A 57671-nucleotide genomic window follows, 5' to 3' on the forward strand; every position below is an offset into this window, starting at 1 on the left:
GGCCGCAAGCCGCTCGCAGTCCGCCGCCGCATTCGAAACTGCCAGCGCCCCCTGTGGATCACAAAAATCATTTTGCGGATCAATAATAAGCATAACTTGTTTCATATTCCCTATAATATATCAAAGAATGCCGAATTGTCAATGTTTGAGAGAGTTTTACTCAAGGGTTTACGCATGAGCGACCGGCATTTTGTAATTAATTTCCATAATATTAATCGCGAGATTGGCAATAATGACTTGCGGATCCGGCATTCTTATGGTAAATTGCCCACCGTTGCGTTGTGTCGGGCTCTTTTTATAACAGGAAGCTTTAAAACTCGCAGGTTTCATTTTGCCATGGACGGCAAAACTCAGAACCGCCACGGATGGCGGTGGTTCCAAACAGAAGCGACGTTTTAAAGCAAGGCGGTTTGCAAAGCTTTAAAACTCATAGGTTTGGTTTTGACAAGGACGTCAAAACCAAACCGTTGTGTCAGACTCTTTTTTATAAAATTGTCTTGATTTATATAAGACGAATCCAAAAAATGTTACACGAGAAAACCTGTCGCATGGGCATAATCGATGACTGATTTAGACAATCACTGTTTTAAAACTTGACAAAACAGGGTTAATGAATTAGCTTTAGTCGGGAGACTATATGAGGGTGCAGGATGCTTTGCGTTACTTGGCGCAAGGGCTTGAAGAACTTAAAATCACAGATTCAGACGGCAGTATAGCGGAGCTTTTGACAAAATATATACGAGAGTTGCAGCTTTTTAACTCGGCGTTTAATCTGGTAAAAGTGGATTCTGAAAAAGAGTTGGTGATTAATCATATTTTGGATAGTCTTGCACCGTGGAAGATTTTTGCGGATAGGTTTGATGCAGCAAAAAATACCGATGCTGTATACCGATTTGCAGATGCCGGATCCGGAGCAGGGTTTCCGGGTATTCCGTTGGCGTGTCTTTTTTTATCTAAAAACCCGGCTGTGCAATTTACGTTAATAGAACGCATGCAAAAAAGGGCCGCCTTTTTGGAGAATGTGTGTGCGGTTTTGAATCTTACCAATGTCTCCGTTTTGCAATGTCCTATTGAGCAGTCTCCTGAACATGAATATGACATAGTTGCCTTTCGCGCTTTCCGCCCGCTCGATAAGCAGATGATTTCCGGTTTGTCAGATCGAGTAAAGTCCGGAGCAGTGCTTGCGGCATATAAGGGGAAGCTGCAAAAAATCACCGAAGAAATGGAAGGAATACGGAATTTTATAGACTCATACACCCCACACCCGGTGCAGGTGCCTTTTTTGAAAGCGGAGCGTCATCTTGTGCTTATACAAGTAAAATAACGGGCGGCTTGCACTTAAAACGTTTTTTTAATACTATTGCACCACTAATAAAAAGTAACGTGAATAGCTGAAGATAATTTTATCATCGGATTTTTCGATAAAAGTTTTTCAGTTTTGCGTTAAATGAGGGTATTTATGGAAAAGTTAAAATTTAAGCCGAACGGGCGGGCTCTTATACCTTTTGCAATTTTTGTTGTGGTATATCTTGGTATCGGAATTACCTTGGTTGCAGGCGGAGATCCGATGGGCTTTTACGGTTTTAAGGGACCGATTGCCGTTATCGTAGGTATTATCGTAGCATTTATCATGCTTAAAGGCTCATTAGATGAAAAATTTGATGTGCTGATAAAAGGCTGCGGAGATTCCAATATTATTACCATGTGTATTATTTATATTTTGGCGGGAGCTTTTTCGGTTGTGTCAAAGCAGATGGGAGGAGTGGAATCTACGATTAATCTTGGACTCACCTTTATTCCGCCTCATTTTGTTGCAGCGGGTTTGTTCATTATTTGTTGTTTTCTTTCATTAGCGATGGGAACAAGTGTCGGTACTATTGCGGCCGTAGGTCCGATTGCGGTAGGTCTTGCAGAAAAATCGGGCGTTCCTATGTCTTTGATGATCGGAACGCTGATTGGCGGTGCTATGTTCGGTGATAATCTTTCCATTATATCCGACACAACAATTGCTGCAACAAAAACTCAAGGAGTAGATATGCGTGATAAATTCCGCGTGAATTTAGTGCTTGCTGCTCCCGCCGCTCTTATTACCGTTGTATTGCTTTTAATTTTCGGGCGACCCACCATACAGATCCCCGCACAGTCGTTTGATTATTCGGTTATAAAAGTGGTTCCGTATATTTTTGTTTTGGTTGCCGCCTTACTTGGAGTAAATGTTTTTGTTGTGCTAATCGGCGGGATAATTCTTTCCGGTGTAATTGGCATGTCGTATGGTATTTTCGGTGCATTGCAGTGGACTAATCATATGTACGATGGCTTTAACGGCATGTTTGAAATCTTCCTTTTGTCGATGCTTACCGGCGGACTTGCCGCTATGGTAACCGAAGCAGGCGGAATGGAGTGGCTCGTAATTAAAATCAAAAAAATGATTAAAGGGAAAAAGTCCGCGGAAGTAGGAATCGGTGCACTAACTATGCTTACCGATGCCGCAACGGCGAATAATACTGTTGCCATTATTATTGCCGGTCCGATTGTGAAAGAACTTTGTCAGGAATTTAAGATAGACCCGAGACGGGCAGCTTCGCTTTTAGATGCATTCTCTTGCGTTATGCAAGGTATTATTCCATACGGTGCGCAGCTTTTAATTGCGTGTAAGTTTACAAACGGCGCAGTAAGTCCCGTATCTCTTTTCCCGTTTTTATGGTATCCTTTTTTCTTATGTGCAGCTTTAGTTGTTTCAATTTTTATTCCTTTTAATATCGGCGTAATTAAAAACAACCCTTGGAACTTTGAAAAATGGGAGCCAACAAAATAAGCTCACTCTAAAAATGACGATCAAAGCTTGTTGCCATAAAGGAGACTTACAGTTTCAGCATCACTATGGTAAATTGCCCACCGTTGCCCAATTTCAAACGATGTTTTGCCTGAGCGTCTCAGGTAACAGGCAAAACTCGCAGGCACTGTGAACAAGAATGCCAAAACTACATTCAGTACTACCACGGATGGCAAAATCAGAACGAGCACGGACGCCCGTGGTTCCAAGCAGCAGCGATGTTTTAAAGCAAGGCAGATTGCAAAGCTTTAAAACTCCTGCTTTTGGCGCAGGAATAAAAAGCTTTGTACCGGTTAGCGGCAGCACCGAAAATATGTATAAATTATTACCAAAACATAAAAAAAACTCTTGCACGCTCTCTAAATCTATACTATACTCAATTTATGGAGAAAGAGACCAAAAAACTTTATAATAAAATATTTTTCTCAAAACAACATAAGTTCAGAATGTGTAACTTTCTTCTATTATACCCTCCCCCGAAAAAATTATAAAACTCGGATTTTTTTTATACAGTCATTTTCTCGTTTTTTTATTGCTCCCGAAGCATTATGCATTTTTTTATTGCGCTTTCGGGATTTTTCTTTATCCAAACAATTTTATTTCCGCTTTACACAAGACTTTTTGGGATGCCTAATCGGTATCCTCAAATTTTTATCACATACAAAGTATTGCAATGGAAGGAATTGCAATCAAAGGAGTTTATCTAATGAAAAAAACATTCGGTTTGAGAACAGTGCTTCTCATTGGATTAGTACTTTCGGTACTTGGAATTTTCGGCGGATGTAAGCAAAACAAGCCCGCCACTGTTGTCGTAGCAATAACCGGCGAGAATGTTAATATTCCGTCCAGTATTGTTTCCGTCGGCTACAAAGACACGTGGGCGACAGTAAAAACAAGATCGGAATTTGCCCGCGTTACCGCCCAAGCAGGCTATGAGCTTGCCGGCTGGAAGCTGAATAATGCAGACGGCGAGGATTTAAGCGATTCATACGCTTTTACCAAGCCCTTGACCTGCATTTTTGCGGTGTTAAACCACGCTGAAATCAGCATAACCATTGACGGCGATGCAAACCTACCCGCTGACCGGAAAAAAACATTTCAGGTAGGCAAGTACAGCTCTTGGCAGACAATAAAAGAAACCCCGGAAATACGGGATATACAATTTGCCGCCGGTTTTGAGCTTGACCAATGGTATTTAACCAATATGGAAGGAAACGTTTTAACCGGATCTGAAACTTTTTCCGAAAACACAACCGTCTTTGCCGTTTTAAAACAAAAAGGAACGCAGACGACAAAACCTATTAGCATAACCATTGACGGCGATTCAAATTTTCCCGAAGAGCTGAAAGGTTCAATTGGCGTAAAGAAGGGAACCGGCTGGGCTACGGTAAAAAATAATCCGACAGTACAAAAGATAGAAAAAAGTAAATTTAAAGAAGGCTATGAGTTTGCCCTTTGGCAGCTGCGCAATGCGGACGGAAGTTTTTTAACCGATGATTATCAGTTTGATGAGGATACCACCATCTTTGCGCAATCAAAAAAAGAAGGAACAGCAACTCCCGTTCCGATTACCATAACATTACAGGGAGATGCGTTTACAAAACTTGCCGCCAACACAAAAATTACCGTAGAAGCGGGCAAACAATGGAAAACAATACAAAATGCTTCCAAAATTAAAGAGCTGAAATTTGTCCCCGGACACGACCTTGACTATTGGAAAGTGGAAGGCGAAACCAATGCAATAGCCGAAGAGTATTTATTTGCCGCCGATACAACCATTGTTGCCGTAACAAAAGAGGCAACGGTTACCGTAACCATCAACGGGGATGCAAACCTACCCGCTGATCAGAAAAAATCATTTCAGATAGGCAAGTACAGCACATGGAAAACAGTGCAAACCCAAAACGAAATAAAAAACATTAGCTTTAATACCGGTTTTATAGCCGACCTGTGGAAGCTGAACGATCAAAACGGAGAATTTTTACAAGACACCCATGAGTTTATCGCCGATACAACTATTTTTGTTACAACCAGAGATGAAAACAGCAAGCCAACCGAACTAATTGGCATAGAAATAAGTAGTGATGAACATGGCTATTTTGAAGGCTGGATTGATGTAGAAGCGGGCAGTTTATGGAAAAATATAAAAAACCATCCCTTTTTCAGACGGCTTAGATTTAAAACAGGCTACGGGCTTGACTATTGGAAACTGGAGGGAGGAACCGAACCGCTGTCGGATTCATATGTATTTACCGCCGATACAGCCATTTTTGCCGTTTCCAAAGAAGTAAAACTTACCATAACCATTGACGGGGATGCAAACCTTCCCGCTGACCAGAAAAAAACGATCACGGTCGACAGTGGCAGCGAGTGGGAAATAATAAAAGAAAGAGACGAAATAAAAAGAATAGCATTTGCGCCCAGATTTGAGTGTGAAAGCTGGAAGCTAACCAATGCGGCAGGGGCAACTTTGCACAGAGATTACCGGTTTTACAAGGACTGTGTAATTTTTGTTGTTTCCAGAAAAGAAAGCCCTTTTAAAACAGATGGAGCAGGCACTATTATCGACTATAAAGACAGCGTACCCGCAAATTTGGAAATCCCTGAAAGAATAGGAACCGAGGTAATTACCGCCGTCGGCGAAAACGTCTTTAAGAATACAGAGATCACCGCGGTACAATTCCCCAAAACGCTTCAAAAAATCGGCGAGGCAGCCTTTTTCGGCTGTACTAAACTTGGCACTCTTGATTTTTCCAATTTACCGGCACTTGCTTTAATTGAAAGTGATGCCTTTTTCGGCTGCAAGACACTTACCGGTATTAACCTTTCGGTATGTACGGCCCTGAAAACCATCCAAGACGGTGCTTTTAAATACTGCGAAAACTTGCAGGGGACGATATCCTTCCCTGAAAACATTCAGAGCATAGGAGGGACGGAAGGTCACTACCCTCGCTCCGATACCGGAGCATTTGAAGGCTGTACCAAAATAACAAAGCTTGACTTTTCGGCTTGCAAAAAGCTGCTTTCTATCGGGCCCGCTGCTTTTAAGGGGTGCACCGGAATTCAGGGCAGCCTGCAATTGCCGAACACCATTGGCAAAATTGAAACCAAGGCATTTGCGGATTGTACAAACATTACCGGCATAAACCTTGCGGAATGTCCCCAGCTTCAGGAAATAGGATTAGAAGCATTTAAAGGTTGTACAAAAATACAGGGAAAAATGTCTTTCCCCGCAAACTTACGGCGGATAGGATCCGGAATATTTGCGAGCTGTACAAAAATAACCGAACTTGATTTTTCGGCTTGTACCAGTCTTAGCGAAATCGGAACATATTCCGGGTTGCAGGCTCTTACAACCGTACAATTCCCCGAAGAGCTTCAAAAAATAGAGCACAGCGCTTTTAGCGGCTGTATAGCCTTACAGGAAGTAGACCTTTCAGCTTATAAAAAACTCGAAACCATAGGGTACGATGCGTTTAAGGACTGCAAAACGCTTAAAACGGTAAAGTTTTCAAGCACCCTTACAAGCATCGAAGGGACTGCTTTTTCAGGCTGCATTGCCCTTGAAACGCTTGATTTTTCAAAGTGCAAAAAGCTCGAAACCATCGGCGGCTTTGCCGGCTGCGAAAACCTTGTAACCGTGCTCTTCCCCGAATATCTTAAAACTATCGACAACAGTGCCTTTAAGGACTGCGTAAAACTTGAGACGGCAAACCTTTCCGTTTGCACAAAGCTCACAACCATCGGCAACAGTGCCTTTGACGGCTGCAAAGCGCTTACCGAAGCAAAGCGTGGCGATTGTGAAAACCTCAAAGCCATCGAAAGCAGTGTCTTTGCCGGCTGCGAAAAACTTGCAACCGTAACCTTCCCGAAGAATCTTGAAACCATCGGCAGCAGTGCCTTTAACGGCTGCAAAGCGCTTACCGAAGCACAGCTTGGCGATTGTGAAAACCTCAAAGCCATCGAAAGCAGTGTCTTTGCCGGCTGCGAAAAACTTGCAACCGTAACCTTCCCGAAGAATCTTGAAACCATCGGCAGCAGTGCCTTTAACGGCTGCAAAGCGCTTACCGAAGCACAGCTTGGCGGTTGCGAAAAACTTAAAACTATCGGCAACAGTGTCTTTGCCGGCTGCGAAAAACTTGCAACCGTAACCTTCCCGAAGAATCTTGAAACCATCGGCAGCAGTGCCTTTAACGGCTGCAAAGCGCTTACCGAAGCACAGCTTGGCGGTTGCGAAAAACTTAAAACTATCGGCAACAGTGTCTTTGCCGGCTGCGAAAAACTTGCAACCGTAACCTTCCCGAAGAATCTTGAAACCATCGGCAGCAGTGCCTTTAACGGCTGCAAAGCGCTTACCGAAGCACAGCTTGGCGATTGTGAAAACCTCAAATTCATCGAAAGCAGTGTCTTTGCCGGCTGCGAAAACCTTGCAACGGTAACCTTCCCGAAGAGTCTTGAGCGCATTGAGGGCAGATATTATGAGGGGGCATTCAGAGGTTGCAAAAAACTTACCGAAGCAAAGCTTGGCGATTGTGAAAACCTTAGAACTATCGGCAACAGAGCCTTTTACGGCTGCGAAAAACTTGCAACCGTAACCTTCCCCGCAAGCCTTGAACAAATTGGAAGCGAGGAGCATGGTAGTTGGGAAGGAAATTCTTTTGAAGGCTGTAAACTGCTTGAGACGGTAGATCTTTTCGTTTGCACAAACCTCAAATTCATCGGAGGCAGAGCCTTTTTCGGCTGTACAAGCGCAACGGTTACCCTGCCGAAAAACTTTCCTGAAGATCAAAACGCAATAGGTACCAATGCTTTTGGCTATTTACGCGGGGGCGAAGATACCCGGTGCAAAAAAGTTATTGTTCCAAAAGACACGATAAGGCTGAATGTAATAAATTCCGGCTGGTCCGATGATCCTGAAGGAAGGGTTGAGGTAGGATCGTAAACCTGTTCGCCTTCACGGCTAAACGAATTACCCTGTTCTTTGTATAAAGAACAGGGTGTTTTTTTGTCCGCAGCGTTGAATCATTTTTGATGGAATCTAAATACCAAGCCCTTAATGCGAAGCATACCCTTAAAGTCGCTTTCTGAAAACCAATAACCAAACATAATGCTGAAAATCATGCTATAGCCTGCTAACCACAACTGAAAACCTCTTTACTCGACGGCGGACACGGGCGAAGCTTTGATACTTGTCTTTCGCTTCGCCTGCGAGTTTAAAAGCTTCAATTTTATAATTTTATGTTGATGCTTTTAAACATCGTTTTACATTAGCTACCAAGACGGGTTCTTAGGGCAGAGCCCTAAGCAGTGTTGAAGGTGAGAGAGGAGTCCCAGAGGGGAGAGAGGAAACTTGCTCTGAATGGAAATGTCAATATCAGTTCAGTATTTTTATCCCCTAAATGTATGTTCAAGCCACTCCATTCTTTTTCTTTGTGACTTTCAGCCGATACAATGTCGGCGGTAAGCCATCCTCATTAACCGTACTGATTCTTTTCCGGTTGTAATAGACCATGGTGTATTGCCATACAAGCGTTTTCACTTTTTCCCGCGTCATCTTCGTTGTATCTATTCTATATAAAAGTTCTTTCTTTAGTGTTGCAAAAAAACTTTCCATGCGCGCATTGTCATAACATTTTCCAACATCACTCATGCTTTGGATAGCTTTGAATTTTCCAAGCGTTTGTTTATACGCTATGCTTGTAAATTGGCTTCCGGCATCACTGTGAACTATGACTCCGGCTCCAGGCTGCCTCATTTCAAACGCTTCGGTTAGTGCTCGTATGCACAACTCTTTTTTCATATTACTATCCATCGCAAGCGAGACAATCTCTCCGCCACAGGCATCGAACATCGGACAGATGTATAATTTTCCGTCAGCGCAGGGAACTTCTGTTATGTCCGTGAAGTAGAGTGTATCCGGTTCTGATGCATAAAAGTTTCGCTTTACTAAATTTTCAGGTCGTTGCGCTTTTTTATCCGCTTTGGTAAGTCCGTCAGGACTTCTGCGGCTTTCATGCAGGAGATTTCCCTTTTTCATGGCATTTCGTACCGTCGCATACGACTTGGGATTGCCTCGCTGCTTAAGAGCGCTCACCATTCGCACAACGCCATAATTATCATTGTAATAATCTTCCTCGATAATCTTATGTATTTCGGCCGGAAGAAGCTGCCAGCGTTTCGGTTTATTACGATTTTGTTTCCATTTGTAATAGCCTCTTTCGCTGACGCCTAACGCTTTGCATATCGACAAAACCGGATGGCTTTTTTTGCCGTCGGCATTTTCATACGTGTAAAAAATATATGCAAAGATAGTGCTTTTTTTCACTTCTTCCAGCCCTTCACGAAAAAAGCGAGTGCGCCTTGCAAGATTTCGTTGGCTTCTTTGAGCTCTTTGATTTCGCGTTGGAGCTGTCTCTCTCGCTCATCCAAAACGATAGCTTTTGCCGTTGCAGCTCCGTCGCTTGCTTTATAGCGATTTTTCGTTTTTCGCCAATCGGTCAGCGTCCCGTATGAAATACCGAGATTCTTCGCCGCTTCTTTTGTGCCGATTTCATCAGACAGTTGTAATGCCTGCTGTTTAAATTCTTGACTATAACGTCGCATAGTATCCTCCTACTATTCCCTATTATATACCTTAGGGGCTTTTTTGACTGTACGTTTATTATATCCTTCCAGAACAAGTGTCTTCTCTCCCCTCTGGTGCAGGGGTTAAGGGGACGCAGAGTCCCCTTAATGCGAAGCATAAGCGAAAAAGGCTCTGCGCCAGCAGCAACTGCAAACAGGCAGGTTAAGGGCTGCCAAAGCCCTTAATACAACGCATCAGCGGGGTTCAAGGGGCAGCACGCCCTTTGCTCATGCGTAAGCCCTGAGATACGCAAATTCGGTCTATCTATTTCCTCAGTTTTTCGGTATACTTTTGCTATGAGGTTGAAGTCCGGTAAAAAAGAAAGCGGAAAGAATTGTTTTTCCGCACAAAGAAAAATAGGCGCATACATGACACATCGATCTGATATTATATGGATTGATATTGTATCAACTAAAGAGGATGTTTTGCGCCTTATTACTGAAAACCCGCATATTGAATACTTTCCTGTTTGTGCAAATATAATTGATACGGTTATTGGCTATATTTCGGTTCGCAGTTATTTGCTGGCCTGTTTAGCCGATGCGCCGCCGAATTTGCGGGTACTTATACAAAAGCCATTCTTTATTCCCGAAACGGTGGCGGTAAGAAAAACGCTTGCACTGATAAAAGAAACGGATGCAAGAATAGCATTCATTATTGATGAGTACGGCGGAATTGAGGGGCTGATAACAAAAAACGGTTTGCTTACGGAAATCCTTGAAGAAACCGCCTTAGCGGATGGCGTATACGATCCTGATATTTTTAAAAAAGATGACGGCAGCTGGGTGGTAAGCGGGCAGGTAAGTATGGACGAGATACGTACTATCGGAATTATTCCGAAAGAGCAGGAAAAAACGGAAGATTTTCATACCATTGCAGGGTATCTTTTAAGCATCAAAGATAGTATTCCGCAGGCGGGAGAAAAAATTTGTTTCGGAAAATACCGTTTTACTATTTTAAAAATGGACGGCAGAAGAATTGATAAGATTTTAATTCAAGAAGAGCCGGAAGAAGATCGGTAAAACCAACGCTTATACTGTTTTCGTATTTTAGAATAAAGGCGCGCAAAAACCGATGCAAGGGCAATTCCGAGCGCAATGCCGCCGGCGCCGAGTAAGGTTGCAAAACCTGTTGAAGTAAAGTCTTTTTGATTGTTCAGCACTGCATAAAGCATTGTTTCGTACATACCGCCGCCGGGAACAAAAGGAATGATGCCCGGAATAATAAAAACAGTTGCGGGACGTTTTAAGGCTACGGCAAAAATTTCTGAAATAAGCCCGATAATAAAAGCTCCGATAATATAGGCTGATATAGCGCTTACATAATCATTCCGTAAAATAATATAAATTACCCAGCCGGCACCGCCGATGAGCGCTGCCCACGGGATGTCTTTTTTTGAGACGTTAAAAAGATATGAAAATGCGGCAACCGCTATTGCGGATAAACAAAATGCGGGCAGCGGGTCTTCCCAAATAAGTAAGGCAGATTGATATCCCCCCGATATCGGGAAGAGTAAAAGCCCCACGGAAGCTCCGATGGATAAACCCGCCGCAATCATAAATGCTTCAAGGATTCTTGCATTTCCCGCCATAAAATCTCCGGCAATGCAATCCCGTATTGCGTTTACGATCGCAACGCCCGGTACCAAAGCCATCAGTACCGCAATATTAATATTTCCAAAACCCTGTACAAGCCCCATCGCTACCGCCACTCCGGAGAGGGTAGAAGTGATTGCGGCGCCGAGAATACAAAGCATAAATTCGGGAAGAGCCAGCGGTGCTGCAAAAAATAAGCAACTTTTCATAATTGCGCCAAGAACAAAAGAAATAAGCGCCTCTTTCAAGCAGCCTTTAAACATAAGTGAAAAACAAAAAGCACTGACTGCGGCAAAAAAAATAACAGCGTATGCCGAATAGCCCGGAGACTCACTTATTTCTTTTATGCCGGTAATAGCTTCGGAGCCGAGAAGCTGCTTGCTACTGATTTTTCGGGAAAAATCATTGACAAGGGAAAGTCTATTCAAATTTGTTTCTCTGCGTTTTATTCGTTTTATTGAGGTATTCCGCACCCCTGCTTGCGAGGTACATGAAATCATGACGATTGTAGGGGTAACAAATGAAGAAATATTTTCAGCCCCAAGTGCTTGCGCAATAAAAGACATTGTTTCTTCAGCACGGTAAGTTTCCCCCCCGTTAATAAGAACTTGCGCTCCGGCATTCAAAGCTGTATCTGCAATAATCTGAATATCCATACCTTCTCCAAAAAAATTTTCAGTACACAACTGCTTGCTGAAACAGTATCTATTCTTTTTACGCTTTTTTTAGGGTATGGTCAAGGAAAACCCTCTCTGCAAATAGGGCGTATTAAACATCGATTAACTTTGCGTTGATTATTATTTTGATCGTAAAATAAAAAAAACCGGCTCTTAGTTCAAGAGCCGGTCGTCCGTCAACTGCAAAAAGTTTAGCGCAAGAGGCTTAAGACGCTTTGCGTTGCCTGATTTGCTTGGGCAAGCATTGCGGTGCCTGATTGCACGAGAATCTGATTTTTGGTGTAGTCCACCATTTCCTTTGCCATGTCGACATCACGAATGCGTGATTCGGCTGCTTGAAGGTTTTCCGCTGCAACGTTTACGCCGATAACAGTGTACTCGAGTCTGTTCTGGTATGCACCGAGATCAGCTCTTTGTTTGTTAATCTTCTTGATGGCCTCATCAAGAGTACCGATTGCGCGGTTTGCTTTTTCGGGATCATCAATATTAAGAATTGATTCATCCCCAACATCGCGAACGCCGAGTGCTGCGGCAGTCATTGTTCCGATGTATGCACGTGTTCTCTGGTCCATGTTGGCCCCGATATGGAACCACATAGAAGCGGTAACAGTGTTTTCTCCGGTTTCTCGAGCGAACCTTCCGGTAAGCATATTCATGCCGTTGAATTGTGCATGGCTTGCAATTCGGTCAATTTCCGCAACGAGTTGCGATACTTCAACCTGAATGTACATGCGGTCTTCTGCTGAATAAATTCCGTTAGCAGACTGGACACTCAATTCCCGAATGCGCTGAATAACATCGGTTGTTTCCTGGAGATATGACTCCGCAACTTGAATAAAAGAAATACCGTTTTGTGCGTTGGTACTTGCCTGGTTCAAACCGCGAATTTGGCTTCTCATTTTTTCCGATACAGCCAAACCTGAAGCATCATCTCCGGCACGATTAATGCGCAATCCCGATGAAAGCTTTTCCATGTTTTTCTGAACTGATAGGTTTGTGTTTCCTAATGTTCTCTGTGCAAACATAGCGCTCATGTTGTGATTAATGATCATATTGCTAACTCCTTTGGCGATTTTTAGCGGTTCATTCCGCCATGGCATCCCTGCCTATATGTCATATTTATTCCGGATCCTCTGAAAACCCTCGCAGAAGACGGAACACAGTTTTCGCTGTGCTTGTATTTAGTATCGGATGGCGGAAAAAACACTTAAGAAAAAAGTTTCAATATTTTATCTTTTTTTATTGTATTTTTGTTTTTACATAATTACCGATAAATTTCTGAAACCTTTCGATATTACCGACCAAAGAGTATAAAGATTGAGATAAAATAAAAGCTTTTTGCGGTGGGAACAATGCGGTTTGCGTTAAAGCGGGCTGGTAATATTTTTCCTCTGTCGTTTCAGTAAAAAAACAACCGACACTGTAATTACCTACCCGAGGTTCAGCTCAAAACTAGTGCTGACACGGATATCGGATTTTGCTTTTGGGTGAGGGATTGGAGAGGATTTTTGCCTTGTGTTTCAACACAGGCAAAAATGTACACAAAGGTATGCCATCTGCATACCTTTGTACCGGAGCCGTAAGGCGGAGCCTCGGAAAGCCCGTTCCGGAGTGAGGCGCCGCTCAAAATTAAAGCGCCGAACGCAGGACACCCCCATACAATTTTTAAAATAAATTGCTATAATAGAAAATAGATAAAAACATATAGATAATTTGTTAAAAACTATTGACTTTTTTTGTCAACTTTGGCATATTTTAACTATAAATTACATGAAGGAGTGCATAATGCATAGTTCAGATTATTGGAAATCTTTTCTGGGGGAATCGTGGCGGTCAAGTATTGATGTTCGCGATTTTATTCAGAGTAACTATACGCCGTATACCGGTGATGGTAATTTTTTAGTTTCTAGTACCGAGCGAACTTTGAATATTTGGAATAAGCTTACCGAAATGTTCAAGGAAGAGACAAAAAGAGGTGTATATGATGCGGAAACAAAATATCCGCAAGGGATTGATACCTACGGCCCCGGCTATATTTCTAAGGAAGATGAGGTTATTGTCGGGCTTCAAGCCGATGCGCCGCTTAAACGCGGAATTTTTCCGAAGGGCGGTTTACGTATGGTTGAGAATTCTTTGGAAGCCTACGGGTATAAGCTTGACCCTGTTACCAAAGAAATTTTTACCAAGTACCGAAAAACGCATAATGAGGGGGTGTTTTCCGCCTACACCGATGAGATGAAGGCTGCGCGCCGTGCCGGTATTATTACCGGATTGCCGGATGCTTACGGACGGGGAAGAATTATCGGTGATTATCGGCGCGTGCCCTTGTACGGCGTTGATTATTTGATTGAAGAGCGAAAGCAAGCATTAAAGCAGCTGAACGTTGCGGAGTTCACCGAAGATGATATCCGGTATCGCGAAGAAATCAGCGAGCAGATTAAAGCGCTTGAAGCGTTCCTCACCATGTGTGATTCATACGGCTATGATGTCCGCCGCCCTGCCGAAAATGCGCGCGAAGCGGTACAATGGCTGTATTTTGCCTTTTTGGCGGCAACAAAGGATCAGGACGGAGCTGCAATGTCTTTGGGACGCACCTCAACCTTCCTCGACATCTTTATCGAAAAAGATATCCGCGAAGGCCGCTTAACCGAAGAAGAGGCACAGGAGCTTATCGATCAGTTTATTATTAAACTGAGAATTATCCGCTTTTTGCGCACACCCGATTATAACAACCTTTTCTCCGGCGATCCCACTTGGGTTACCGAATCTATCGGCGGTATGGGTGTTGACGGCAGAACGCTGGTAACAAAAACCTCGTATCGTTATTTGCATACATTGTATAATCTCGGACCGGCACCGGAGCCGAACATGACCGTGCTTTGGTCAAACAATGCGCCCGAAAATTGGATTAAATTCTGCGCAAAAGTTTCAATCGAAACTTCTTCCATTCAATATGAGAATGATGATTTAATGCGCCCCGATTTCGGCGATGACTACGGTATTGCCTGCTGTGTTTCTCCGATGAAGATCGGAAAACAAATGCAACTTTTCGGCGCGCGGGCAAACTTGCCGAAGTGCTTACTGTATGCGATCAACGGCGGTAAAGATGAAAAGTCCGGCGCACAGGTAGGCCCCGCATTCCGCCCGATTACTTCTGAGTACCTTGACTTTGATGAGGTAATGGAGCGCTTTGAAAACATGATGGAGTGGCTCGCCGGCGTGTACATGAATGCGCTGAAAATTATTCACTACATGCACGATAAATACTCGTACGAAGCCTTTGAGCTTGCCTTGCATGATCCCGATGTGGAGCGCATTCAGGCAACCGGTATTGCGGGACTTTCAATTGTTGCCGACTCGCTTGCAGCAATCCGCGATGCAAAAGTAAAGGTTATTCGCAATGAAGAAGGTATTGCCGTCGGTTTTGAGCGCGAAGGTGATTATGTTCCCTTCGGAAACGATAATGACAGAACCGATGAGCTTGCGGTTATGGTTGCACGGAAATTTATGAACTATCTGCGCCGCCATGAAACCTACCGCCACGCAAAGGCAACACAGTCTGTTTTGACCATTACTTCCAACGTTGTATACGGCAAAAAAACAGGCGCCACACCGTGCGGACGCTGTGCTGCAGAACCCTTTGCTCCCGGAGCAAACCCGATGAACGGGCGCGACACCAACGGAGCCATCGCTTCGCTTGCATCGGTTGCAAAACTCCCCTTTGAAGATATCGGTGACGGTATTTCGTATACCTTTGCGATTGCGCCGAATGCGCTCGGAAAAGAAGAAGATTCCCGAATCAATAACCTTGCGGGGCTTATGCGCGGATACTTTGAGCCGGACGGCGGGCAGCACTTGAACGTAAACGTATTTAATCGTGAGTTACTTGAGGATGCAATGGAGCACCCCGAAAAATATCCGCAGCTTACTATCAGGGTTTCCGGCTATGCGGTAAATTTCGTAAAACTTACGCGTGAACAACAGCTTGATGTATTATCAAGAACAATCAATCAGGCAATGTAACGCCGGAATATAAACGTTTTACAGTTATGGCTCTTATTCATTCGCACGAAAGCTTCGGCACGGTTGACGGTCCGGGAATACGCTATGTGGTATTCCTACAAGGGTGTCCTTTGCGGTGTAAATATTGCCATAACTGTGATACGTGGTTTCAGAAAGATGCGAAATTTGTAGAAACAGCTGAAGAAACCTTTGAAAAAATAATAAAGTACAAGCGGTTCATCCGTTCGGGCGGGGTAACCGTCACCGGCGGGGAACCGCTTATGCAGCCCGAATATGTATGCGAGCTTTTTAAACTCTGCAAAAAAGAGGGCATACACACCGCAATTGATACTTCCGGAATTTATTTAAACGATGCCGTTCGTGAAGCGCTAAAGGTAACCGACCTTGTGCTTTTAGATTACAAAGCGGCAGACCCCGAAACCCACCTTGAACTGACCGGCGTGCCGCAGCAGCCGATCCTCAATTTTTTAGCGTACCTTTGCGAAATAAACATGCCGATGTGGATCAGACACGTTGTAATCCCGGGCATCACCGACAAGCCCGAAGACCTTGAAAAAATCGCTTCATTCATAAAAACGCTCCCCAATGTTGAACGCACCGAAATACTGCCGTATCACACGCTCGGCGTATACAAATGGAAACAAATGGGAAAACCCTACCCGCTGGAAGGGGTTCCGCCGCTTCCCAAAGAAAAATACGAAATGGCAAAAAAAATTTTCACCGACAAAGGGTTAAAAATAGATTAATATAACGTTTTTTAATACATCTTACTCAAAACGTAAAAAATTTTATAAAAAAGAGTTCGACACGGCGCAACGGCGAGCAAACTTACCACAGGAATGCTTAAACACGGTTTTAACGTCCGTGGCAAAAACTAACCCACGAGTTTTAAAGCTTCGATTTTGTAATTTACTGTTGATGCTTTTAAACATCGTTTGAATTTGTTCTGAGTTTTGCCGTCTGGAACGATTTACCATAGTAATACTTAAATCTGCAAATACTTGTTAATGTGCTGATTATTACACAAGGAACTAACTACAGAATCTTACCTTAAAGACGTCATTATGGTGCAGGTTATAAAAAATCTCTAAGTCTTCAGATTTTAAAATTTAAAACTGATAAGCTAAAAACTTAAATATGGTTAAAAAACGCTTGACGTTTTTTTTTGCAATGGAGGATAATATTTTAAAATAATTATATTTAGAGGAGTTTTTGATGAAAAAGCGGAAAACGGAAAAAATGCAGTTTATTTCAAAAGTGTTGATGCTTGGTATGCTTATTATATCAGTGTCTTTTGTTTCTTGTAAGGGACAAAATCATCTCGAAAAACCGGAAACTCCTCCGGAAAGCAAGATTATACCGCCGAATTCCGAAAATTCTACTGTTTCTTCGATCAGTGAAATTATAATACCGAAAAATTTGAAAGAATTAGAAAATGCGGACGGCTATCTTATCGAATGGACGGATTCGAGCGGAAAGAACCAAAAAACCACAGTTTTAAAAGACAAGACGGACATAATATTGCCGGGCGGAATAAAAAGCGGAACAACACCGACTGTTACGCCTCTTAAAGAAGATTCAAGCGGAAAACTTGTACCGCCTAAAGACGCTATGTACCCCCCCCCCCCCTGCTGCCGAAGATTGGATTGTAAAAGGTATTACAGCATTGGAAAACAGCGCATGGGATGAGGCTGTTTTCTGTTTTGAACAAGCATATAAGAATGAGAAAAATAATAAAACAAAAATATACTATGCGCTTACCAGACTTGCCGCAATAAGCACTAAGCCTGAAACCGTTAGTTTCATACGTAATAGGCTCGGAATAGAAGCTTATCCCAACAGGCTGAACGCCCTCATCAATTTGGATTGGTTCAAGGATATTGACAGGGAGTATAAAAGTAGCTTTCCTGTAGACAAAGACAAAGCTGCTTTTACCGAGTATACAAGCGGTAGTTATGATGATAATTATGTACGCGTAAATGCACATGTAAAAGCCCATGGCGGAGATACGGCGGGCAAGCAAACGGCAAATTCATGGAAGGTGTATACATGGGGCATTACCGATGAAGAGGGAAATAAAACAGACGGCTGGTTTGATTATGACGACAAGGCTAGCTATGAAGCACTGCTTAAACTTGACCCGAAAGAAAGACGGGGCTGGCATGATTTTAATTCCGTTACCCTTGTAATTGACAACTTTGCGGATGATGGTGCGTACATGGTGCCCTTCGATGGTTTTTCTGAAGGAAGTATTCCCGCTGCAACAAAAAAATACAGTAGAGGCGCTGGTGTCCAAACGTGGTACAAGTATAAGGCGGTTTATACCGAATACCTTCCCGAAGTGAAGGTTATCGCCGACTGGTATAAAGATATGCGCCCCTTAATGAAATTACTGGCGATTATCGTGGAACGGTATGCAAATTCCGCCGATTCGCTTATCGATGAGGTGTACGGGCTTATATTCGGAAAAGAATTTGAAGAAGCGGTGAAGGTGCTGAAAAGCCTTGATGATACACCTGTTGATATTCCGAGCAAATTGATCAAATTGCTTCATTTAGAAGAGCATCTCGGTGAAGACGGATTTTCTATACAGTCTGCACAAATAAAAGGCGTTGTCGGCGGATTGCTGGTTGCACGAGGCGGTATGGAATTTGTGCAATCATATCAATTTACCACCGACCTTTCGTTCTTAAAAGCGAATTGGGAAAACAGAGAATTTAATACGCAGATTAAAGACAAACTGAAAACATATTCAAAGGCAATGGATCCGCTCGCCAACGGCTTTTTAACAACAAGAAATGCATACAAAATGCGGGCGGCAAAAGAAGATTTTGTTGCCGGACTTGACTTGCTGGTCGCTATGTATGACAGTTTCCTCTCAGACTCTAATATGCCGCAGGATGCAAAAGACAAAGTAGAAAAAGACTATGGATATATAAAGGGGCTTGTTCAATCGACTCGCGATGCTATTAAAAACGGCGGAACCGTAGACATGCTGCAGGGCGAAAATAACTATTTACAGACGGAATTTACTGAATTCACCATTAACATGGGTACATTGTTTACACCGGGCGCTCTTAAGATAGAAAACCTATTTGAACTTGACGGCAATAAGCCTAAGATTTCTACTAGTAAAAGAAATCGCCCCTGTATTACGTTTACGCTGCCTAACGATATTGTAGAGTTAAAGGATAAAAACGGTAATGTATTTAAAGATATACAGATAGATATCGGGGATTTTGCCGATACGTTAAAGGAATTTTATAAGAACAAATAATTGCCGTAACGATAAAATTCGGTAATCTAAAAAGGGACTTCCCTGCTTTTAGGGAAGTCCTACTTCTATGAAAAAGCTTTTTATCCCGATTTTCTTTGCTTGTTTTTCTCTTGTCTCTGCGGTATCGCAGCTCAGTTATAATCAGTTTATTCTTTTTGCAAATAATAAAAAAGAAGTTGTCTTTGCGCCATCGTTTAAATTTTACACGCAGTTTTTATATCCTGAAGGAGAAACTTCGATTATTGTAGGCGGCAATTCCGTTATTTCCACAATTGAAAAATGCGGTGCTTTAAACCGATTTCAGTATGTCGATATTAAAACACAGTTGTATGGGATCGGTTTACATGCGGGTATAGCCGATAATTACCTACACTTTCTTGAACTTCCTTTGAAAAATATCGTTCGGCTGGAAGAAAAATCTCCAAGCCGGTTTTTTCATCTTGGTTTTTCCGTGCCTTTTCCTCAAATAACCGGAAGTGCTGCTTTTGATTGGTATTGGGGTAAGGCTGCTTTCGGTAGTTATGATTTCGGCGCATTTATCGGTAAACCGGTTTTTGAAAAACTATCCGCATTTGTATGGCGCATGCATGCAAGCGATTATTATCGTTTTACCCTGCATGTTATACAAGTCAATGGGGAAGTGCAAAATACAAAAGACGAACCGTTTTTATTTGCCGACGGGCAAATAATTACGGCGAATAATAGATCCACATTATATGCAAATAATGATTCGTGTTTTTCCGCAGGATTCGGTTTTTTTTCTCTTTCAGCAAAGGCGAATATTCATCTTACGGCGAAAAACCAAGGTTATTTTTTATTTCCGTACTCATTTTATAACCGACAGTTTTTGCTCGAAAGTTTTGGCTTCGGGTGTGGGTTTGAGTATTCATATACGCGGGAATTTTTCGGAGTTCGTATAAAAACGGATCTGTACTCGGTTATTGCTTCGCAGGAAAAAGATGCACTGCACTCAAAAGAGAAAAAAAATTTTCTTTTTAAAGGAAAAGAGGTAAAGCAGGAACAAATAGGTTCAGCGCTAAAAAATACTCATTTATTGGTATTTACCGCTTCCGGTTTTTATCGCCTAAATGAACAGCTTACCGTTTCTTGGCGAAAAATAATTCCTATTCCCTTGCTTCCGAAAAAGCTTCAAAAGCAGTTGCCGGATTCACAAATTTTTCCGGAAAATTTACAAAATAAGCGGCAAGGTTTACCAGTTGATTTTATATTGAGCGGGCTTTCTTTTTATGTAACTCTGCAGTTATAAGCTTCAAAATAGAATTATAAAGCATCTGTAAAAATTAGGCTCGTTTGTAAAAGTTTCTTTCCGAACTGTTATCCAAAAGTTTTAAAAATACTGAACTAGTGTAGCGTTTTGTAATTAACTTCCTGTTATAAAAATCGGAGTATCAACAAAAAGGGTTTGCAGGTTCAGCATTACTATGGTAAATTGCTCACCGTTGCTAAATTTCAAACGATGTTTTAAAGCATCAACACTATTTTGTAAAATTGAAGCTTTAAAACTCGCTGGCGAAGTTACAGTAAATTTTCAAAACTTCGCCGTTGCGCCGTGTCGGGCTCTTTTTTATAAAATTTTTTACGATTTGTATAAAATGCATTAAGAAAAATAATCGAGTTATCAAAAAAAAACGTTATACTGGAAAAGGCATCACAAAAGGTATCTAAAGGAATAGTTAAGAAGTAAAAATTTGAATCAAATCAAAAAGAGAGAAAATTTATCGTATGTTTTATGGACAACATTAACAAAAAAGATATTTTGATCTTGACTAATCTTAAAAACCGTATAAAATTGTAGTATGAGTGATTACCTTGATATTAATAATGAAGAGTTGCTGAAAGATTTTTTCAGCGAAGCAGAGCAGCAGGTAGAGCAGCTTGAAAGCAATATTTTAGTTATTGAACAAGATCCCGATAACCATGAGGCTATTGATGAAATCTTTCGGGCTGCCCATACGCTTAAAGGCGGATCTGCTACCGTCGAAATGCAAGAGCTTTCGACATTTACTCACGCGATGGAAGATCTCTTGGACGCATTGCGGTCGGGAACGGTAAAGGTTAATGAGCCGGTTGTTGACACGCTTTTGACCTCGCTTGATGTAATTAAGGCAATGCTTGCAGCTCGAGCTGAAGGAACCGTATATAGTGATGATGTTTCCGATTTGCTAAATCTAATTCGCTCGTATATTCCCGGAAAGTCGGAGAGTGTTAGTGCGAATAAGACGGCAACTCCTAAGCCTCGCAGCGAAAAGAAAGTTGCAAAAACTGAGGTATCAAAAATTCTAGGTGAATCACCCGCATCTCTTCTTTCAGAATATGAAATGCTCGAAATAAAGGATGCGCTTCTTTCGGGACAAAAGCTTTATGCGATAACAGTGCACTTTGATGAGTCCAATTTAATGAATACGGTTGGAGGCATCCAAGTCTTTGCCACATTAAAACAGGTAGGCACCGTATTAAAAACAGTTCCTGATTTTGATGCTTTGTATGAAGATATATTTCAGGAATATGTTGTATATTTTATTGCTTCGGGAAACAACAAAGCGAGCATTGAAGAAACCGCTTTTATCCCCGATGTAACGCTTACAGTAGAAGTGATTGAGGTTTCTCTTTCGGCTGATTTGGAGCCTATTCCCGCTCCTACTCCTGCTCCCGTAAAAGAAACTGCTAAAGAACCGGCTCAAGAGAAAGTTGCAAGTGCTAAAGCTGCGCCGGACGCTCCTAAAAAAGCGATGGTGAAGATTTCGCATGCACAAACCGGCTCTTCTCATACAGCAGGGGCAATTTTGCGTGTTGATGCAAAGCGTATTGACTACCTGCTTAATTTGGTTAGTGAAACCGTTATTACAAAAGCCGCTTTAAACCAAAGTTCAATAGAATTTAATGAGTTGTATACAATGTTCCAAACCGCAAACGCGGGATATAAAGAAAAACTCCGTAAATTCATTGATAAAATGCCGACTTATCTTGAGAAAATTCAAAACGGTGTAGATATAAATAGCATTAAAAAAGAGGTTTCTTCCGACTATCTCGGTATTCTTGATGTGTTTTCAGGTTTTGAAGGGAACTTAAAATCTTCCGTAACAAAATTCCGCTCCGCATCTCAAAATCTTGGGCGTATTTCCGGAGAGTTGCAAGAAGGGGTTATGAAAATCCGCATGGTTCCGATCAGCCAGATTTTTAGCCGTTTTCCGCGCGTTGTTCGGGATCTGTCAAAAGATTTAAAGAAAAATGTCCAATTAGTAATTGAGGGTGAAGACACCGAACTTGATAAATCCGTTGTTGAAGATCTCTTGGATCCGATTATGCACTGTGTGCGAAACTCCCTTGACCATGGTATTGAAACTCCTGAAGTTCGTAAAAAGTTTGGAAAACCAGAGCAGGGAACGCTCTTGTTAAAAGCTAGCAATGAGGGGAATATGATCGTTATCGAGATTTCAGATGACGGGCATGGAATAGATGTTGACTCGGTAAAAGCCAAGGCTGTGGAGAGAGGAATTCTTCACCCGGGAAAAAATCTCACTGACATTGAAGCATTCCAGCTGATTTTTGCTCCTGGTTTCTCAACCTCGAAAAAGGTTTCAAGTGTCTCCGGACGCGGTGTCGGCTTGGATGTGGTAAAAACTCATATTGAAAAATTAAACGGTACTGTAACGGTTAACTCCGAGCCGAATTTAGGGACTCGGTTTATTATTAAACTGCCGCTTACCTTGGCCATTATTCAAGGCTTGCTTATCAGGGTTGGAGAAGAGGTTTACTCTATTCCCATCACCTCGGTTATTGAAAGTCATCGGGTAAAGGTTGAAGATATCAGTCGCATTGATAATTATGAGGTGTTTAATGTGCGCGATGAGGTAATAAGCTTGTTGCGGTTAAATCGCCTGTTTGGAATTGCTTCAGATGAAGTTCTGGAAGACGATTATCATTACATTGTTATCGTAGGTACTGCTGATAAAAAAGTCGGTTTAATGGTTGACAGCCTTATTGGAGAGGAAGATGTTGTTATCAAACCTTTGAAGGATCAGTTTACCAGTTCGCCCGGAATTGCCGGAGCATCAATTTTAGGTGACGGTTCTGTCTCGCTTATCATTGATGTAAGTCGATTGTTGGAGCTTGGTATGCAGCAGGAAATTCGCGCAAGAGAACAGCGAGAAGCATCCGCTTGGTAAGAGGTAGTTATGGAAAATATAAATGCTAATATAAACACAAACGAGATTACGCAGGAAAATTACAGTGATGCTTTGCGTGAGCAGCTTGCGGTAATAGACTTTAAAATGGTAACGTTCTCCCTTGCAGGAAAAGATTATGCCATCGATATTATGCAGGTTAAAGAAATCGCTAAGGCGGACAATTTTACCTATGTTCCGAACACGTCGCCCTTTGTAATCGGCGTATATAATCTGCGTGGAGACATTATTCCTATTATTGATTTGAGAATATTTTTTAATATTTCTGTTAAAAAAAGAGAAAAAAACAGTATGGAAAGTATGGTTATTATTACTGTCGAAGATCAAACCTTTGGCGTAGTTGTTGACCATATTGACAAAGTTGTCGGCGTTTCTTCACATACTATTCAGCCGCCGCATCCTATTTTCGGCGATATTAATATTAAATATATTCACGGAGTCGTCGAAAATGCAGGAAGATTGTATATTCTTCTTGATGTAAATAGAATTTTTGCTTCAAAAACAAAGGAAGAGAAAGTGTCTGCCGAATTTAAGGGGCAGGAAATTCTTCCTCAAACGGTTCCTGAAAGCAATGTAGCATCTCAGCAATCGGAAGAAAGTCTTGATATTCGCTTTATTAGTGATACACTTGCTGCTTTCGGAAAATTTTATGCAAGTTCTATTAATGATGATTGGCTGCGTCAGCGATATCTTGAATGGCGAGAGCTTCGGGATTCAGGAGATACACAGCTGCAAAATGAAGATGATGTGAAAGAGTTTTTAAGTACGTTTTTATCTCCTCATACAAAACAATTTTGGTCTGAGAATTATGCAAAATCCGTGCAAGAAATTTTACCGGAAAATAGCAATAAGATTATCAATGTTTGGAATGTCGGCTGTGCATCAGGGTATGAAACATACAGTTTTGCCGTTTTATTAAAGAAAAAGTACCCGAATTCTGTTGTTAGAATTTATGCAAATGATTCCGACCTTTTGGCAATCTCAAATGCTCCGATGCTTACGATCCCTGAAGAAAAAATATCTTCAATGTATCGCCCTTATGTTGTAAAAGGCGTAAGCGGTGCATATACTTTTTCAAGTGAAATTAAAGACATGATTTTATTTGAATATCATGATTGTGCGCATCAAAATACTGTCCCTGACATCGATATTATACTTGCGCGAGATGTGCTTTCATTTATGTCGGCTTCTTTGCAGTCGGAAATGTTACAAGAGTTTAGAGAAAAGCTTAAGACAACGGGTGTGGTTATACTCGGGCAAAATGAAGTAATGCCGCGCCAGCAAGGCTGGTTGCGAGCGGAAGCCGGGGGGCTTGCTATTTTTAGCAAGGAATAATAAAATATAGTGGCTTTTAGAATTTTTCGAATGTGTAGTATTTGTTGGGATTTAAGAATGTTATGAATCGGTTTTACCGAATCATCAAAATTCTATAATAGAAACACAACTATAAGGAGTTTTTAATGCGTGTAGAGTATATCAACCCGTTTAGTGAGGCAGCCTATAATATTTTGTCTCAAGTTTTGGGGGGGGAAATTAAAAGAGGTGATTTATACCTGAAATCAAGTTGTATGCCGGTTATGGGTGTTGCGGCTATTGTAGGGCTTGCAGGGGATGTTGAAGGACGTGTTATCTTTGATATGACCGGCGTTACTGCCTTAAATATTGCCTCCGCAATGAATGGTGAAGAGCTTGCAACCTTTGATGAGCTTGCAAGGGCAACGGTTACAGAACTGGCAAACCTTATTACCGCTCAGGCTGTTACAAAACTGCATGATTTGGGTTTTAAATTTGATCTTACCCCTCCGGCTCTTTTTACCGGAGATAATATGGAAATATCAAACAATGATATTGAAGCTTTAATAGTGCCGATGGAAACCTCTCAAGGCAAAGTAGAAATTAATGTCGCTGTTCGTGACAGAGTATAGGAGAAAATAGTATGATTTCCAAACAAGATTTTCCGACAATTAATGATCGCGCACCTGATGGACAAAAACCTGACGGGACACGCTACCGCGTACTGGTGGTTGATGATTCCATATTTGTTTCAAAACAAATAGGTCAAATTTTGACTAGCGAAGGGTATGAGGTTGCAGGGACAGCAGCAGATGGCTTAGAAGGCGTTGAAAAATATAAAGCAATGTGCCCTAATGTAGATCTTGTAACAATGGATATAACCATGCCAAAAATGGATGGAATTACGGCTTTAGAGCAAATAATGGATTTTGATAAAAATGCGAAAGTTGTAATGATTTCCGCTCTTGGAAAAGAAGAATTAGTAAAAAAAGCTCTTCTTTTAGGTGCTAAAAACTATATTGTTAAGCCGCTTGATCGAAAAAAGGTTCTTGAGCGCATTTCAAACGTTTTAGCAAAATAAAAATTTATTCGGTTTGAAGCAATTTTTCAAACAGAGTAGTTTTCTTGCAGCCATATAATCCGTTTTTTATAAAAATATCGGATTATATGGGAGCCTCTATAACATCATTTTTTAGTAGCTTTCTCTCGTATAACGTTTTGTAATTAAATTCCTGTTATAGAAATCAGAGTATCAGCGATAAGTGCTTGCGGATTTAAGGATTCCTATGGTAAATTGCTCACCGTTGCTCAATTCCAAACGATGTTTTGCCTGATACTCCAGCGTAAGCAGGTAAAACTCGTAGGCGAACTAAAGGTAGAAATTCCAAGGGTTCGCCCTTGCGCCGTATCGAACTCTTTTTTATAAAACTCTTTATGATTTTTGTAAGATGTGGTAAGAAAAATAATTGAATTATCAAAAAAACGCTGTACTGGTTTTTGTGTTGCCTATAATATTTATGCGAACCGATGCTAACTGCAAGCTGAAATCATTGGATCTGATTTTTATTTCAGGCTAATGAGATAATATTTTTTATCAAAATAAATTATCGTATAGTTCCCGTGTCTAAAATTTTTTAATTTTTCTCTGAGTCTATGTATACTTGTATATAGAATTTGTCTTTCTTTAGTTTTATCATTATTAAAAATTCTGTTGTTTATTTGATGCCCGTTTATTCCTTGCGGGTTATCTAAAAGTACTGCTAGAATTTTTTTCATATTTCCTTTTAAACATTTACTGAAATCCTCAATATAAGTAAATGATTTGGTTGACAAAGTAGGATAAGGGAGTTTTTTTTCGGCAACACTCTCACTGGTGTCTTTTTTTTGGTGGTGCTCATTTTGAACAGCCGCTAAAATTTTTTTAAGGTTTTCAATTTTTATTTTTTCGTGTGACGTAAGATCTGCTGTATCTGCAGACAAATCAATAGTATGTATCTCTTCAAGCTTAAACAACTGATCGGAAAAACTATAAGGAAGGGTCATGAGTTTTTTTACTTGTATATGCGCAATATCATGAATATGTAAAACATATTGGTTAAGGTTTTCTTTTGAAGTTATGAGCAATATTTTTTCAATATTATCAAAATAGAATAAAAGCTCGGATAAAGAAAAAGCATGAAGTGCAGGAATTTTATTTTTGTAGAGATGTTTATATAAAAAATTTCGAATTTTATTATCTTGCTCAAATAAAATTGTTTTCATAATTTCTTTATCGGTATTTTTATAATTTTTTAAAGAGTAATAAAACTCTTTATACCTACTGACAATTTTCAATAGAAAGTGTATTATAGGAAAATGTGGATAAAAAATTGTATTATATGCACTGGATATCAAAGCACACAGAGATTAAAACTTTGTCGTAATCTCAAAAAGATAAGGGGTCTTTCCAATCGTGTTCTTAAAATCACTTGAAATATTCGGATTTAAATCTTTTGCAGATCGCACGCGAATTGAATTTTCTGAAGGTATTACCGCATTACTCGGTCCAAACGGTTGCGGAAAAAGTAATGTAGTTGATGCAATAAAATGGGTTTTAGGCGAGCAGTCCCCTAAAACACTTCGCGCGGATAAAATGGAAGACGTTATTTTTAACGGAACCGAAACCCGTAAGCCTTTGAATGTTGCGGAGGTTACATTTACAATCAGCAATGAAACAGGAATTCTTGATCTTGATATACCTGAAATTGCAATCAAACGGCGGCTTTTCCGTTCAGGCGAAAGTGAATATTTTATTAATAACAATCCTGCAAAACTAAAAGAAATACGCGAGCTCTTTTGGGATACCGGAGTAGGGAAGGTTGCCTATTCGGTGATGGAACAGGGAAAAATTGACCAGATTCTTTCAAGCAAGCCGGAAGATCGGCGCTATCTTTTTGAAGAAGCTGCGGGGATCACTAAATTTAAAATCCGCAGAATGGAAGCTGAGCGAAAATTGGAAAAGACGCAGGAAAACATGCGTCAGATTGACGGCATTTTACAGGAAGTAAGTAAAAGCTATGAAACATTAAAAAAACAAGCAGAGCAAACAAAACGATATCGTAAATTAAAAGATGAAATATTTGAAGATGAGCTTGATATCAATCTCTTGCGCTTAAAAGGTTTTGTTGATAATCATGCGCAGCGATCTGAAAATATTAAAGCGACAAAAGAAAAGCGCGATTCTTTACAGGCTGAAATTGACTCAATTCATGCGCTCCTTTCTGAAAATATGGATGAAATTAACGCAATGGAAACAAAGCTTGACGGATTTCATAAAGAAATTTACGGACTCGCTATTGAGCAGAAGGCAAAACAAAATGAAGCACAGCTGCATGCGCAGCGTCAAAGCGAATTAAAAACAAAAATCGGGCAGTTGGAAGTACGGAAAAGCTCTATTGAAGAACGTATTGAAGAACTGAGAGAAAATATTGATGAACAGGAAGCAACCATTCTCAAGCTTAAGGCTGCGGCGGCGGCAATAGAAAAAAATATTGCTTCTTTTGAAGAAAACATTAGGTTGGCAAGTGGTAAAATAACCGCAAATGATACCGCCGCTGCGAAACTCGAAGAAGAGATTACCGACTTAAACGGAAAGCGGGCAAAACTTGAAGAAGCGCTGCGCGAAATTACCGAAGATATTGTAACCGAACTTGATAAAAAGCTTTCCGCTGCCGGTTATTCGGCGAAGGCAAAAACGGAAACGGAAGAACGTTTGTTCGAAACAATCGGTAAACTGCGGATTTTTGCTACAGGGCGTAAAAACATTTTTTCCGATTTTGCCACCGTGCAGCAAATGGTTGAAAAAGAAAGAGAAAAGTTTGCAATTTCCGCAGTTGAAACCTTTTCCGAAATTCTTTCATTGATTGAACAACTTGAAAAAGATTTGCAAGAATATAAAAAAAGCTCTGCAAACTTTATTGATGAGTTCCTTGCTCCGGAAGGAATTATTACCAAAAAACGAAACATTGATTCTCAAATAGCAGAAAATAGACAAACAATTGAAGAAAAGCGGAGTCAAATCCTTAACTTGAATGCGGAGAATTCTCAACTTGCAATAAAAATAGCCGAATACCGCAAAACACTTGAAGAGCTGCGAATTAATAGGGCGCAAATGCGTGCAGAGTCGGAGGCTGCAGAGCGGCAAGCTACTCTTATTCGGCGTGAGCTTACCAATCAAGAAGGGCTTTTAAAAGATATCGAAAACGAAATCTTTAGCGAGCAAAAACGATTTGATGAAGTAAAAGAACAGCTTTTGGAAATTGAAGGAGAGATTGCCTCAATAGAGCGGAAAGGTAGACAACTCACCGAGTCGCTTGAAAACTTGGAAAAAGAGATCGGCTCAAAAAACTCTCTTTTATCCTCAAAAGAAAAAAAATTGCAAAGTTTTACCGCTGAAATGAGCAAGGTTCAAACCTCGCTTGAAAAATATCACTTGGAATCCGCACAGCTTGAAACCGAGATAAAAAACGTAAAAGATAATTTTAGAGAATTATATTCGCGCGAGCTTATGGAATATGAGGAGCGAATGTATAAGATAAAAAAATCTTCCTCGGATTTGCGTACAGAACTTGCGGAACGTAAAAGTCATGTAAAAGCGCTTGGAAATGTAAACCTCATGGCGGTTGAAGAATTTGAAGAAGTAAAAGAGCGGTATGATTTTTTGAATACGCAAATTGCAGACCTTGAAAAAGCATCAGCGGATTTGCAGCGTATAACCGATGAGATAAAAGCGGAGTCAACCGAACTGTTTTTAGCAACATATAATAAGATAAAGAAAAACTTTCATAATATGTTCAGAAGGCTTTTCGGCGGCGGAAGGGCGGAGATTCGTCTCACCGATCCGAAAATGGTGTTGGAATCGGGAATCGATATTTTTGCGCAGCCGCCGGGGAAAAAACTTGAAAACATCGGACTGCTTTCGGGCGGCGAAAAATCCATGACGGCAGTCGCCCTGCTTTTTGCAACCTATATGGTAAAGCCGTCTCCTTTTTGTCTTTTGGATGAAATTGATGCCGCCCTTGATGAGCAGAATGTTATCCGTTTTGTTACCGCTTTGCGGGAGTTTGCCAACATAAGCCAGTATATTATTATCACACATAATAAAAAAACAGTTTTAGGTGCAAAAACCATGCTCGGCGTTACAATGGAAGAATCCGGTGTATCAAAAATAATTTCCATCAAGCTTGACCATGAAAGTGAACTTTTACGAAAAGCGGCAATTGACTCGGCTGATGATTTTGTGGAAGAAGATGTCGCTCCTGAAGAAGGAGTGGTAATTCCACCGCATCCGCCAAAGCGTATAAAAACGGTTCAATCTCAAAGTAAAACACTAAATTCTGAAACGCAAACCGAAAATAATGCCGATACTGTTATAAATACCGATTCCGACACGGATGCCGGTGCGGAAAAAGAGTCGGAGCGTTCTGAAGAAGCTTCATCGCTTGTCAGTGAAAATGATTTTTCAGAAAATGAACCGGATGAAGACACGGAAAATCGATAGCGAAGGATTTAAAAATGAACCAAAAGTTTTCAAAAAAAAAGATAAAGTTGCTTATTTCTTTGGTGGTTGTTTTTTTTGCGGCTTTGATTTTTTTAATTGTATTTTTCTTGAAAAAAAACATGAAAACTGCAGATGGTGAAGAAATTATCAATGTAAAAATAGCACCTGCGTTGATGGCAGTTCCCGAAGAACCATTGTCTTTACCGCCGATAGAATTTTCAAGAAAACAAAAAAAGAACTGGGACGAAGAAGAAATACAAGAGCTTTATGAAACTCCTACAAAAGAGGAAATGGAAGACTTGCATAAGGAAAATGAAAAGCAAATAAAAGAGCTGATGGAGGCGGTACCGTGAGAAAAACAATTCGTATAAGTTTTTGTATTTTTGGTTTGCTGTGTGTCTCTGCCTGTGTAACACATCAAAAAAAAGAGAGTGTGAAGGATACTGCTCAAGGAATAGTCCATAAAGAGCTTGAAGAAAAGCGAACTTCACAAGCGGAAATGGCATTGAAAGAGCTGGAACAGGAACAAGAACAGGAGTCTGCTCCTTCAGGTGCGGATACTACATCCGAACCGGCGCTTGAGGCTATAAAGAAAACAGAGCCTATTGAACTTGCGCCGTCCGCGCTTCCTACTGCGGAGACTGAAGAAAAACCGGATATTGCCGTTGCAAAAGATGAGCCCATGCTGGAAGTTCCCTTGCATACGGATTCTTCTACAAAGATTGTTGAAAACGAAGCTGCGGAAAAAAAGCCTGAATCGACAGCAAAAGAGGATATTCAAGAAGAAAAAAAAGATACTGCCGTAAAAACCAACACTGAGGACTTATCCGCGCCGCCTAAATCGGCTGTCGAAGAAAAAACAAAACAAATCCGGGCAAAACAAAAAGATACCGATAAAAAAAAGCAAGAGGAAAAATCTACACGTATTGAGAAAAAACAGTCCGTTGCTTCTATTGAAAAAACGCGGGCTTCCAAACCTATTAAAGAAAAACAAGAGAAAAAGGAACCTGTTGTTAACCCTGAAGTAGCAAAGGCTGCGGATACATATGAAGCGGAAGGGAGCCCTGATCGCTCCGAACTTCTTGCGACTCCTCCCGCTCAATATGAAGAGCCCGCACCGACGCCCGAAGCAAAAGAGAAGCCTTCCCGATCAGTGAAAATAACCGTGGGACAAAAACTGGCGGTGGTATATCCCGGAGAGGGATGGGTATATATTGGAGAGACAACGGCACAAATAGGCCTGAGATATCAACAGCGAAAAATAGAAGATAAAAATTCTTTGTTTACGTTTATTGCAGACAAAGAAGGGGATTATATTCTGAATTTTTCTCGTTATGATGTTTTTAGCGATGAATTTATTCCCGATGCATTAAGTGTTCGGGTTGATACTGCTAAAGAAAAAAATGATCGGACGGTGCGCGCTCCCGATTATAAACAGCCTGAAAAAACTTCTGAAGTTTTAGCGGAAAAAAATATCGAGCGGCCAACGCAAAAAGAATCGCCTGCGCCTTTAATTCTCGATAAATCATTGGGGAATAATACGAAAGAAACTGAAAAACCCGAAGGTGGCAGCGAAACTACTCCGTTATTTAAAGAAAACACCGAAAGAAAAAACAGCCCCGCACCGGTTCGGGAAAATCCTTTGCAAAAAGATTCACGGGAATATCTTGACGGCGTAAGACAGCAAATTGCCGAAGGGAACGCAGCCGGTGCCCTGGCAAGTTTAGAGCAGTTTTTTGTTTTTTCAGAAAACCGAATAGACGAAGCATGGTTTTTGCGCGGACAGGCGTATGAGCTTAACGGCCCGAACAGAAATATTCGTTTAGCCCTCGATGCGTATCAAACAGTCACAAAAACATTTCCTCAAAGTCAATGGTGGGAAAAATCAAATGACCGCATTCGATATATAAAAAATTTTTATATCAATATTCATTAAGTTTTTATTCTGAGTTTGCCATCGATGAGCAATTTACCATAGGAATGTTTAAATCCGGTGTGCTAGTGCAGCGTTTTTTTAATAAGCCGATTAATTTTTTTTAATACTTCTTACCAAAAACGTAAAAAATTTTATAAAAAGGAGTTCGACACGGCGCAAGGGTCAATTTTTACCGTCCATGGCAAAAACTGACCTATGAGTTTGAAAACTCCTATTTATATAGCTGTGGTAGTTTTCAAACTCATTTCTGCGTGGAACCACGGGCGTCCGTGCCCGTTCTGATTTTTACCATAGTTATGCTAAATCCGGTGTGCTAGCCGCGTGCGGGGTCTTGTGTGTTTGCGGCGAAGGCACGGGCGAGTATTTGAGCTAAGCTTTCCACAACAATGAGGTCGTTGCGGTCGGTGTCGGTTTGATTGCGGGCAAGGGGCGCATAGAGTTTTGTAAAGCCGAGGCTTTGCGCGGTTTTGATGCGCTGCGGGAGCCGTTTTACCGGACGTATTTCTCCCGCCAAACTGAGCTCGCCGATAAAGGCTGCCTCCGATTGGGCAGGTAAGCCTGAGCGCGCCGAATACAGGGCGATTGCAAGCGCAAGGTCAACCGCCGGCTCTTTTAAGCGAATGCCGCCGGCAACGTTTACATAAATGTCTTGGTCTGAAAAACGCAGTCCAACCCGTTTTTCAAGCACCGCCGCAATGCGGCTTACCCGGGCGGAATCAACCTTATCGGAGAAAACTCTGGTAACTGCTCCCTTTGCGGGAACAGTGAGTGCCTGTACTTCCACCATGAACACTCTGCTTCCCTCGCAGATGGGCGCAACGGCTGAGCCTTCGGGCAGCTGTCCCCGCCGCTCGGTAATAAAAAGCCCGGACGGGTCTTCAACGGCAGCAAGACCGTCTTCGCTCATTGTGAAAATGCCAAGCTCGTCAACCGAGCCGAATCTGTTTTTGAGGGCACGCAAAAAGCGAATATCATCTTCATTTTGCTCAAACGAAATTACCGTGTCGACCAAGTGTTCCAGCACCTTCGGGCCTGCGATGCTGCCGTCTTTGGTTACATGGGCGGTAAGGAAAAGCACTGAGTCCCGCTCTTTTACCCAGGCGATAAGTTCTGCGGCGCAGTATTTCAGCTGGTTGATTGTTCCCGGAATACTTCCCGCCTGAGGAGAAAAGATTGTTTGAATAGAATCAATAATAACAAAGACGGGATTTTGAGCATTTAAGGCGGATTCAATATCTTCCGCCCGAGCGGTGCAAAGCAGCTCAATATTGTTCAGCGGCAAATGCAGTCTGTCCGCACGCCCTCTGATCTGTCCGGGGGATTCCTCGCCCGAAACATAGAGCACCTTTTTCCCCGCTGCGGCAGCCGCTTGCAACAGCAGGGTTGATTTTCCGATACCGGGCTCCCCGCCAATCATTACCGCCGAGCGCTTCACCGCGCCGCCGCCCAACACACGGTCAAGCTCGCTGATTCCGGTGGAGTGTCTGTCCGTATCCTGAGCCTGCACAGCGGCAAGCGGCAAGGGTTTTACCGCCATGCCGGCATTTACCTTCGACAGTGCGCTTCCGGAACCGCTTTCCGTAAAAAAAACTTCTTCCATTGTATTCCACTCGCCGCAATCGGGGCAGCGTCCCAGCCATTTCGGCTGCGTATATCCGCAATTCGTACACCGGAAAGCGGAACTTCCGGATTTTTTCTTTGCCATGATTTATAGTATAGTAAAAAAACTTCGGTTTAGCAAATGGGGCGCATGCTTCGCATTAAGGGGACTTTGCGTCCCCTTAACCCCTGCACCAGAGGAATGTAAATTTCAGAACCGCCATGGACGGCGGTGGTTCCAAGCAGGAGCGATGTTTTAAAACAGGGTGGTTTGCAAAGTTTTAAAACTCGCAGATTAGATTTTGACATGGACGTCAAAATCTAATCCATTGTTCATGCTCTTGTCGTGTCAAAATCAGGCGTATCCTTTTTTATTTTTATTTTTTTTGATAGTATGGAATTGCTTATGAATAACAATTTTTAGTTGTCTGTAAATACATCAAAATTATCGGCAATGCAATTTCAAGGAGTTTATATGAAACATAAGATTATTTTTGCGTTTATATGTGTGGCGGGAATTTTTTCTTCCTGCGCAAGCACAAAAAAAGAAAAACTTGCGGAACCGAATTACCCGATGCAAAAACTCGGCGCAATACGGGCTAACACCGTGAATCGGGTGAATAAGCAACTTTCGCCGAAGGTTTTTTCATTTCTATTTATACCGACTACAAACCTCGTTCAAATGCACCATAAATTTATGGGCGATAATATTTGGGTTGACCTTACTGCCGAAGGCAGAGCAGCCATGATTGAGGCAATGAATAAATATATCGAAGAGTATGAAGCGAAAAAACTCACAAAAGAAAATGATAAAAAGAAAGCATATTTCGGAAAGGCGGATATGCTTGTCACTTGGGGCGTGCTGGGCGGCGCTCATGAGGCAATGCCGACCGTGCGGTTTGAGTATCAATTTATTACTCCGAAGCGCCCGTATTTTATTATTGGAAACGCAACAACCGCTTCATCGGACGGTAACAACTGCCCTGCAATGCGGATGGCTTTTTCACCCGCACAATGTAAACAAGTCATCGAATACCTTAAGCAGGAAAACATCGATGCAATGATGGAGGCGGTAAAAGCCGACTTTGATAAATTCGATATTGATGATACCGATAAAACATTTGAAGAACTGGAAAATCAGTCTGAAGCGAATTCTGCCGAACCCGATGTAGAGGAAGGTTTTTAAGAAAAAAATAACTCGAAGCAGATAATAAACGATTCTTTTAAAGCATGCCATTACGGTTTGAACCTTTTTGCACAGCAGATTTTCTGTGAATCTCAAACCGTAATGTTCATGTATAAACCTCTTTCGGCTTTTTCTCTTTAAACCAGTTGATTAAAAAACTCATCTATTATACCGTTAATCGTAAGATTTTATTTTCAGAAAAATCCCCTTTGTATAAAGGATTACACGGAGCAGGCGATCGTGCCGCGAGTAATCCAGTAACAGTTTTACAAAAAAGAGATACTATGAAGCAGTCATTTTCCATCTATATAAAACTTATTTGCATTTATAAAGGCTTTTTATTTTCGTTGAAGCGATTTACGCTGCAAAGAATGTCGGATAAAAAACCAGCCGGAATTATAACATTCGTGCTGTTTGCTTTGTTTTTAGTGTATATTTTTGCGAGCTTAGGGTTTCTCGCCGTGGTATTCAATTGGCAGCTTTATGATGTGTTAGCTCGAGTAAATCAACAACGCTTATTATTTGTGATAAATGCGTTATCGGTTTCAGTGTTTGTATGTGTATTTGAATTTTTGAGTATCCTTTCAGCCTATCATGCCGGTGCGGTAGAAGAGTATATTTTATCTTTGCCGATAAAACCTTCTATTGTGCTTTTGGCAAAATATACTGTGCATGCCCTGCGTTCAATTTGTTTTTCACTTTTTATGTTTATGGTGTTGGCGATTGTGTATACTTTTGTTGAAAGTCCTCCCGCTTTTTTTTATTTTGCAGCCGTGTTATCCACAATTGTATTACCCTTGCCGATACTTGGTTTTTGTTATGCAGTGCATATCTGCGTTTTTTCATGCCTTTCATTTTTAAAAAACAAGAAACTGATAAAAATATTTTCCATGTCGATAACTCTGATTTTTGCAGTGGGCATACAGTTTCTTATTCAATTCGGCTCAACACGGTTTATTCATCTTTCTGCAAAAGCCGAGCAAGCTGCAGCCCTTGCGCAAAAACTGCAAAGCGTTTCAAATTTGTTTGAATGGTATTTGCCAATCGGCTTTGCCGCGGACTTGTTAACCGCCGATGATATTTTGACGGCTTTGCCGCCTTTGTTTGGGCTTATCGCAATCGGAGTAGCAAGTCCTATGTTGCTTGTACTGCTTGCAAATCGACATGCAAAAACACTGCCAGGCTTTTCCGCGCAAAACGTGAAAAAACTGCAAAAGGAAACAGTGCATGATTTTATACAAAAAAAACTGTGCCGGCATTCGCTTATGCGCACTCTTGTGTATCGGGAAATAATCAGTTTAAATAGAGAACCCGCATTTCTTTTTGGCGGGCCGTTTTCGATTATCCTCTTTCCGTTAATAATAGCAATTCCTATACTTGCAAGAGGCTCGGCGGATTTTATCGCGGTTTTGCATAATGCGGAATTGAAAGGGCTTTCCGGAATTATAATAGGACTTAGTGCCGCCTTTCTTTCGGCAAGCACGCAAATTGCTTTAACCGCAGTTTCTCGTGACGCAAAAAATCTTGCCGTCATCAAAAGTTTGCCGATTTCGTGGCAACAATATTTTTTGGCAAAATTCATTCACGGCTTTATTTTCAGTTTAATTGCAACTGCGGTTTCTCTTGCTTTCTGGTCTTTACTCTTATTCCCTTCAATTGCGGAAATCTTTTTCGGGGCTGCAAGCGGACTTGCGCTCGCCGCTTTGTTAACGGTGATAGACTTATACATCGATATCGCCCGCCCGTTCCTGTATTGGGATAATCCGACTTTGGTAATGAAACGGAATATCAATAGACTCATCTCTTTTTTTATTTCATTAACTCTTCCGGGGCTCTTATTTTTTTTGGCGGTAATAAGCTCATCATTCATATTGACTTCGGTGCTGCTGATTTTCTTGCCGGGGCTCTTAACCGTTATTCTTCTGCCGATAATCTTACAACTCGGTGTCCAAAACTTAAAAAGCCTTGAGCTTTAAATTCTTTGTTTGTTCAAAACACGTTTATTGCTTGTGCAGCGTTTTATTGATAACTCGAGTTATAGTGTATTTTGTATAATTTGTAGAAAATTTACAGAAAAGAGCGCAGGTTTGGTTTTGACGTCCGTGTCAAAACCAAACCTGCGAGTTTTAAAACTTTGCAAATACCCTGTTTTAAAACATCGCTTCTGTTTGGAACCACGGGCGTCCGTGCCCGTGCTGAAATTTACATTTCTAACGGCGGGGTTAAGGGGACAGGATCGCGGCGAAGCATAAGCGCAACCGCCCTGCGCCAGCAGCACGGGCAAAGTGTTGACATTCCGGTTTTCACTTCGCCTACGAGTTTGAAAACTTCTATTTTATAGTAGCGGTAGTTTTCAAACATCGTTTGGAATTTCCTAGGGTCTAAGGGCTGTCGCCAAGCCCTTACTATAAGCATTCCTATGGTAAATTGCTCACCGTTGCGCCGTGTCGAACTCTTTTTTATAAAATTTTTTATGTTTTTGGTAAAATGTATTAAAAAAAGAGTCCAGCACAAGGGCGAACCCTTGGAATTGCTAGCTTTAGCTGCTTGCGAGTTTAAAAGCCTCAATTTTATAGTTTGCTGTTGATGCTTTTAAACATCGTTTGGAATTGTATTGTTTTGCCATCCGTGGCAATTTACCATAAGAGATGTTGAATCTGCAAGCAGTTATTATTGATGCTTCGATTAACATGAAATGGAAGTTAATTTACAGAACGTTAGGTTAAAATAAGCAACGGACTAAACATGTAACCGTGTTATAACTACGGGGACCCTTGTTTTTTAATAGCAGCTAAATCTTTTTTTGCAAATCGGTTTTTTAAGATAGTACTAAAAGTAATTTATACAAAAAAAACATGCTTGCATTGTCTTCACTTTCTTAATTTATCACACTCTATTTTTATCAGATTCTAAGAGGTTTATAAATTCCCGCTTTCTTTTTTTCGCTCCTCATGGTATAATTTTCTATCTTTTTGCAAGGAGTTTTGTATGGAACCTCTTTATAAAGTAGCAGCATTTTTTGGGCGCCACAATTTTGATGTAAACGGGCCCAATATTAATACGGTTATTGATTGTCTTTTGTTTGAGATGAAAGGCGGGTTGGAAAAGGATCCAGTACTGCCGCCGAATACGGGGCCTGCACTGGATATGATTCCCACATGGATATTTCCGCCGGAAGAGGCGCCGAAAAATAAAAAGGTTATAGTCATTGATGCAGGCGGAACGAATTTCCGCTCCTGCTTAGTGCACTTTGACGAAAAAGGGGTTCCGACCATCAGTGATTTGGAAAAACAGGCGATGCCGGCAACTGACCGTGAATACAGCAAGGCGGAATTCTTTGAAACCATCGCCTCGTTTTTGGATCATTTAAAAGACAAGGCGGATAGAATCGGTTTTTGTTTTTCGTATGCAATGAAAATAAGTCCCGACGGCGACGGCGAGGTTATTCAGTTTTCCAAAGAGATCAAAGCCCCTGAAGTAATCGGCTCCTTTGTCGGAAAAAATTTATCCGAAGCCTTGGTAAAGCGGGGCTGGAAAAAGCCTGAAAAAATTATGCTCCTCAATGATACGGCTGCTGCCCTGCTTGCGGGAGCTTCAACAGCGGTAAAAGGAAGGCGGTATGATTCCTATGTAGGATTTATCTACGGTACCGGAATGAACAGCGCATATATCGAATACGAGCCGATCCCGAAAATTCAAAATAACAAAGAGGTTCCCCATATTCCCGCCGCGCAAATTGTCGTTTGTGAATCGGGAAAATCAAATAAAGTGCCGCGCAGTAAACTTGACGATGCCTTTGCAAAGACAACCAATGTGCCGGAAATTTATCTTTTTGAAAAGATGTGTTCCGGCGCTTATTTCGGTGCGCTTGCCTCCCTTATACTGCGAACCGCCGCAAATGAAGGCTTGTTTTCAAAGCCGGTAAATGCCGCCCTGCAAAACATGCAGGATTTTACCCCCGCCGATATGGATAAATTCTTTTATGCGCCCCACGCCGAAGACACTTTGATCGGCGGCATTGCCGCAAAGGGAACCGAAGATGACCGCGAACTAATCTTTAGACTGCTGGATGCCCTTGTACGACGCGCCGCAAAATTCGCAGCGGCAAATATTGCGGCTTCCGTTATCAAAAGCGGCAAAGGAAAAAATCCCGCATTGCCGGTCTGTGTGCTTGCCGAAGGAACCACCTTCTTAAAAATGCACAACATGCGCAACAGAACACTTGGATATTTAAACACAGTCCTCACCGAAGAGCGGGGAATTTATTTTGAGCTTATCTCAATTGACAATGCGGTAACCTTTGGCTCCGCCATTGCCGGATTGCTGTAAGAGAGTTTGTGTGTACCGCACCTTGACACGGACGCACACATAACAAATAGTAAGTTTTACATCGATTGTAAGGAACTGTAAGGAACAAAAAACAGCAAAAGACGGTTTTTCACTAAATCATCTGTACTGTATACAAAAAGATTCTATGTTTTTCTTGCGTCAAATATAGTTTTATTATATAATGGAGAAGTACGCAGTAAATGTTGCTTGGTCTTCAGTATGATTATAGATAAAAGTTTTGTGAAAAACTTATCGTATGTTAATGCGAATGGGCGGCATAAATAAAAAATGTATAATTTTACAGACGATTAAAAATATCTTATTGTTTATATAAAACAGTTGCAAAATTATCACATAAGGAGATGTTTTATGGAAATACAATTACAGGAGCTTGTCGATAAAATTAAGCAAGCCGGTGTCGCTCCCGCAGAAGAGCAAGCGGCGAAGCTTATCAGTGATGCTGAAGACAAGGCTCGCAGTATTATTGATGATGCACATGCGGAGGCAAAACAGATTATCCAAACAGCAAAGACGGAAGCCGAACGTTTTGATCAAGCAGCGGTCGCCTCCATTTTTCAGGCAGGAAGAAACACGCTTCTTTCTTTTCGGGATAATTTACTTGCGCAACTGGATGCGTTTATAAAAACCGAAACCCTAAAAGCATACGATAGAGATGTTTTGCGAAATTTAATTCCCGAAGCGGTACTGGCATGGATTAAAAACACCGGGAATGATGATCTTTCAATTATTCTTTCCCCTGAAGATGCAGATGCACTTAAAAATGTTCTGTTGACGGGATTAAAAGAAAAGCTTTCTTCAGGTATTGAAATCAAAGCTGATGATCAGGTTGAAGGAGGCTTTAGAATCGCAACAAAAGACGGTGCCGCTTACTATGATTTTTCCGCAGAAGCGGTTGCAAACCTTTTTTCTTCCTATATAAATCCGCGTACCGCTGAAATTCTTAAAACGGCGGCAAAGGAGCTTTAATGGCTTCTTATTATTATTTGGTTGCACAATTACCTTCCTTACAGCCGAATCTGGCGCCCCCTTTAAGTACAGCGCAATTTAGAGAACTTTCTTTGCGTTTTCTGTCAAAAAAAGATGCTGCAATTTTAGAAAAACTTTCATTAGAGCCGCCGATTGAATATGAAAAAACAGGCTCTGTTTTTTTAGATAACTGGTATCGTTTTGAGCGGGAATTGCGGGTAACGCTTGCGCAAGCACGCGCATCAAGGCTACGGTGGAATGTCCCCGAATCGGTCAAAAAAGCGGAAGTATCCGATATCGGGTTGGTACAGGCGGTTCGTGCAGCAACGGATTTTGATGACCCTTTAGAAGCGGAAACTTATCTTGACAAATTGCGTTTTGCCGCCGCAGATCGGTTCATGCCACAGGATTATTTTACAGCGGATGCGGTATTTGCCTATGGTATAAAACTTTTACTTTTAGAACGCATGGCTCATTTTACTGTTGAAGAGGGCAAAAAAGAGTATACAGTACTTTATAACACTATTCTTGGAGAATCATATGATAGAAAATGAAGGCAAGGTGGTCGGCATTAATGGAAATATGGTCAGTGTCGCCTTTACGGGGCATATTTCACTGAATGAAGTCGGCTATGTAGAAGTAGATAACAAACGTCTAAAAGGCGAAATTATTCGTATCAGAGGCTCAATAGCCCAGATGCAGGTTTTTGAAATTACTAAAGGAATTAAAATAGGAGATCCCGTCTATTTTACCGGCGACCTTCTGTCGGTAGATTTAGGGCCGGGATTGCTCGGGCAAATTTATGACGGGCTGCAAAATCCCCTTCCGCAACTGGCAGAACAAGCAGGATACTTTTTGGAGCGCGGCGTGTACCTTGAAGGGCTTTCAAGAGAGAAAAAATGGGAGTTTACTCCTATCGCAAAAGTCGGCGATACACTTACTCGCGGAGACTGTTTCGGCACCGTGCCAGAAAACAGTTTTACCCATCGTATTATGCTTCCTTTTGATATGTACGGAACCTATACACTGAAATCCATTGCATCCGAGGGTGCATATACCTTAAAAGATACCGTTGCGGAAGTTACCGATGAGCGAGGTAAAGTCTACCCGCTTACTTTGAGTTTCCGCTGGCCGGTAAAACGCCCAATCGATTGTTATGCTGAACGGCTTAAACCTACAGAGCCGCTCATTACCAAAATCAGAACAATTGACACTTTTTTTCCGGTAGCAAAGGGCGGAACCTATTGTATCCCCGGGCCGTTCGGGGCGGGAAAAACTGTTTTACAACACGCAACAAGTCGCAACGCCGAGGTTGATATTGTAGTTATTGCCGCTTGCGGCGAGCGGGCGGGAGAGGTTGTTGAAACCTTAAAAGAATTCCCTGAATTAACCGATCCGCGGACAGGGCGTTCTTTAATGGAGCGTACGATTATTATTTGTAATACCTCATCAATGCCGGTAGCAGCCCGTGAAGCTTCAGTATATACCGGAGTAACTTTGGCTGAATATTATCGGCAAATGGGATTAAATGTACTTTTGCTTGCCGATTCTACCAGCCGCTGGGCGCAGGCTCTTCGAGAAATGTCCGGTCGTTTGGAAGAAATACCCGGTGAAGAAGCATTTCCCGCTTATCTCGAATCATATATTGCAACGTTTTATGAGCGGGCAGGTATTGTGCGCTTAAAAGACGGCAGTATGGGCTCCGTTACAATCGGCGGAACGGTTTCTCCCGCAGGCGGAAACTTTGAAGAGCCGGTAACGCAGGCAACGCTTAAAGTTGTAGGCGCCTTCCATGGCTTATCGAGGGAGCGCTCCGATGCGCGAAAATATCCGGCTATCCATCCGCTTGATTCATGGTCTAAATATCCGGGCGTACTCGACACCGCGCAGGTAGCCTATGGGCGTTCATTTTTACAGCGGAGTTCCGAAATAGAGCAGATGATGAAAGTCGTCGGAGAAGAAGGCACTACTATCGAAGACTTTGTTGTGTATTTAAAAGGACTCTTCCTTGACTCGGTATATTTACAACAAAACTCGTTTGATGAGGTCGATGATGCGGTCTCTGTTGAGCGGCAAAAGCACTGCTATGAGATTATTTTACAAGTTTTGGGCGGAAAATTTAATTTTGAGACAAAGGATGAGGCAAGAGCTTATTTTAATAAGCTGCGCCTTTTATTTATAGACTATAATTATTCTGAATGGAATTCTTCCAAGTTTAAATCCCATGAAACCGAAGTATTGAGCCTCATTTCTGAAAAATCACAGGAACTTGATCCTCAAGCTAAAAACTACTTGGAAAAGCGGGGTAAAATATGAACAAGGTTTATAGCAAAATTGAATCAATCACCGGTTCTGTAATAACCGTTAAGGCTGAAGGTGTACATTATGGAGAGTTGGCGCAGGTAAAAACCGTTTTCGGCACCTCTTTAGCGGAGGTAAATAAGCTTGACGGAGACATTGTTTCGTTGCAGGTTTTTGCAGGCGGGCGCGGTGTTTCAACAGGTGATGAAGTGCGGTTTTTAGGAAGACAAATGCAGGTAAGTTTTTCACACGATCTTCTCGGGAGAATCTTTAACGGCTCGGGAGAACCGCGCGACAGAGGACCTGCTTTACACGATAATCCTGTAGAGCTTGGCGGCCCATCGGTTAACCCTACAAAAAGAATTATGGCGCGCCGTATGATTAGAACCGGTATTCCGATGATCGACATGTTTAACACGCTTGTTGTCTCTCAAAAACTACCGATATTTTCTATTTCCGGTGAGCCGTATAACGAATTGCTTGCACGAATTGCGATGCAGGCGGAAGTTGATGTTATTGTTTTAGGCGGTATGGGCTTAAAATACGATGATTATTTGTATTTTAAGGAAACCCTTGAAGAAGCGGGATCTTTAAGCCGAACGGTCATGTTTGTGCACACGGCGGCAGACCCCACGGTAGAATGCCTTATGATTCCGGATATGTGTCTTTCAGTGGCTGAACAATTTGCTCTTGAAGGAAAAGACGTACTGGTATTGCTCACCGATATGACAAACTTTGCAGACTCAATGAAAGAAATTGCAATCATTCAAGAGCAGGTTCCCTCTAATCGCGGTTATCCGGGAGATTTGTACAGTCAGCTTGCCGCCCGATACGAAAAGGCGGTAGAATTTGACGATGCAGGCTCAATCACCGTATTGGCGGTAACCACCATGCCCGGCGACGATGTTACGCATCCTGTTCCTGATAATACGGGCTATATCACCGAAGGACAGTTTTATCTTAAAAACGGTCGAATTGAACCGTTCGGCAGTCTTTCCCGATTAAAGCAAAACGTAAACGGCAAAACACGTGATGATCACCGTGCTTTAATGGATAATATGATTAAACTCTATGCTTCATTTAAAGATACCTTAGAGAAAAAATCTATGGGTTTTATGATGAGCGAATGGGACGAAAAACTTTTAAAATACGGCAAACTCTTTGAAGCGCAAATGATGGACTTGTCGGTTAATATTCCACTGGAGGGGGCTCTTGATGCGGGCTGGAAGATTCTTTCTTCATGTTTTACTCCCGAAGAAACAGGTATCAACTCTGAGCTCATCAAAAAATATTGGGTGCGCACATAGGGAACGAATACTATGGCAATAAAACTTACTAAAAATGAGCTGAAAAATCAAAAAGAAGCATTAAAAATGTTCCAACGGTATTTGCCGACCCTTCAGCTTAAAAAACAGCAGCTGCAAACCGAGATACGCGGTATAGAAGCGAGAGCGCATGCGGTTCGCTCGCAAAGAGATGCGCTTAATAAAGAATTTGAGCAATGGATCGCCGTGTTTGCAGAAAAAAATGCGTTTAAGCTCGAAACCGTGCAAATAAAGGAAGTAAGAACGTCAACGGGAAATATTGCCGGTGTGCGTATTCCTGTTTTTTCCGGCGCCGATTTTACAAGGACAGAATACGACCTGTATGTAACTCCCTTGTGGGTTGATATTGCTTCCGATAAAATGGAACAGGTTTTAACTTTTGATCTTGAAGCACGCGTGCTTGATGAACAGGTAAAACTGCTTAATCAAGAGTTGCGTACTACAACGCAGCGGGTAAACCTTTTTGAAAAAATAAAAATTCCCGAAACTCGGGAAAATATCAGAAAGATCACGGTTTATTTAGCGGATCAGCAAGTTGCGGCGGTAGTGCGCGGAAAGATTTCCAAAAAGAAATCAGAGTTTCGAAGTGCAGCACAGGAGGAATCGCAATGATAGTACCCATGAAAAAAGCCTCTGTTTTGGTCTTACACAATGAGCAGGAAAAAGCACTGGAAGCATTACGCAAACTAGGTGTTTTACACATAGAAAAAAGAGAGGCATCAAGCGAAAAGCTTTCATCCTTGCGCGATCTTGATACAAAGCTGACTCGAGCTCAATCTCTGATTGAAGAGGCTGCAAAAAACCTAAAGAAAAAAGTGCGTGGCTCCGCTGATGCAGATCAAGAAAAACTTATGGAGCTGGTAAACAATACGCTTGCATTGGCGGAGGAAAAGGATGCCGCAAAAGATCGTCTTGCAGCTACTCTTTCCGACATTACGCATTACGCTCCTTGGGGGAACTTTAACCCTGCCGATATAAAAGAGCTCGCGGAAAAGGGTGTATATCTTTTTCCGGTAACGCTTTCTGAAAAATCTTATCGTGCTTTGCCTGATTCGCTTACCACTGTTTTACTTTCTGCAAGAAAAAAACTGGTGCGTTGTGTCATTATCTCGGAAGAGCCGAAGCTCCCGATAGATTTACCCGATGACGTGCAAGAACTTGAGATGCCTGCAGTTGCAGTATCCGAGCTTGAAGAAATTCGGGACGATTTAACGGTTAGAATTTCCGATATCGAAGAAAAGCTTGCTTCTTTTACCACATATATACCTGCAATGAAAAAGCTGCAAAAAACTTGCGCAAAAGAGATTGAATTTGAGGTAGTCAGAGCCGGTATGCCGCTTGTGGAACTGAATGATAAAGACAGCTTAACAAAAAAAATGAATCTTGCTTGGCTTTCAGGGTATCTTCCCACAGAAAACGAAGCCGCATTACTTGAAACTGCAAAAAAAGAAGGGTGGGCATGCGTATCCAATGATCCTACGGATGAAGATATTGTGCCTACTCAATTGAAGCATAATCGTTTTGTAAACTTATTAACTCCGCTTACCGAATTCCTCGGTACAATTCCGTATTATACCGAACCTGATATTTCCCTTTGGTTCTTACTCTTTTTCGGAATATTTTTTGCCATGATATTCGGCGATGCGGGCTATGGCAGCGTTCTGGTACTTATTTCCGCAGTTATGATCTTAAAGGCGAAAAAGGCAAAAAAAGAAGTTCCGCTTGCACTTAAAATGTTTTTATATCTCGGTTTTTTAACCGTTATTTGGGGTACAATTGTATGCAACTGGTTCGGTCTTGCGCCCGAAAATCTTCCCGTTTGGCTTCAAAACCTTTCAATACCGGGATTTTCAAATCTCACCGAAGAAACGATCAGAAACAAAAATCAAATGCATTTTTGTTTTATACTCGGACTCATACAGCTTACAATTGGACATATAATCGGTATAAAGCGGAGCTTCCGTTCTCTGAAAGTTTTCGGCGAAATCGGATCTCTTGCAATGCTGTACGGAATATATTTTGTGGTATTGAACCTTATTATCGATAGCAAAAAATATCCGATAAACTCTTACGTGATTATTGCAATTGTTGCGGGCTTTATCTTAAACTTTATTTTTTCCTCGTATGAAACAAGCATCCGAGAAAGTCTTATAGAAAATGCTAAAAACAGCATCAGTAAGTTTCTTGGGGTGGTAAATATTTTTGCCGATATTATGAGTTATATTCGTCTTTGGGCGGTTGGGCTTGCCGGCGGCGCAATTAGCGCAACGGTCAATGCAATGGCGGGTCCTGCTTTAGGAAGTTTTTTGGTATTTCTCGGTGTCTTATTACTTTTATTCGGACACGGATTAAACTATATTATGAATGTGCTTTCGGTTATCGTACACGGTGTGCGATTAAATACTTTGGAATTTTCAAACCATGTCGGTCTCGCATGGGCCGGTATAAAATACGAACCTTTCAGCGATAACTAAATGCTGTAAGGATATGGAGGATTACATATGAATTTTGGTTTATTTGGTGCGGCGGCCGCACTCGGGATTTCAGCCATCGGATCTGCAATCGGACTCGCTATTGCGGGGCAAGGAACAATCGGCGCGTGGAAACGCTGTTACATGAGTAACAAACCAGCACCTTTTATACTGGTCGCTTTTGCCGGAGCTCCTTTAACGCAGACAATTTACGGTTATCTGTTGATGGATCGAATGCTTAATTCTCAAAAAGATGCATGGTTCTTATTAGGTCTCGGACTTGTCTGCGGACTTGCTATTGCCATATCAGCGGTAGCACAGGGAAAAGCATCCGCCTCAGGCTCCGATGCCCTTGCCGAAACGGGAAAAGGATTTGCGCAATATATTACAATTGTCGGTCTTTGCGAAACTGTTGCTCTGTTTGTTATGGTATTCGGCTTAATCAAGTGCTGAAAAGACTCAAAAAGAGTACCCAGATATAGCTTTATCTCAAATGGGTTTTGTAAGATACTTTTATATGCTGCAAAACCCATTTGCAGTTTTTAGCCTTTGTATTCTTTTTGTCGTAATCGCAAGGAATTTTTTCAATGCATTTAGTTGTAGATATTGGTAACTCTAATATTGTAATTGGTCTTTTTGAAGAAGAAAGAATCGAGAACGAGCCGAACTGTGTAAAAACCTGGCGCTTATATACGAATATTTTGCGTACCGCTGATGAGTACACAACGATTATTCGCAGCCTTTTACGCGATGATAATATTGATATTTCTTCGGTACATTTTTCTCTTCTTTCTTCTGTGGTACCGCCGCTTACGCTTGTCTTTTCTCAAGTGCTCATAAACCTTACCGGAATTAAACCGGCTGTTCTTGCCCACGATGTATATGACAAACTTCCCATCGCAATTCCTGAAACGGCACGCTATACCATCGGGACGGATATTATTGCAAATGCGGTCGGTGCCTATACATTTTATAAAAAAGCTTGCATCGTCATTGATTTCGGCACGGCTCTTACCTTTACCGCTGTTGATTCACAAGGAAGTATCCAAGGCGTTGCCATTGCACCCGGTTTACAAACTGCGGCAAAAGCACTGGTTACACAGACTGCACAGCTACCTTCGGTTCCTCTTGAAATTCCCCATTCAAGTTTGGGAAAAAATACCGTACACGCAATTCAGTCCGGAATTGTGCTCGGTTATTCTTCATTGGTGGAAGGTATGATTGTACGCATGAAAAAAGAACTTGGTACGGACTGCCTTGTTGTTGCGACAGGAGGGCTTTCCGGTGTGCTTGAAAATGCAGAAAACCTTTTTACTAAAATCGATCAAAAACTCACATTAAAAGGGCTTTCATATATTGCCGCAATTCTGAACGAAAAATAAACTTCCCTTTAAAAAATAAAATCCTTATCGGATTTTCAGCCTGCGGTTTGAAAGAAAAACTAAATCCTTCTTTGGAAAAAAATCAAATCGCAGCGCTAAAACTTGCCATGCTTTAAACCGCTTCATTCGGAGACTCTTTTTTTTGAGTGGAAGAATCGGGATTTGCTGCAGGCCGAATTGTTTTTATCCTGAATATAAAATAGTAATATTTTATTACCATAAGTAAAATGATTATTATGCGCGCATAAAGATTTTTTGAAAAATAAAACCCGATTAAAAGCATGGTTGATGCAAAAGCTAAAATAGATACTTTTGCTTTTAAAGTCATTGCGCGGTTTTCATTAAATCGTTTTAAGTGGTTTTTATAAATTTTTGTTTGTATAAACCAGTTATGAACACGTGTTGAGCCTTTAGTAAAACAAAAAAGAGTTATAAGTAAAAAAGGCGTTGTAGGTAGGATGGGCAAAAAAATCCCTATAATCCCAATCCCTAAAAACAAAAAGCCTACGATTATCCATACTATTTTAACGATTTTCATAATCACTCCGTTGTTATACTAGAGTAACATAAAAAGCTTAGAGAGGCAAGCATGGCTTGCATGGCCGGAATAAAGCATGAAAAACTTATTTTTGCCATTTCAACAGCAATTTAACTCAATTTTAAATAGTTTTCACAGATTATTACCATTCCTCCTTTTTATATCCATTGACTTTTTTTTGAGACTTTCTACAATAACACCATATGAAATTTTCAACCGAAGAGTTTTGCCGATGGCTTGACGGCTTTGCCAATTTTGAGCAGGTGCCGAAGCCGGATAGGTTTACTTTAGAAGGAATTAGAAATCTTGCGGAAATGTTTGACAATCCGCAAAATACCTATAAATCGATTCATCTTGCCGGATCGAAGGGGAAGGGCTCAACCTCAACAATGATTGCCTCGATTCTTGATGTGGCGGGTTTTCAAACAGGGTTGTATACGTCGCCGCATGTTTGCGATTTTCGGGAGCGGGTTTCCCGTGCCGGCGTTTTTTTTAGCGATGCGGAATATGCGGAAGCCTATGCGCGAATACATGAAAAAATAACCGCAAAGCAAAACAAAGATTCCGATTTTGCGCCGACTTGGTTTGAGCTTGTTACCTTGCTTGCCTTTGAACTTTTTAAGGAGTGCGGCTGCAATTGGGCAGTGTTTGAAACCGGCATGGGCGGACGGCTTGATGCCACCAACATTATTCAGCCGGAAGCCTGTGTGCTTATGCCGATAGAGCTGGAGCATTGCAAATTCCTTGGCGATACGCTTGCAAAAATTGCCGCTGAAAAGGCGGGCATTATTAAAGAAGGCTGTCCGGTTTTTTGTTTTGACCAGCAGGAAGAAGCTTTGCAGGTTTTTAAAACGGTTGCGGAACAAAAACATGCGCCCTTCTTTTATCTGCCGGAGCTGATTACAAAAACCGAAAGCAGCATCGCTCATTTTGAGCGAAAGGTTTGCATTCATTTTAATGCGGCAACAAAACCGGGGAGTTTGTTTGCGCGCCCGCTTTCGGTTAACCTAAAACTTTTAGATGAGTTTCAGATAAAAAACGCCGCGCTTGCCGCCGCAGCTGTCAAGTATCTTTTGCCGGAACTCAGCGAGGAGATAATCGAAAAAGGTTTGGCTCAAGCAACGCTTCCCGCACGTTTTGAGGTAGTGCAAAAAGAGCCGCTTATTGTTGTGGACGGCGCTCACACAAAAAACAGTATTGCCGGCACGCTTGCAACGTTCTTAAGTATTGCGCCTGAAAAATTTATCCTGCTTTTTGCCTGCGCCGAAGATAAATCAAGTGAAGAATTTGCGCCTCTCTTTTTAAATCACGCTGCGGAAATCTTTCTCACTATTCCGGGTGTGTTTAAAAAATCGAATTTTGAGCGAACGAGGAAAGCTTTTTTGAATACTTTTCAAAATGAGCCAAGCTGTCCGATACATGCAGATGAAAACTTTTCGCTGATTATTCGCCAAGCCTTTGAGAAGAGTAAAACTGAAAAACGTCCGCTGCTTGTTATAGGCTCATTTTATCTGGCGGGGGAAGTAAAACGCGCACTTCCTCAGCTTGCACAGAAGGATTAGGAAAAGAAAGCTCTGTCGCAAACAACTGGAGCGGATATGTATGCGCGTTGATTATGGCTTGCGCATAGGCTTTTTCATACGCAGGATTGTAAAGCGCATCTCCGATAATCGGAAAGCCGATCCACGCCAGATGAGCGCGCACCTGATGCCGATATCCTAAGCTGAGTGTGCAGGTAATCATTGCGGTTTGCCCTTGCTCCAGAATCTCGGTTAGGGTTGTGGTGTACAATTTGGCATTTCGGGTAAAATTTTTGCCGCCCTCAAAAATCGGCGCAACCTTTCGCGCACCCGGGCCGAAGTTTCTAAACCGGCTTTTGACAACAAAGGGAAGCGTAATTTTTACTTTCGGTGAGTTTAATTGCGGGCTGCAAAAGGCGGTATAGGTTTTTCTGATTTTCCCGTTTTGTTGTGCTTTTTGCAAAATATCAAAACTGTTCTGATTTTTTGCAATAAGCACCAGCCCGCTTGTGGCAGTATCGAGCCGATGGATAAGCCCTTTTTCAATCTCTTTTTTTCCGATGACGGCGGCAGCTGCGGGCTCCCTTTTTATAAACCATGCAATGAGCGTGTTTTTCTCATCGCTGCGTAACGGGGCGGTGGGCATTCCCGAAGGTTTATACAAAACCGCAAAATCTTCACTCTCTTTTATAAGCTGCGGCTCGGGCAGCCGATGATTAAAGCCCGCCATCGTTTTTCATTTCCCCTAAAAATGAGCGAAACCTCTCGGGCAACGGGGCGGTAATTTTTATCGGATTTCCGTCAGGCAGGTTTATTTTTAAGTGCTGCGCGTGAAGCATTAAGCTGCTTGAAGAAAATCGGGAATCTTTTTTTCCGTAGAGCGGATCTCCTAAAATCGGGCAGCCGATAAAGGCGGCATGCAGCCGAATTTGGTGTGTGCGCCCGGTGCCAAGTTTGAATTGCACAATCGAATATTTGCCGAAAGTTTTTAGCACCCTATACAATGTATCCGCATACCGCCCGACGGAAAGGTCTGAAGAAGCGGCAAACTTTGTGCGGTGTTTCGGGTCTCGATATATCGAAGTTTCAATTTTTCCTTTAAGTGTTCGAGGACAGCCTTGCACTACGGCAAGATATATTTTTGTTGTTTTGTGCTGTTTAAATTGAGCCTTAAAAAACTCCTCCGCCCGCGTGTTCCTTGCGGTAATAAGCACGCCTGAAGTGTCCTTATCCAAACGGTGGACAATTCCCTGCCGGAAGCAGGACTGAAAACTTTGCGTGTTCTGCAAGATTTCGGAAAACTCATCTTTAATCGGCGAGCAATGCAGCCGGTAATACGCCAACCCCTGCACCAATGTTCCCGTCCAGTTCCCCGATGCGGGGTGCGTTACCAAACCTTGTTGCTTATTAACCGCAATCACATCCTCATTTTCAAAAAGAATGGAAAGCGGAATCTCTTCGGGGATAAAAACCTCGGGGATAGGGTCTGCCCATTTAATTTCTACAATATCATTAGGGCGTACAAGCGTGGAAAGCTTTGCCTGCTTCCCGTTCACCGCTGCCGATTGCAAACCCGCCTTTAGTTTTGAGCGCGGTATATTCATTTGCGCGCCGCAAAAAACATCGAGCCGGCGGGGCTCATTGTACGCTTCCGAAACGACAAAGCGTTTATTCTGCATGTTTTTCAGAATCCTGCGGAGTGTTTTCTTCCATTTGCTCTGCCGGCTTTTCAGGTGCTCCTTCGGGCGGAGCTGTCAACGGAACAAGCATAATCTCCTCACCATGTATGAGGTTTTCTCTTTCAAGTTTTTTGCGATCGATAGAACGCTTAATTGCACGATAACTGAAATCGATAAGCGCTATTCCGATAGAAATTCCGACAGCGGTGCAAAACACTTTTATTTGTTCTTTTTCGGTAAGAGGAACAGCCTTGTCCGCCTGTTTAAGCGGCCAGGGATAATAGGCGGGGTCTTTCGGATGTTTTGCGGCACGAATCATATCATATCCCCAAAAGGTTAAAAGCGTTACAAAGGGCAAGGCGCCAAACGATAGAATTTCAAAGCGGCGCAACTCGTGCTGCCAAAGCGGGAATTCCTCTTTTGTATATGGAACGGGAGTTCTGTCAATTTTTTTTTCATCTTTTTCATCGGCAAACACGGGAAAAATTCCTGCAAAAATAGTAAAAAACAAAACAGCTGCGGTTATTTTTCTTCTCATAATAATGAAGTGAGTATATCGCAAAGTTTTAAAAAATCATAGACCTGTAAGGTTTCAGCACGGGCGGAAGAATCTATTTCCGCTTTTTTAAAAAATGTATCCGCATCAACCGCCGCATACCGGGGATTGCTTTTTTGCCACGCAAGAAAGTTATTTTTAAGGGTTTTTCTTCGGGAGGAAAAAAACGCCCGCAGCAATTGAAAAAAAAGCTTGTTATCTTTGCAATCAATTAAATCCGTTTTTTTTGTTAAAAGAAGCGCTTGAGATACCACATTCGGGCGGGGCCAAAAACAAGCGGAAGGAATGGTTCGCAAGGCGGTAACATCATAGTATCGATTACAAAGTACTGAAAACGAAGAATAATCCGGCGAGTTCGGCTGCGCCCGCATTCTGTCTCCTACTTCTTTTTGCACGGTTACAAGCAGTTTATCAAAAATTGCTTCGGCTTCGATGGTGTCCGCAATCAATTTTGCCGCAATATTATATGGAAGATTTCCGAAAAAGCAGTCGGGTTTTTCTTTTTCAAATGCCGCCTTCCATGTTTTCAGCGCATCTCCTTCTATCAATGTAAACAGAGGATTTTCGCCGTAGGCTTTTCGAAGAAAATCGGAAAATCCGGAATCAATTTCAAATGCGGTTGTATGTACGTTTTTTTCCAGCAATAAAAAGGTCATCGCTCCGAGCCCCGGACCGATTTCCCAAATTCGCTCTCCTCCCTGTAATTCAAGCGAATCGATGAGAAACTTTCGCATGTTCTCATCGATTAAAAAATTCTGTCCGAATTTTTTCCGCATTCCCAAGTCTCTCTCTTTTAAAAAGGAGGCAAGGGCGGAAGGAGAATTATAATCAGGTAAGTTCATAGCTATTCCTTTTAATGGTGATTTTTTTTGCAATATACATGCAAGATACGCCTGCCGCAAAAGGTATTATAGCATAAAAAACCGTTTCTGAAATAGTTTCAGCCTCTAAAAGAGGAAATTGAGCAAAACTCCGTGCCAGAAAAAAAATGCAGTGATACATGCCGTTCAGCACAAAGGAAAAAATCGGCGAGGCAATCGGCAGCAATAAACAGATGCCAATCGCCGCTATTCCGAAAATAAGAAAAACCGAAACAATCGGGCTTATAACGCAAGAGGCAAGAACGCCGATAAAAGCGATTTTTCCGATAAAACCTATGACTATGGGCGCCGTAAAAGCCTGCGCACCGATAGAAGCTGCAAAGGCTCCGGCGATTGCCGCGGGGATTTGCTTTTTTACTATTGTGATAAGCGCTTCGCCAAACAAAAGAATACCGGCGAGGGCTCCGTACGAAAGCATAAAGCCAAGTTCTAAGGCATCTTGCGGGAAAAACACAATATGCACCGTTATCATTGCGGATAAAATCGAAAAGATTTTCGGCTGAAACCCGAAACGTTTTCCCAACACCATAAACAGCATCATTCCCAAGGCTCTGCTTAACGACGGCGACGTGCCGGCAAACCAGACAAAGAACAAAACCGAAAGCAGTGAAACCCGTATTGCAATTCGCTTGCGTCCGAAGATATTCCCGAATCGAATTGCGGCAAGGCTGACAATCGACACATGCATTCCCGAAAGTGCCAGCACATGGGCAAGCCCCGCGTTTTTAAAACTTTCCGCAAAGTCCGGCGTTAAAAAGGTTTTATCCGCCGCAAGCAATGCCAGCAAAAGCCCGCCCGCTTCTCCCCACTCGTATAAAAGATACATAAGATAAAACCGTAAGCGAGCCCGAACCTTTTCGTGTTTTGAATTCCATGCGGAAAACTTTGGCTGCACCGGCTTGGCAAAAAAAGCTTTTTCGTCGTCGGTAAATCCGCCTTTCACAAAAAGCCGCAATCCCTTTGCATAGTATTCGGAAAAAACTTCGCCTTTGAGCAAACTGATTCCGCCCGCATACTGTTCTTTTACAGCAGCAGCCGGCATAAAAAGCATACAGCTTCCCCGTGCGAAAAAAGAGGAGCCGTCCGCATAACTGCACCGTAAAAGTTTTACCGGCATACGGTAATAGCGTTGCCCCGCCGGAAGCGGATCGCCTGAAAGTTCTGCTTCTATCATCGTTACCTTTGAAAGCTGCGCAAGTGTGGCGGGCGGCGCTTCCAACACAAGCAAAAACCGGTATGCAAACAGGGCAAAAACACAGCCGATTGCTATATACACACCGTTTCTCATCAGCACATTTGCTCTCTTTTTAAAAAAAAGTACCCAAAAAACTATAAGAAAAAGCAGCGCAATGCTCAGTATCGTAAAAAGCGTTCCCGAAATTGAAAATCCGATTGCATAAAAGCCATAAAAAAGGCAGCACAAGGTTCCCGCAATTATCACAATCGGAGCGTTGGTTTCTTTTCTCATACTCTTATTATTTGTCGGTATTTGCAAAAACGGCTTAGAAACGGTAAAAGATTTTGAAAACGTTAAATCAAAGACCGTGTTAAAGTACAAAAATATCAGCAATGCGATGACTACAAAAATCAGAAAATATGCTATTATGCATAGAACAGTGCTAAAAAATGCTGTTCCGAGGTTCTCGATAGTATAAATCAATCATAAAACATGACAAGTTTTTAGGAGAAATTATGGTTATCACAAAATCTGAAATGACAACAAGAGTCCAAAATGAATTAAAAGGCGGCAAGGGCGAAGTGCGAATCATTGATTATTTTAAAAATGACTTGGTGCCAAATTGCAAATTATTTTCCGAAATGACCATCCCCGCAGGCGGAAGCATCGGCGAGCACACGCATCTGAATGAGACGGAAGTATATGTTATCCGCAGCGGCAGCGCAATCGTAACCGATAACGGAAAAGACCTCCCCGCCGTAGCCGGCGATATCGTGGTAACAGGACACAATCAAAGCCACAGCATCCGCAACGCCGGAGACACGCCCTTGATTATCACTGCGGTAATCGTGACGGAATAGCAGCACGTTTTATATACGCAAGATAAAAAAGAGTCCGACACGGCGCAAGGGCGAAGTTTTGAAAATTTACTCTAACTTCGCCAACGAGTTTTAAAGCTTCAATTTTACAGTTTTGTGTTGATGCTTTAAAACATCGTTTTGAATTGAGCAACGGTGAGCAAACTTACCATAGGAATGCTTAAATCTGCACTTCTCATTGTTAGGGATCCAATTTGTATAACCGGAAGTTAATTACAAAACGCTACACTCGATCTTGATAAACTGTTGGCATCGGTTATTACGCACAAACTTTCACGCTGTTCTACCATCTCAATCAAAAACCATCTGTTCAAAATTGGGCAGAATAAAATCGGCGCACGCACAACGGTAAATGTATTGATTTCCCAAAACATGGAATACGCGCTTTAACATGACGAATTCTATCCGATTGTACCGCTCGATGATATATACCGAACCGATACAATTGGACGAACCAGAGGCCTACTTCAAGTAGTTATTGACTTGATTTATGAATTCTCATTTCATTGCAAAACTAACCCCTTTTAGGGCTGAAATATTCACTGGTTATTGACATCGATTTACATTGAATTGACAGGATATCCCTTATATGGTAAAGATTTAATGTATGAGTGAGAGCATATTACAAGACGGACGATGGAATGCGCAAAGCAAGCGCATGCTTGAAAAACTGATTAAGGAATCCGCGTTTTCAAATAATTACGCTGTTTTTGACTGGGACGATACGTGCATTTTTTCCGATACGCAAAATAATCTTTTTTTATATCAAATTGAACATCTTATTTTTAATGTAACCCCAGCGTCTTTTTCGGATATAATTAGAACCGGAGTCCCTCAAAATGAGGTGCTGCCGAATGTTTGTAACGTTGCGGGGGAGCCGTTAACTGCAAAAATGCTTTCCGAGGATTTGGATAAAAGCTATAAGTTTCTTTACAACACCTATGAAGGTTTTAAAGGACGGATGTCGTTAAAAGAGATAAAAGCGACCGATGAGTTTTGCGATTTTAAGGCAAAACTGATGTTTTTAACGGGAGGGCTTTTTTATTTTTGCGGCGTAGATTTATCGCAGGCGACTGCCACGGGCATGACTTTAGATGAGTTGGCTTTAATAGCGGAGCGATCAATTGATTGGGGCTTGAATGCGCCGATTAGCTATCCTGCTATTGAATCGCCTGCGTCTTTACGCGGGAAAGCCGGCGTTGTGCGGACATCTTTTCAGACAGGACTTCGGGTGCAAAGCGAAATGCAAAATCTTATCTCCGTTTTAAATGCGAACGGCATCGAAACCTATGTATGTTCTGCTTCGCACGAAAGCTGTATACGGGTTTTTGCAACTAACGAAAAATACGGTTACTGCATAAAAAACGAAAACATCTTTGCCCGCAAAAAGCTTTTAGATGAAAATGGTAAACTCACCCCCCACCAGGACATGTCGGTGCCCTCAACATGGCGCGAAGGAAAGGCGCTTGCAATAAAAACACAGATGGCACCTTTACACGAAAACAAAGCCCCGATCCTGATTGCGGGCGACAGCGATGGCGATTTTTACATGATGAATGAATACAAACACAATGCGTTGCTTTTAATTTTCGACTGTAATCGTTCAACCGATTCTAAAATACGCACCCTCATTCGCGACGCCGAGAAAAACAACCATATTCTTGTGCAGAAACGAAATCCTCAAACCGGATATATGGAAAACTGAAATCATACTCACGTTAATAACGGATAAAACCGTCTTAAAAAAATTGCCTTTATGCATACTTAACGTTAAAGATGCGTAAAGGCAAAATAAAGTATTGAAAATCTTCTTTCTAAGTTATCGTTTTTTATGATAAAACCATCACATTTTTTTGTCTTGGTGGTTCTCATATAGAATTTTAAAATATGTTATTACTAAACCAACCAGACATCCGCCTATGGTTGCTAAACCTTTGGGATCTTTTGGAGAAAATGCGCGAGCTAGTGCTACTCCCCCAATCGCTCCCATAGAGTATCTTGGGATATTGTTTTTCTTTTTTTGAGTGTCTGGAGTTTGAGTTTCGGTGGATTCATATAATGATTTAACACCATTACAGACTGATTTAAAACCATTATTGATAGTATTTAGAGCTCCGCACATTTTAGAAAAATCATCAAATACATTCGTATTTTCCATGTTCTAGGAACCTCCTCTAATTTCTATGATATTTTTACTATCATACAGATAAATGATACTAATAAAAGTGTATATCGACAAGAATAATTTTATGTATAAAGACTTGCGTAGTATTGAGAAATTAATACGCAGAATCAATTTTTGAAATGCGCATCTTTCTCTTTCTATAAAATGATTAGTTTAATTTTATTAAAATAATTTAGTTGAGAATTGTTTTTATAGGCTATTCAAAAAAGAATATTCATCACTTCAGTTGAGTAAAAAAATCGATAAAAATACTTGCCGAAGGCTCTTTTTTTTAGTATTTTTAATATAGAATTAGATAATAATAGCTGATACAAGGAGTTATTTTAATGGCTAAACAGTTAATATTTAATGAAGAGGCTCGAAAGAAGCTGCTTTCGGGTGTTGATCAAATTTCAAATGCAGTAAAAGTTACGCTTGGACCGAAGGGAAGAAATGTTTTGTTGGAAAAAAGCTACGGCGCTCCCACCGTTACAAAAGACGGTGTATCCGTTGCGCGCGAGATTGAGCTTGAAGATCCTTTTGAGAATATGGGCGCTCAGTTGGTAAAAGAAGTTGCCACAAAAACAAATGACGTAGCCGGAGACGGTACCACAACTGCGACGGTTTTGGCGTATTCAATGGTTCGGGAAGGTTTAAAGGCTGTTGCCGCCGGCATGACTCCGCTTGAGCTGAAA

General features: G+C 41.7%; 46 protein-coding genes and 1 pseudogene (2 of these 47 cut by a window edge). 31 read left to right on the forward strand and 16 right to left on the reverse strand.

Annotated elements, in window-relative coordinates; translation table 11 throughout:
• On the reverse strand, nt 1-105 hold the beginning of the coding sequence (locus tag FUT79_RS03255; RefSeq protein ID WP_148879604.1) for a cysteine hydrolase family protein. It extends 687 nt beyond the left edge of the window; only the first 105 of its 792 coding nucleotides appear in the window; the start codon lies at nt 103-105; the stop codon falls past the left edge of the window.
• Between the two features lie 532 nt (nt 106-637).
• Here FUT79_RS03255 and rsmG point away from each other — a divergent pair.
• From rsmG to FUT79_RS03285, 3 genes are all read left to right on the forward strand, one after another.
• The gene (gene rsmG, locus FUT79_RS03270; protein ID WP_024752178.1) at nt 638-1324 is read left to right on the forward strand and encodes a 16S rRNA (guanine(527)-N(7))-methyltransferase RsmG; all 687 of its coding nucleotides are present in this window, start codon (nt 638-640) and stop codon (nt 1322-1324) included.
• A gap of 135 nt (nt 1325-1459) precedes the next feature.
• A complete protein-coding gene (locus FUT79_RS03275; RefSeq protein ID WP_044634425.1) occupies nt 1460-2815 on the forward strand; it encodes a Na+/H+ antiporter NhaC family protein in 1356 nt (451 codons plus the stop codon).
• A gap of 724 nt (nt 2816-3539) precedes the next feature.
• Nucleotides 3540-7775, forward strand: a complete 4236-nt coding sequence (locus FUT79_RS03285; protein ID WP_187426852.1) for a leucine-rich repeat domain-containing protein — start codon at nt 3540-3542, stop codon at nt 7773-7775.
• A gap of 465 nt (nt 7776-8240) precedes the next feature.
• Here FUT79_RS03285 and FUT79_RS03290 read toward each other — a convergent pair.
• From FUT79_RS03290 to FUT79_RS14990, 3 genes and pseudogenes are all read right to left on the reverse strand, one after another.
• Nucleotides 8241-9173, reverse strand: a pseudogene (locus FUT79_RS03290) (IS3 family transposase); the annotation flags it as partial.
• Nucleotides 9155-9436: a transposase gene (locus FUT79_RS03295; RefSeq protein ID WP_024752184.1), complete on the reverse strand. Its 282-nt coding sequence runs from the start codon at nt 9434-9436 to the stop codon at nt 9155-9157. The gene FUT79_RS03295 and the pseudogene FUT79_RS03290, both read right to left, overlap by 19 nt.
• Before the next feature lie 203 nt (nt 9437-9639).
• Nucleotides 9640-9828 (reverse strand): hypothetical protein, encoded by a 189-nt coding sequence (locus FUT79_RS14990; protein WP_162147451.1) that lies wholly within the window; start codon nt 9826-9828, stop codon nt 9640-9642.
• Between FUT79_RS14990 and FUT79_RS03300 the strand changes: the two genes are divergently transcribed.
• On the forward strand, nt 9827-10480 hold the full coding sequence (locus FUT79_RS03300) for a transporter associated domain-containing protein (protein ID WP_050778873.1): 654 nt from the start codon (nt 9827-9829) through the stop codon (nt 10478-10480). The genes FUT79_RS14990 and FUT79_RS03300 overlap by 2 nt on opposite strands.
• On the opposite strand, the gene FUT79_RS03305 is transcribed toward FUT79_RS03300, so the two are convergent.
• Together FUT79_RS03305 and FUT79_RS03310 are read right to left on the reverse strand one after the other, a co-directional pair.
• Nucleotides 10453-11709 (reverse strand): threonine/serine exporter family protein, encoded by a 1257-nt coding sequence (locus FUT79_RS03305; RefSeq protein WP_024752186.1) that lies wholly within the window; start codon nt 11707-11709, stop codon nt 10453-10455. The two genes, FUT79_RS03300 and FUT79_RS03305, sit on opposite strands and share 28 nt — an antisense overlap.
• A 212-nt stretch (nt 11710-11921) precedes the next feature.
• Nucleotides 11922-12782 (reverse strand): flagellin N-terminal helical domain-containing protein, encoded by an 861-nt coding sequence (locus FUT79_RS03310; protein ID WP_024752187.1) that lies wholly within the window; start codon nt 12780-12782, stop codon nt 11922-11924.
• A gap of 733 nt (nt 12783-13515) precedes the next feature.
• Between FUT79_RS03310 and pflB the strand changes: the two genes are divergently transcribed.
• The 9 genes from pflB (at nt 13516) to FUT79_RS03360 (ending at nt 25609) form a co-directional block, all read left to right on the forward strand.
• Nucleotides 13516-15753 carry a formate C-acetyltransferase gene (gene pflB, locus FUT79_RS03315; RefSeq protein WP_039943449.1) on the forward strand — a complete coding sequence of 746 codons (2238 nt, stop codon included), beginning with the start codon at nt 13516-13518 and terminating at the stop codon, nt 15751-15753.
• Nucleotides 15754-15779: 26 nt separating this feature from the next.
• Nucleotides 15780-16499, forward strand: a complete 720-nt coding sequence (gene pflA, locus FUT79_RS03320) for a pyruvate formate-lyase-activating protein (protein ID WP_002696449.1) — start codon at nt 15780-15782, stop codon at nt 16497-16499.
• Between the two features lie 469 nt (nt 16500-16968).
• Nucleotides 16969-17442 carry a hypothetical protein gene (locus FUT79_RS03325; protein WP_148889250.1) on the forward strand — a complete coding sequence of 158 codons (474 nt, stop codon included), beginning with the start codon at nt 16969-16971 and terminating at the stop codon, nt 17440-17442.
• The gene (locus FUT79_RS03330; protein WP_148889252.1) at nt 17345-19030 is read left to right on the forward strand and encodes a hypothetical protein; all 1686 of its coding nucleotides are present in this window, start codon (nt 17345-17347) and stop codon (nt 19028-19030) included. The genes FUT79_RS03325 and FUT79_RS03330 overlap by 98 nt, the downstream gene beginning before the upstream one ends.
• 67 nt (nt 19031-19097) lie before the next feature.
• Nucleotides 19098-20297, forward strand: a complete 1200-nt coding sequence (locus tag FUT79_RS03335; RefSeq protein WP_148889255.1) for a hypothetical protein — start codon at nt 19098-19100, stop codon at nt 20295-20297.
• A 550-nt stretch (nt 20298-20847) separates the two neighbouring features.
• Nucleotides 20848-23217 carry a chemotaxis protein CheA gene (locus FUT79_RS03345; RefSeq protein WP_024752193.1) on the forward strand — a complete coding sequence of 790 codons (2370 nt, stop codon included), beginning with the start codon at nt 20848-20850 and terminating at the stop codon, nt 23215-23217.
• 9 nt (nt 23218-23226) lie between these two features.
• A complete protein-coding gene (locus FUT79_RS03350) occupies nt 23227-24570 on the forward strand; it encodes a CheR family methyltransferase (protein ID WP_024752194.1) in 1344 nt (447 codons plus the stop codon).
• A 125-nt stretch (nt 24571-24695) separates the two neighbouring features.
• Complete coding sequence (locus FUT79_RS03355) at nt 24696-25160, forward strand: chemotaxis protein CheX (RefSeq protein ID WP_002696436.1); 465 nt, start codon at nt 24696-24698, stop codon at nt 25158-25160.
• An 11-nt stretch (nt 25161-25171) separates the two neighbouring features.
• Nucleotides 25172-25609 carry a response regulator gene (locus tag FUT79_RS03360; protein WP_002696434.1) on the forward strand — a complete coding sequence of 146 codons (438 nt, stop codon included), beginning with the start codon at nt 25172-25174 and terminating at the stop codon, nt 25607-25609.
• 482 nt (nt 25610-26091) lie between these two features.
• Here the strand turns inward: FUT79_RS03360 and FUT79_RS03365 are convergent, their stop codons facing one another.
• Complete coding sequence (locus tag FUT79_RS03365) at nt 26092-26790, reverse strand: hypothetical protein (protein WP_148879187.1); 699 nt, start codon at nt 26788-26790, stop codon at nt 26092-26094.
• Nucleotides 26791-26980: 190 nt separating this feature from the next.
• Here FUT79_RS03365 and FUT79_RS03370 point away from each other — a divergent pair, with 190 nt between their 5' ends.
• Genes FUT79_RS03370 through FUT79_RS03380 form a run of 3 tightly spaced genes read left to right on the forward strand, consistent with a single transcriptional unit; the run spans nt 26981 to nt 32003 of the window.
• Nucleotides 26981-30067 carry a chromosome segregation SMC family protein gene (locus tag FUT79_RS03370; RefSeq protein ID WP_024752196.1) on the forward strand — a complete coding sequence of 1029 codons (3087 nt, stop codon included), beginning with the start codon at nt 26981-26983 and terminating at the stop codon, nt 30065-30067.
• Between the two features lie 14 nt (nt 30068-30081).
• The gene (locus tag FUT79_RS03375; RefSeq protein WP_002696427.1) at nt 30082-30420 is read left to right on the forward strand and encodes a hypothetical protein; all 339 of its coding nucleotides are present in this window, start codon (nt 30082-30084) and stop codon (nt 30418-30420) included.
• Nucleotides 30417-32003 (forward strand): hypothetical protein, encoded by a 1587-nt coding sequence (locus tag FUT79_RS03380; RefSeq protein WP_024752197.1) that lies wholly within the window; start codon nt 30417-30419, stop codon nt 32001-32003. Before FUT79_RS03375 ends, FUT79_RS03380 begins: the two co-directional genes overlap by 4 nt.
• Nucleotides 32004-32316: 313 nt before the next feature.
• Here FUT79_RS03380 and radA read toward each other — a convergent pair whose 3' ends face one another.
• Nucleotides 32317-33708 (reverse strand): DNA repair protein RadA, encoded by a 1392-nt coding sequence (radA, locus tag FUT79_RS03385; RefSeq protein ID WP_148889257.1) that lies wholly within the window; start codon nt 33706-33708, stop codon nt 32317-32319.
• Nucleotides 33709-34077: 369 nt separating this feature from the next.
• Between radA and FUT79_RS03390 the strand changes: the two genes are divergently transcribed.
• Nucleotides 34078-34788: a hypothetical protein gene (locus tag FUT79_RS03390; protein ID WP_024752199.1), complete on the forward strand. Its 711-nt coding sequence runs from the start codon at nt 34078-34080 to the stop codon at nt 34786-34788.
• A 284-nt stretch (nt 34789-35072) separates the two neighbouring features.
• On the forward strand, nt 35073-36764 hold the full coding sequence (locus FUT79_RS03395) for a hypothetical protein (protein ID WP_024752200.1): 1692 nt from the start codon (nt 35073-35075) through the stop codon (nt 36762-36764).
• A 226-nt stretch (nt 36765-36990) separates the two neighbouring features.
• On the opposite strand, the gene FUT79_RS14995 is transcribed toward FUT79_RS03395, so the two are convergent.
• On the reverse strand, nt 36991-37149 hold the full coding sequence (locus FUT79_RS14995) for a hypothetical protein (RefSeq protein WP_156009251.1): 159 nt from the start codon (nt 37147-37149) through the stop codon (nt 36991-36993).
• A gap of 627 nt (nt 37150-37776) precedes the next feature.
• Between FUT79_RS14995 and FUT79_RS03400 the strand changes: the two genes are divergently transcribed.
• The 9 genes from FUT79_RS03400 to FUT79_RS03440 all read left to right on the forward strand — a co-directional run bounded on the left by FUT79_RS03400 (nt 37777) and on the right by FUT79_RS03440 (nt 47583).
• Nucleotides 37777-39117: a hexokinase family protein gene (locus FUT79_RS03400; protein WP_002697204.1), complete on the forward strand. Its 1341-nt coding sequence runs from the start codon at nt 37777-37779 to the stop codon at nt 39115-39117.
• A gap of 369 nt (nt 39118-39486) precedes the next feature.
• Nucleotides 39487-40104: a V-type ATP synthase subunit E family protein gene (locus FUT79_RS03405; RefSeq protein WP_024752214.1), complete on the forward strand. Its 618-nt coding sequence runs from the start codon at nt 39487-39489 to the stop codon at nt 40102-40104.
• Nucleotides 40104-40658: a DUF2764 family protein gene (locus FUT79_RS03410; RefSeq protein ID WP_002697198.1), complete on the forward strand. Its 555-nt coding sequence runs from the start codon at nt 40104-40106 to the stop codon at nt 40656-40658. Before FUT79_RS03405 ends, FUT79_RS03410 begins: the two co-directional genes overlap by 1 nt.
• Entirely contained in the window at nt 40645-42420 is a 1776-nt protein-coding gene (locus FUT79_RS03415) for a V-type ATP synthase subunit A (protein WP_024752215.1), read from the forward strand. Before FUT79_RS03410 ends, FUT79_RS03415 begins: the two co-directional genes overlap by 14 nt.
• On the forward strand, nt 42417-43712 hold the full coding sequence (locus FUT79_RS03420) for a V-type ATP synthase subunit B (RefSeq protein WP_002697195.1): 1296 nt from the start codon (nt 42417-42419) through the stop codon (nt 43710-43712). Before FUT79_RS03415 ends, FUT79_RS03420 begins: the two co-directional genes overlap by 4 nt.
• A 12-nt stretch (nt 43713-43724) precedes the next feature.
• Nucleotides 43725-44342, forward strand: coding sequence for a V-type ATP synthase subunit D (locus FUT79_RS03425; protein WP_044634320.1), 618 nt, complete (start codon nt 43725-43727; stop codon nt 44340-44342).
• Entirely contained in the window at nt 44339-46204 is a 1866-nt protein-coding gene (locus tag FUT79_RS03430) for a V-type ATP synthase subunit I (RefSeq protein WP_024752216.1), read from the forward strand. Before FUT79_RS03425 ends, FUT79_RS03430 begins: the two co-directional genes overlap by 4 nt.
• A gap of 27 nt (nt 46205-46231) precedes the next feature.
• Complete coding sequence (locus tag FUT79_RS03435; RefSeq protein ID WP_002697189.1) at nt 46232-46654, forward strand: ATP synthase subunit K; 423 nt, start codon at nt 46232-46234, stop codon at nt 46652-46654.
• 134 nt (nt 46655-46788) lie between these two features.
• Nucleotides 46789-47583, forward strand: coding sequence for a type III pantothenate kinase (locus tag FUT79_RS03440; protein WP_024752217.1), 795 nt, complete (start codon nt 46789-46791; stop codon nt 47581-47583).
• A 112-nt stretch (nt 47584-47695) separates the two neighbouring features.
• Here the strand turns inward: FUT79_RS03440 and FUT79_RS03445 are convergent, their stop codons facing one another.
• Nucleotides 47696-48121, reverse strand: coding sequence for a YbaN family protein (locus FUT79_RS03445; protein WP_024752218.1), 426 nt, complete (start codon nt 48119-48121; stop codon nt 47696-47698).
• A gap of 203 nt (nt 48122-48324) precedes the next feature.
• Between FUT79_RS03445 and FUT79_RS03450 the strand changes: the two genes are divergently transcribed.
• Nucleotides 48325-49683: a bifunctional folylpolyglutamate synthase/dihydrofolate synthase gene (locus FUT79_RS03450; RefSeq protein WP_024752219.1), complete on the forward strand. Its 1359-nt coding sequence runs from the start codon at nt 48325-48327 to the stop codon at nt 49681-49683.
• Here the strand turns inward: FUT79_RS03450 and FUT79_RS03455 are convergent.
• From FUT79_RS03455 to FUT79_RS03475, 5 genes are read right to left on the reverse strand one after another with little or no spacing between them, the layout of a single operon-like run.
• Nucleotides 49616-50371: a pseudouridine synthase gene (locus FUT79_RS03455; protein ID WP_024752220.1), complete on the reverse strand. Its 756-nt coding sequence runs from the start codon at nt 50369-50371 to the stop codon at nt 49616-49618. The genes FUT79_RS03450 and FUT79_RS03455 overlap by 68 nt on opposite strands.
• Nucleotides 50358-51320 (reverse strand): RluA family pseudouridine synthase, encoded by a 963-nt coding sequence (locus tag FUT79_RS03460; RefSeq protein ID WP_024752221.1) that lies wholly within the window; start codon nt 51318-51320, stop codon nt 50358-50360. The genes FUT79_RS03455 and FUT79_RS03460 overlap by 14 nt, the downstream gene beginning before the upstream one ends.
• Complete coding sequence (locus FUT79_RS03465) at nt 51310-51858, reverse strand: hypothetical protein (protein WP_024752222.1); 549 nt, start codon at nt 51856-51858, stop codon at nt 51310-51312. Before FUT79_RS03465 ends, FUT79_RS03460 begins: the two co-directional genes overlap by 11 nt.
• Nucleotides 51855-52718, reverse strand: coding sequence for a 16S rRNA (adenine(1518)-N(6)/adenine(1519)-N(6))-dimethyltransferase RsmA (rsmA, locus tag FUT79_RS03470; RefSeq protein ID WP_024752223.1), 864 nt, complete (start codon nt 52716-52718; stop codon nt 51855-51857). The genes FUT79_RS03465 and rsmA overlap by 4 nt, the downstream gene beginning before the upstream one ends.
• Entirely contained in the window at nt 52705-54225 is a 1521-nt protein-coding gene (locus tag FUT79_RS03475) for a ComEC/Rec2 family competence protein (protein ID WP_039943486.1), read from the reverse strand. Before FUT79_RS03475 ends, rsmA begins: the two co-directional genes overlap by 14 nt.
• Before the next feature lie 224 nt (nt 54226-54449).
• Between FUT79_RS03475 and FUT79_RS03480 the strand changes: the two genes are divergently transcribed.
• Nucleotides 54450-54794, forward strand: coding sequence for a cupin domain-containing protein (locus tag FUT79_RS03480; protein WP_148889259.1), 345 nt, complete (start codon nt 54450-54452; stop codon nt 54792-54794).
• Nucleotides 54795-55419: 625 nt separating this feature from the next.
• On the forward strand, nt 55420-56517 hold the full coding sequence (locus tag FUT79_RS03485; RefSeq protein WP_148879172.1) for a haloacid dehalogenase-like hydrolase: 1098 nt from the start codon (nt 55420-55422) through the stop codon (nt 56515-56517).
• A 138-nt stretch (nt 56518-56655) separates the two neighbouring features.
• On the opposite strand, the gene FUT79_RS03490 is transcribed toward FUT79_RS03485, so the two are convergent.
• Complete coding sequence (locus tag FUT79_RS03490) at nt 56656-56970, reverse strand: hypothetical protein (protein ID WP_002701250.1); 315 nt, start codon at nt 56968-56970, stop codon at nt 56656-56658.
• Between the two features lie 353 nt (nt 56971-57323).
• Between FUT79_RS03490 and groL the strand changes: the two genes are divergently transcribed.
• Nucleotides 57324-57671: the 5' end (the start) of a chaperonin GroEL gene (groL, locus tag FUT79_RS03495; protein WP_002701249.1), read on the forward strand. The gene runs 1287 nt beyond the window's last position; 348 of the gene's 1635 nt are visible here — the first part of the coding sequence; it begins with the start codon at nt 57324-57326; its stop codon lies beyond the right edge, outside the window.

It is taken from the genome of Treponema phagedenis (assembly GCF_008153345.1).
Classification (GTDB): Bacteria; Spirochaetota; Spirochaetia; order Treponematales; family Treponemataceae; genus Treponema; species Treponema phagedenis.

What these genes read in the sequence shown, in the direction of transcription:
- rsmG (WP_024752178.1), top strand. Translation starts at nt 638, where the DNA reads ATGAGGGTGCAGGATGCTTTGCGTTACTTGGCGCAAGGGCTTGAAGAA.
- FUT79_RS03275 (WP_044634425.1), top strand. Translation starts at nt 1,460, where the DNA reads ATGGAAAAGTTAAAATTTAAGCCGAACGGGCGGGCTCTTATACCTTTT.
- FUT79_RS03285 (WP_187426852.1), top strand. Translation starts at nt 3,540, where the DNA reads ATGAAAAAAACATTCGGTTTGAGAACAGTGCTTCTCATTGGATTAGTA.
- FUT79_RS03295 (WP_024752184.1), bottom strand. Translation starts at nt 9,436, where the DNA reads ATGCGACGTTATAGTCAAGAATTTAAACAGCAGGCATTACAACTGTCT.
- FUT79_RS03300 (WP_050778873.1), top strand. Translation starts at nt 9,827, where the DNA reads ATGACACATCGATCTGATATTATATGGATTGATATTGTATCAACTAAA.
- FUT79_RS14990 (WP_162147451.1), bottom strand. Translation starts at nt 9,828, where the DNA reads ATGTATGCGCCTATTTTTCTTTGTGCGGAAAAACAATTCTTTCCGCTT.
- FUT79_RS03305 (WP_024752186.1), bottom strand. Translation starts at nt 11,709, where the DNA reads ATGGATATTCAGATTATTGCAGATACAGCTTTGAATGCCGGAGCGCAA.
- FUT79_RS03310 (WP_024752187.1), bottom strand. Translation starts at nt 12,782, where the DNA reads ATGATCATTAATCACAACATGAGCGCTATGTTTGCACAGAGAACATTA.
- pflB (WP_039943449.1), top strand. Translation starts at nt 13,516, where the DNA reads ATGCATAGTTCAGATTATTGGAAATCTTTTCTGGGGGAATCGTGGCGG.
- pflA (WP_002696449.1), top strand. Translation starts at nt 15,780, where the DNA reads ATGGCTCTTATTCATTCGCACGAAAGCTTCGGCACGGTTGACGGTCCG.
- FUT79_RS03325 (WP_148889250.1), top strand. Translation starts at nt 16,969, where the DNA reads ATGAAAAAGCGGAAAACGGAAAAAATGCAGTTTATTTCAAAAGTGTTG.
- FUT79_RS03335 (WP_148889255.1), top strand. Translation starts at nt 19,098, where the DNA reads ATGAAAAAGCTTTTTATCCCGATTTTCTTTGCTTGTTTTTCTCTTGTC.
- FUT79_RS03345 (WP_024752193.1), top strand. Translation starts at nt 20,848, where the DNA reads ATGAGTGATTACCTTGATATTAATAATGAAGAGTTGCTGAAAGATTTT.
- FUT79_RS03350 (WP_024752194.1), top strand. Translation starts at nt 23,227, where the DNA reads ATGGAAAATATAAATGCTAATATAAACACAAACGAGATTACGCAGGAA.
- FUT79_RS03355 (WP_002696436.1), top strand. Translation starts at nt 24,696, where the DNA reads ATGCGTGTAGAGTATATCAACCCGTTTAGTGAGGCAGCCTATAATATT.
- FUT79_RS03360 (WP_002696434.1), top strand. Translation starts at nt 25,172, where the DNA reads ATGATTTCCAAACAAGATTTTCCGACAATTAATGATCGCGCACCTGAT.
- FUT79_RS03365 (WP_148879187.1), bottom strand. Translation starts at nt 26,790, where the DNA reads ATGAAAACAATTTTATTTGAGCAAGATAATAAAATTCGAAATTTTTTA.
- FUT79_RS03375 (WP_002696427.1), top strand. Translation starts at nt 30,082, where the DNA reads ATGAACCAAAAGTTTTCAAAAAAAAAGATAAAGTTGCTTATTTCTTTG.
- radA (WP_148889257.1), bottom strand. Translation starts at nt 33,708, where the DNA reads ATGGCAAAGAAAAAATCCGGAAGTTCCGCTTTCCGGTGTACGAATTGC.
- FUT79_RS03390 (WP_024752199.1), top strand. Translation starts at nt 34,078, where the DNA reads ATGAAACATAAGATTATTTTTGCGTTTATATGTGTGGCGGGAATTTTT.
- FUT79_RS03395 (WP_024752200.1), top strand. Translation starts at nt 35,073, where the DNA reads ATGAAGCAGTCATTTTCCATCTATATAAAACTTATTTGCATTTATAAA.
- FUT79_RS14995 (WP_156009251.1), bottom strand. Translation starts at nt 37,149, where the DNA reads ATGTTTGAAAACTACCGCTACTATAAAATAGAAGTTTTCAAACTCGTA.
- FUT79_RS03400 (WP_002697204.1), top strand. Translation starts at nt 37,777, where the DNA reads ATGGAACCTCTTTATAAAGTAGCAGCATTTTTTGGGCGCCACAATTTT.
- FUT79_RS03405 (WP_024752214.1), top strand. Translation starts at nt 39,487, where the DNA reads ATGGAAATACAATTACAGGAGCTTGTCGATAAAATTAAGCAAGCCGGT.
- FUT79_RS03410 (WP_002697198.1), top strand. Translation starts at nt 40,104, where the DNA reads ATGGCTTCTTATTATTATTTGGTTGCACAATTACCTTCCTTACAGCCG.
- FUT79_RS03415 (WP_024752215.1), top strand. Translation starts at nt 40,645, where the DNA reads ATGATAGAAAATGAAGGCAAGGTGGTCGGCATTAATGGAAATATGGTC.
- FUT79_RS03420 (WP_002697195.1), top strand. Translation starts at nt 42,417, where the DNA reads ATGAACAAGGTTTATAGCAAAATTGAATCAATCACCGGTTCTGTAATA.
- FUT79_RS03425 (WP_044634320.1), top strand. Translation starts at nt 43,725, where the DNA reads ATGGCAATAAAACTTACTAAAAATGAGCTGAAAAATCAAAAAGAAGCA.
- FUT79_RS03430 (WP_024752216.1), top strand. Translation starts at nt 44,339, where the DNA reads ATGATAGTACCCATGAAAAAAGCCTCTGTTTTGGTCTTACACAATGAG.
- FUT79_RS03435 (WP_002697189.1), top strand. Translation starts at nt 46,232, where the DNA reads ATGAATTTTGGTTTATTTGGTGCGGCGGCCGCACTCGGGATTTCAGCC.
- FUT79_RS03440 (WP_024752217.1), top strand. Translation starts at nt 46,789, where the DNA reads ATGCATTTAGTTGTAGATATTGGTAACTCTAATATTGTAATTGGTCTT.
- FUT79_RS03445 (WP_024752218.1), bottom strand. Translation starts at nt 48,121, where the DNA reads ATGAAAATCGTTAAAATAGTATGGATAATCGTAGGCTTTTTGTTTTTA.
- FUT79_RS03450 (WP_024752219.1), top strand. Translation starts at nt 48,325, where the DNA reads ATGAAATTTTCAACCGAAGAGTTTTGCCGATGGCTTGACGGCTTTGCC.
- FUT79_RS03455 (WP_024752220.1), bottom strand. Translation starts at nt 50,371, where the DNA reads ATGGCGGGCTTTAATCATCGGCTGCCCGAGCCGCAGCTTATAAAAGAG.
- FUT79_RS03460 (WP_024752221.1), bottom strand. Translation starts at nt 51,320, where the DNA reads ATGCAGAATAAACGCTTTGTCGTTTCGGAAGCGTACAATGAGCCCCGC.
- FUT79_RS03465 (WP_024752222.1), bottom strand. Translation starts at nt 51,858, where the DNA reads ATGAGAAGAAAAATAACCGCAGCTGTTTTGTTTTTTACTATTTTTGCA.
- rsmA (WP_024752223.1), bottom strand. Translation starts at nt 52,718, where the DNA reads ATGAACTTACCTGATTATAATTCTCCTTCCGCCCTTGCCTCCTTTTTA.
- FUT79_RS03475 (WP_039943486.1), bottom strand. Translation starts at nt 54,225, where the DNA reads ATGAGAAAAGAAACCAACGCTCCGATTGTGATAATTGCGGGAACCTTG.
- FUT79_RS03480 (WP_148889259.1), top strand. Translation starts at nt 54,450, where the DNA reads ATGGTTATCACAAAATCTGAAATGACAACAAGAGTCCAAAATGAATTA.
- FUT79_RS03485 (WP_148879172.1), top strand. Translation starts at nt 55,420, where the DNA reads ATGAGTGAGAGCATATTACAAGACGGACGATGGAATGCGCAAAGCAAG.
- FUT79_RS03490 (WP_002701250.1), bottom strand. Translation starts at nt 56,970, where the DNA reads ATGGAAAATACGAATGTATTTGATGATTTTTCTAAAATGTGCGGAGCT.